The organism is Paenibacillus methanolicus (assembly GCF_008124765.1).
GTDB classification, from domain to species: domain Bacteria; phylum Bacillota; class Bacilli; order Paenibacillales; family Paenibacillaceae; genus Paenibacillus_Z; species Paenibacillus_Z methanolicus.
Genome location: NZ_VNHS01000012.1, coordinates 288,358 through 346,028, shown reverse-complemented (window position 1 = coordinate 346,028; position 57,671 = coordinate 288,358). Strand labels below are relative to the sequence as shown.

The 57,671-nt window shown below is 53.3% G+C and carries 54 protein-coding genes (2 of these 54 only partly in view); 8 read left to right on the top strand and 46 right to left on the bottom strand.

Translation table 11 applies throughout. From position 1 onward, the window contains the following. The 4 genes from BCM02_RS29175 to BCM02_RS29160 all read right to left on the bottom strand — a co-directional run. Positions 1-648, bottom strand: partial view of a class I SAM-dependent methyltransferase gene (locus tag BCM02_RS29175; protein ID WP_148932665.1) — the 5' portion only. Its footprint begins 528 nt before the window's first position; only the first 648 of its 1,176 coding nucleotides appear in the window; the start codon lies at positions 646-648; the stop codon falls past the left edge of the window. Positions 649-660: 12 nt separating this feature from the next. Next, positions 661-1,320: a DUF6483 family protein gene (locus BCM02_RS29170; protein ID WP_148932664.1), complete on the bottom strand. Its 660-nt coding sequence runs from the start codon at positions 1,318-1,320 to the stop codon at positions 661-663. Positions 1,321-1,408: 88 nt separating this feature from the next. Further along, the gene (locus BCM02_RS29165) at positions 1,409-2,254 is read right to left on the bottom strand and encodes an alpha/beta fold hydrolase (protein ID WP_148932663.1); all 846 of its coding nucleotides are present in this window, start codon (positions 2,252-2,254) and stop codon (positions 1,409-1,411) included. 56 nt (positions 2,255-2,310) lie between these two features. Continuing rightward, a complete protein-coding gene (locus tag BCM02_RS29160) occupies positions 2,311-2,937 on the bottom strand; it encodes a DUF1256 domain-containing protein (protein WP_148932662.1) in 627 nt (208 codons plus the stop codon). A gap of 298 nt (positions 2,938-3,235) precedes the next feature. Between BCM02_RS29160 and BCM02_RS29155 the strand changes: the two genes are divergently transcribed. Further along, entirely contained in the window at positions 3,236-3,460 is a 225-nt protein-coding gene (locus tag BCM02_RS29155) for a DUF1128 domain-containing protein (RefSeq protein ID WP_148932661.1), read from the top strand. A gap of 322 nt (positions 3,461-3,782) precedes the next feature. Here BCM02_RS29155 and BCM02_RS29150 read toward each other — a convergent pair whose 3' ends face one another. The 4 genes from BCM02_RS29150 to BCM02_RS29135 all read right to left on the bottom strand — a co-directional run bounded on the left by BCM02_RS29150 (position 3,783) and on the right by BCM02_RS29135 (position 8,540). Beyond that, on the bottom strand, positions 3,783-4,241 hold the full coding sequence (locus BCM02_RS29150) for a hypothetical protein (RefSeq protein ID WP_148932660.1): 459 nt from the start codon (positions 4,239-4,241) through the stop codon (positions 3,783-3,785). Positions 4,242-4,452: 211 nt separating this feature from the next. Next, a complete protein-coding gene (locus BCM02_RS29145; protein ID WP_148932659.1) occupies positions 4,453-6,030 on the bottom strand; it encodes a UDP-glucose--hexose-1-phosphate uridylyltransferase in 1,578 nt (525 codons plus the stop codon). 86 nt (positions 6,031-6,116) lie between these two features. Beyond that, the gene (gene galE / locus BCM02_RS29140; protein WP_148932658.1) at positions 6,117-7,106 is read right to left on the bottom strand and encodes a UDP-glucose 4-epimerase GalE; all 990 of its coding nucleotides are present in this window, start codon (positions 7,104-7,106) and stop codon (positions 6,117-6,119) included. Between the two features lie 261 nt (positions 7,107-7,367). Next, on the bottom strand, positions 7,368-8,540 hold the full coding sequence (locus BCM02_RS29135) for a galactokinase (RefSeq protein WP_148932657.1): 1,173 nt from the start codon (positions 8,538-8,540) through the stop codon (positions 7,368-7,370). Positions 8,541-8,739: 199 nt separating this feature from the next. Here BCM02_RS29135 and BCM02_RS29130 point away from each other — a divergent pair, with 199 nt between their 5' ends. Continuing rightward, a complete protein-coding gene (locus BCM02_RS29130; protein WP_148932656.1) occupies positions 8,740-9,600 on the top strand; it encodes an AraC family transcriptional regulator in 861 nt (286 codons plus the stop codon). 17 nt (positions 9,601-9,617) lie between these two features. Here BCM02_RS29130 and BCM02_RS29125 read toward each other — a convergent pair whose 3' ends face one another. The 3 genes from BCM02_RS29125 to BCM02_RS29115 form a co-directional block, all read right to left on the bottom strand. Further along, on the bottom strand, positions 9,618-10,703 hold the full coding sequence (locus BCM02_RS29125; protein WP_148932655.1) for an AI-2E family transporter: 1,086 nt from the start codon (positions 10,701-10,703) through the stop codon (positions 9,618-9,620). Positions 10,704-10,814: 111 nt separating this feature from the next. After that, positions 10,815-11,219, bottom strand: a complete 405-nt coding sequence (locus BCM02_RS29120; RefSeq protein WP_148932654.1) for a YflT domain-containing protein — start codon at positions 11,217-11,219, stop codon at positions 10,815-10,817. 66 nt (positions 11,220-11,285) lie between these two features. Further along, entirely contained in the window at positions 11,286-11,450 is a 165-nt protein-coding gene (locus BCM02_RS29115; RefSeq protein WP_148932653.1) for a DUF1328 family protein, read from the bottom strand. A 225-nt stretch (positions 11,451-11,675) separates the two neighbouring features. On the opposite strand from BCM02_RS29115, the gene BCM02_RS29110 reads away from it, so the two are divergent. The 4 genes from BCM02_RS29110 to BCM02_RS29095 all read left to right on the top strand — a co-directional run bounded on the left by BCM02_RS29110 (position 11,676) and on the right by BCM02_RS29095 (position 14,920). Then, entirely contained in the window at positions 11,676-12,086 is a 411-nt protein-coding gene (locus BCM02_RS29110) for a YtxH domain-containing protein (protein ID WP_148932652.1), read from the top strand. Beyond that, the gene (locus BCM02_RS29105; RefSeq protein WP_148932651.1) at positions 12,070-12,273 is read left to right on the top strand and encodes a hypothetical protein; all 204 of its coding nucleotides are present in this window, start codon (positions 12,070-12,072) and stop codon (positions 12,271-12,273) included. Before BCM02_RS29110 ends, BCM02_RS29105 begins: the two co-directional genes overlap by 17 nt. A gap of 129 nt (positions 12,274-12,402) precedes the next feature. After that, complete coding sequence (locus BCM02_RS29100; RefSeq protein ID WP_148932650.1) at positions 12,403-13,647, top strand: NAD(P)/FAD-dependent oxidoreductase; 1,245 nt, start codon at positions 12,403-12,405, stop codon at positions 13,645-13,647. Between the two features lie 43 nt (positions 13,648-13,690). Then, entirely contained in the window at positions 13,691-14,920 is a 1,230-nt protein-coding gene (locus BCM02_RS29095; RefSeq protein ID WP_148932649.1) for an NAD(P)/FAD-dependent oxidoreductase, read from the top strand. 268 nt (positions 14,921-15,188) lie between these two features. Here BCM02_RS29095 and BCM02_RS35500 read toward each other — a convergent pair whose 3' ends face one another. The 16 genes from BCM02_RS35500 to rfbC form a co-directional block, all read right to left on the bottom strand. After that, a complete protein-coding gene (locus tag BCM02_RS35500) occupies positions 15,189-15,356 on the bottom strand; it encodes a hypothetical protein (RefSeq protein WP_187434464.1) in 168 nt (55 codons plus the stop codon). 105 nt (positions 15,357-15,461) lie between these two features. Continuing rightward, positions 15,462-16,889, bottom strand: a complete 1,428-nt coding sequence (gene cls / locus BCM02_RS29090) for a cardiolipin synthase (protein WP_148932648.1) — start codon at positions 16,887-16,889, stop codon at positions 15,462-15,464. Positions 16,890-17,206: 317 nt separating this feature from the next. After that, positions 17,207-18,013: an ABC transporter permease gene (locus BCM02_RS29085; protein ID WP_148932647.1), complete on the bottom strand. Its 807-nt coding sequence runs from the start codon at positions 18,011-18,013 to the stop codon at positions 17,207-17,209. Next, the gene (locus BCM02_RS29080) at positions 18,006-18,941 is read right to left on the bottom strand and encodes an ABC transporter ATP-binding protein (RefSeq protein ID WP_148932646.1); all 936 of its coding nucleotides are present in this window, start codon (positions 18,939-18,941) and stop codon (positions 18,006-18,008) included. The genes BCM02_RS29085 and BCM02_RS29080 overlap by 8 nt, the downstream gene beginning before the upstream one ends. 189 nt (positions 18,942-19,130) lie before the next feature. Then, positions 19,131-19,409, bottom strand: a complete 279-nt coding sequence (locus BCM02_RS29075; protein ID WP_148932645.1) for a hypothetical protein — start codon at positions 19,407-19,409, stop codon at positions 19,131-19,133. Positions 19,410-19,728: 319 nt separating this feature from the next. After that, positions 19,729-20,712: a dTDP-glucose 4,6-dehydratase gene (rfbB, locus tag BCM02_RS29070; protein ID WP_148932644.1), complete on the bottom strand. Its 984-nt coding sequence runs from the start codon at positions 20,710-20,712 to the stop codon at positions 19,729-19,731. Positions 20,713-20,885: 173 nt separating this feature from the next. Then, the gene (locus BCM02_RS29065; RefSeq protein ID WP_148932643.1) at positions 20,886-21,338 is read right to left on the bottom strand and encodes a PilZ domain-containing protein; all 453 of its coding nucleotides are present in this window, start codon (positions 21,336-21,338) and stop codon (positions 20,886-20,888) included. Between the two features lie 183 nt (positions 21,339-21,521). Then, complete coding sequence (locus BCM02_RS29060) at positions 21,522-23,321, bottom strand: ABC transporter ATP-binding protein (protein ID WP_148932642.1); 1,800 nt, start codon at positions 23,319-23,321, stop codon at positions 21,522-21,524. Between the two features lie 70 nt (positions 23,322-23,391). Beyond that, positions 23,392-23,877, bottom strand: coding sequence for a lasso peptide biosynthesis B2 protein (locus BCM02_RS29055; protein ID WP_148932641.1), 486 nt, complete (start codon positions 23,875-23,877; stop codon positions 23,392-23,394). A 37-nt stretch (positions 23,878-23,914) separates the two neighbouring features. Further along, entirely contained in the window at positions 23,915-24,199 is a 285-nt protein-coding gene (locus BCM02_RS29050; RefSeq protein WP_148932640.1) for a lasso peptide biosynthesis PqqD family chaperone, read from the bottom strand. Continuing rightward, the gene (locus tag BCM02_RS29045) at positions 24,196-25,125 is read right to left on the bottom strand and encodes a phosphoenolpyruvate carboxykinase (ATP) (RefSeq protein ID WP_148932639.1); all 930 of its coding nucleotides are present in this window, start codon (positions 25,123-25,125) and stop codon (positions 24,196-24,198) included. The genes BCM02_RS29050 and BCM02_RS29045 overlap by 4 nt, the downstream gene beginning before the upstream one ends. Positions 25,126-25,227: 102 nt before the next feature. Then, a complete protein-coding gene (locus BCM02_RS29040; protein WP_148932638.1) occupies positions 25,228-25,359 on the bottom strand; it encodes a paeninodin family lasso peptide in 132 nt (43 codons plus the stop codon). 31 nt (positions 25,360-25,390) lie between these two features. Beyond that, positions 25,391-27,310 (bottom strand): asparagine synthase-related protein, encoded by a 1,920-nt coding sequence (locus BCM02_RS29035; protein ID WP_187434463.1) that lies wholly within the window; start codon positions 27,308-27,310, stop codon positions 25,391-25,393. A gap of 220 nt (positions 27,311-27,530) precedes the next feature. Continuing rightward, positions 27,531-28,478 carry an LCP family glycopolymer transferase gene (locus BCM02_RS29030; protein ID WP_246183601.1) on the bottom strand — a complete coding sequence of 316 codons (948 nt, stop codon included), beginning with the start codon at positions 28,476-28,478 and terminating at the stop codon, positions 27,531-27,533. A 107-nt stretch (positions 28,479-28,585) separates the two neighbouring features. Further along, positions 28,586-29,446 (bottom strand): dTDP-4-dehydrorhamnose reductase, encoded by an 861-nt coding sequence (gene rfbD / locus BCM02_RS29025; protein ID WP_342791374.1) that lies wholly within the window; start codon positions 29,444-29,446, stop codon positions 28,586-28,588. Continuing rightward, positions 29,439-30,002 (bottom strand): dTDP-4-dehydrorhamnose 3,5-epimerase, encoded by a 564-nt coding sequence (rfbC, locus tag BCM02_RS29020; protein WP_148932634.1) that lies wholly within the window; start codon positions 30,000-30,002, stop codon positions 29,439-29,441. Before rfbC ends, rfbD begins: the two co-directional genes overlap by 8 nt. Positions 30,003-30,313: 311 nt before the next feature. Between rfbC and BCM02_RS29015 the strand changes: the two genes are divergently transcribed. Next, positions 30,314-32,266 (top strand): glycosyl hydrolase family 28-related protein, encoded by a 1,953-nt coding sequence (locus BCM02_RS29015; protein WP_148932633.1) that lies wholly within the window; start codon positions 30,314-30,316, stop codon positions 32,264-32,266. 157 nt (positions 32,267-32,423) lie between these two features. On the opposite strand, the gene BCM02_RS29010 is transcribed toward BCM02_RS29015, so the two are convergent. From BCM02_RS29010 to BCM02_RS28940, 15 genes are all read right to left on the bottom strand, one after another. Continuing rightward, positions 32,424-33,593 carry a nucleotidyltransferase domain-containing protein gene (locus tag BCM02_RS29010; RefSeq protein ID WP_148932632.1) on the bottom strand — a complete coding sequence of 390 codons (1,170 nt, stop codon included), beginning with the start codon at positions 33,591-33,593 and terminating at the stop codon, positions 32,424-32,426. A 55-nt stretch (positions 33,594-33,648) separates the two neighbouring features. Further along, positions 33,649-34,983 carry a UDP-glucose dehydrogenase family protein gene (locus BCM02_RS29005; protein WP_148932631.1) on the bottom strand — a complete coding sequence of 445 codons (1,335 nt, stop codon included), beginning with the start codon at positions 34,981-34,983 and terminating at the stop codon, positions 33,649-33,651. Positions 34,984-34,998: 15 nt separating this feature from the next. Then, positions 34,999-36,372, bottom strand: a complete 1,374-nt coding sequence (locus tag BCM02_RS29000) for a sugar phosphate nucleotidyltransferase (protein WP_148932630.1) — start codon at positions 36,370-36,372, stop codon at positions 34,999-35,001. A gap of 56 nt (positions 36,373-36,428) precedes the next feature. Continuing rightward, complete coding sequence (locus tag BCM02_RS28995) at positions 36,429-37,862, bottom strand: oligosaccharide flippase family protein (RefSeq protein ID WP_246183604.1); 1,434 nt, start codon at positions 37,860-37,862, stop codon at positions 36,429-36,431. Positions 37,863-37,925: 63 nt separating this feature from the next. After that, positions 37,926-38,624, bottom strand: a complete 699-nt coding sequence (locus BCM02_RS28990; RefSeq protein WP_425466211.1) for a sugar transferase — start codon at positions 38,622-38,624, stop codon at positions 37,926-37,928. Between the two features lie 11 nt (positions 38,625-38,635). Beyond that, complete coding sequence (gene galU / locus BCM02_RS28985; RefSeq protein ID WP_148932628.1) at positions 38,636-39,532, bottom strand: UTP--glucose-1-phosphate uridylyltransferase GalU; 897 nt, start codon at positions 39,530-39,532, stop codon at positions 38,636-38,638. A 276-nt stretch (positions 39,533-39,808) separates the two neighbouring features. Continuing rightward, positions 39,809-40,477, bottom strand: a complete 669-nt coding sequence (locus BCM02_RS28980; protein ID WP_148932627.1) for a CpsD/CapB family tyrosine-protein kinase — start codon at positions 40,475-40,477, stop codon at positions 39,809-39,811. Beyond that, complete coding sequence (locus BCM02_RS28975) at positions 40,458-41,210, bottom strand: YveK family protein (RefSeq protein ID WP_148932626.1); 753 nt, start codon at positions 41,208-41,210, stop codon at positions 40,458-40,460. Before BCM02_RS28975 ends, BCM02_RS28980 begins: the two co-directional genes overlap by 20 nt. A gap of 125 nt (positions 41,211-41,335) precedes the next feature. Further along, positions 41,336-42,556, bottom strand: coding sequence for a glycosyltransferase family 4 protein (locus tag BCM02_RS28970; RefSeq protein ID WP_148932625.1), 1,221 nt, complete (start codon positions 42,554-42,556; stop codon positions 41,336-41,338). A 27-nt stretch (positions 42,557-42,583) separates the two neighbouring features. Beyond that, the gene (locus BCM02_RS28965; RefSeq protein ID WP_148932624.1) at positions 42,584-43,891 is read right to left on the bottom strand and encodes an O-antigen ligase family protein; all 1,308 of its coding nucleotides are present in this window, start codon (positions 43,889-43,891) and stop codon (positions 42,584-42,586) included. A 71-nt stretch (positions 43,892-43,962) separates the two neighbouring features. Then, positions 43,963-44,985, bottom strand: coding sequence for an NAD-dependent epimerase (locus BCM02_RS28960; protein ID WP_148932623.1), 1,023 nt, complete (start codon positions 44,983-44,985; stop codon positions 43,963-43,965). Between the two features lie 186 nt (positions 44,986-45,171). Beyond that, positions 45,172-47,061: a glycosyl hydrolase family 28-related protein gene (locus BCM02_RS28955; protein WP_148932622.1), complete on the bottom strand. Its 1,890-nt coding sequence runs from the start codon at positions 47,059-47,061 to the stop codon at positions 45,172-45,174. A 229-nt stretch (positions 47,062-47,290) separates the two neighbouring features. Next, entirely contained in the window at positions 47,291-48,124 is an 834-nt protein-coding gene (locus tag BCM02_RS28950) for a leucine-rich repeat domain-containing protein (RefSeq protein WP_187434461.1), read from the bottom strand. A 366-nt stretch (positions 48,125-48,490) separates the two neighbouring features. After that, the gene (locus BCM02_RS28945) at positions 48,491-49,648 is read right to left on the bottom strand and encodes a glycosyltransferase family 4 protein (RefSeq protein WP_148932620.1); all 1,158 of its coding nucleotides are present in this window, start codon (positions 49,646-49,648) and stop codon (positions 48,491-48,493) included. Continuing rightward, positions 49,626-50,738 carry a glycosyltransferase family 4 protein gene (locus BCM02_RS28940; RefSeq protein ID WP_148932619.1) on the bottom strand — a complete coding sequence of 371 codons (1,113 nt, stop codon included), beginning with the start codon at positions 50,736-50,738 and terminating at the stop codon, positions 49,626-49,628. Before BCM02_RS28940 ends, BCM02_RS28945 begins: the two co-directional genes overlap by 23 nt. Positions 50,739-51,072: 334 nt before the next feature. On the opposite strand from BCM02_RS28940, the gene BCM02_RS28935 reads away from it, so the two are divergent. Continuing rightward, entirely contained in the window at positions 51,073-51,441 is a 369-nt protein-coding gene (locus BCM02_RS28935) for a helix-turn-helix domain-containing protein (protein ID WP_148932618.1), read from the top strand. A gap of 40 nt (positions 51,442-51,481) precedes the next feature. Here BCM02_RS28935 and BCM02_RS35495 read toward each other — a convergent pair whose 3' ends face one another. The 4 genes from BCM02_RS35495 to gltB form a co-directional block, all read right to left on the bottom strand. After that, positions 51,482-51,634, bottom strand: coding sequence for a hypothetical protein (locus BCM02_RS35495; RefSeq protein ID WP_187434460.1), 153 nt, complete (start codon positions 51,632-51,634; stop codon positions 51,482-51,484). Between the two features lie 487 nt (positions 51,635-52,121). Further along, positions 52,122-53,825, bottom strand: a complete 1,704-nt coding sequence (locus BCM02_RS28930) for a Calx-beta domain-containing protein (protein ID WP_148932617.1) — start codon at positions 53,823-53,825, stop codon at positions 52,122-52,124. Positions 53,826-54,511: 686 nt separating this feature from the next. Continuing rightward, positions 54,512-55,975, bottom strand: a complete 1,464-nt coding sequence (locus BCM02_RS28925; RefSeq protein ID WP_148932616.1) for a Calx-beta domain-containing protein — start codon at positions 55,973-55,975, stop codon at positions 54,512-54,514. 521 nt (positions 55,976-56,496) lie between these two features. Further along, on the bottom strand, positions 56,497-57,671 hold the end of the coding sequence (gene gltB / locus BCM02_RS28920; protein WP_148932615.1) for a glutamate synthase large subunit. The gene runs 3,430 nt beyond the window's last position; only the last 1,175 of its 4,605 coding nucleotides appear in the window; the start codon falls outside the window, past its right edge; its stop codon occupies positions 56,497-56,499.

The window sequence follows — 57,671 nt, the reverse complement described above, 5'->3', positions numbered from 1 at the left end:
CAAATCCAAGCCGATGACCGAAATTTGCCGCTGCTGCTCGATGGCGAGCAAATGGTACAGCGCGAACGTCAAATACGACTTGCCGCAGCCGAAATCGACGATACGGATCTCCCTGTCCTTCGGCAGCTCCGGCAGCACGTCGCCGACCATCTCGAGAAACCGGTTGATCTGGCGATACTTGTCCTGCTTCTTGGCCGCCACTTGACCGTCCTTCGTCATAATGCCCAGCTCCACGAGAAACGGCGCCGCCGTCCCTTCTTGGATCACGCGCTGCTTCTGACGGTTGTGCGCAAGCGGCGCCCCGGCATTCTTCGCCGTCGGCGGCTTGCGCAGCACGGCGGCTTTGCCCTTCTTATTGAACAAAATTTGAATATCCGCATCCGATGTCTTCAGCAGCGCTTGTCGATAATTCTGCTGCAGCCAATCGGCGAGACGTTCCGCCGCTTCGGCTTCCGGCACGTTCTCGTGCGTGACCTTCGCCTTGAAGTGGTACTCGAACTGGTAATACCGGCTGCCGCGCAGCTCGATCGGCCGCACCGCCGTCTTCGGCGGCGTATTGCCGTCCTTGCGTTTAAGTTGACTGAAGGAAGCCTGCAGCAGCCGTCCTGCCGCCACAGCTTCCCGTATATCCGTTATCCATGTGTCCATCGTAAGTCTCGTTCAGCTCCTCGTTTCTTCATACCGATCCAACTTCGCCAGCGCCGCACCGACTTCCTCGCGCGTCACGCCCCCGCGCGCGAGCGTGTCGTCCGGCAGCAGAAGAAGACGACGATAGAATGCCTCGGTCTCCGACCGCGGCAGCTCGCCGTCCTCCATTAATTCATAGTGAACATCTTCCGCTTTATCGAAACGGCCATGAGATTCGTAAAATTCCGCCAGCAGCCGCTTCGTCGACGCCGGCAGCTCGTAAGCCGCAAGCTTCGCGATCAGATCCTCCGCCTCCTCGGAAGCGGGTTTGGCGAGCGGCGGCGCGTCCAGCAGCGCCATCCGCGCGAATAGATGAAGCGACTTGAGACGTGCGGCGTATGCGGCCTCCTCGTCTTCCAGCTCCTCGTGCAGCTGCCCTTCTTCCCTCAGCAGGAGCGCGATGCCCTGCACGTTCGCCGTCTCGACGACGCCGCTGCGCGACATCATCCGGATGAGATCCGTATCCGACAGCGAGCGGACCAGCTTGCCGTTCATCCGGAACAGCTTGTCGAGCTGTTCGTCGATGACGAGCAGCGCCTCTTCCTGCTTCTTCTCCCGGCGCAAGCCGAGCACAACGCCCGCAACTTCCCCGATCTGCTCGATCATGCGCATAAAATAATCCCGTTGGAACACGCTTCCCTCTCCCCGCGGCGCTGCGGCCCTTATTCACGAATGGAGCCGCCGCCGAAATTCGCTCACGCGCTCGGCCGGCGGCACCCGGTTATTTCTTCACGTACAGATGACGGACAAAGGCCGAAATGCGATTGCCCAACTCGGCCGGCGATTCGATCATGCTCATATGGCCCGAGCCGCTCAGCAGCACTTGCGAAACGTTCTTCCCTTCCGAGGTGAACGTGTTCTTGGCGGGAATGACGCCGTCCTCCGAGCCTGCCACGAGCAGGCGCGGCACCTCCAAGTTCTCCAGCACGCTGCGACGGTCCTTGCGAGACTTCATGCCGAGCGCGGTCGCGGCCGCCGCCTCCGGCGAGGTCGCATAGCCGATCTCATGCACGCGCTTCACCGCATTCTCCAGCGCGTTCAGATGCTCCGGCGCGAACAGCTTCGGAATAAGGCCGTTCACGAACGTCTCGATGCCTTCGGTCCGGATCGTGTTCACCGCTTTGTCGCGGCCGATCTTCGCCTGGTCGCTATCCGGCAGCGACGTGGAGTGGATTAATCCGAACGCTTCGAGCTTCTCCGGATGCTTCTCGGCGAACGCAAGAGAAACGTAGCCGCCGAGCGAATGCCCGAACAGGCAGACGCGTTCGACCGACAGCACCCCCAGCAGCTCCGCGAGATCGTCCGCGAACGCTTCCATCGCGTAGACCTCTTCGATGGCCGCCGAGCTTAGACCATGACCGCGAAGGTCCGGAATGATAACGCGGCCCAAGCCGCCGATCAGCGGAAGCACATCTTCCCAATAAGCTGAGCTCCCGCAGAAGCCGTGCAGCAATACAGCGGCGGTGCCTTGCGGCAGCACGCCCGCGTTGTCGCCGGAATCGTAATAAGCAAGTTTAAGTCCGTTGGCAAGTTGAGTCTGGCGGTTGGCAATGGTTACGGCTGTCATCTATAACACGCCCTTTACGATTAATAATAGGTGTAGTAGTCGATCGTACTCTTCATTCACCGTCCAGGCTCTATGATGAATCGGACCAAGTGCGTAATGGACGGGTTTTCCGCCTCAGCGCTCATCTCTCCGGCCGAATGGGGCGCCCACGCTTGATGGATCGCGTCCGCCGTGTCGCGCGCCATCCGGATCACCTGGTGCAGCGACGCCCGCTGCAAGCTCCAATACGGCTTCGCGCTGAGCGGACCGACAATGCCGCCGATGCTATAATCGCCGACCGGGGCCAAGTACCCGCCCGTCGCGCGAGCCGGGTGCAGCGGGCCGTCCGCGACGAGATAGCCGCCGACGCTCTCGGGCTTGCCGAGTCCCGCATCGATGGCGATCACGACCTTGCCTGGCGGCAGCGCCGCAATCAACGATCCGTAACGGTCCGCGTCGCAAGGAGCGGCAATCGTCCCGATGACGTTGTTCCAGCCGCGCTCGGCCAGAAGCGTGCCCACCCAGGGTCCGTAGCTATCCCCCGTCGAACGATCCGTTCCGATGCAGACGATGGCAAGCTGTTCCGGAACCGGATGCCGAGAGGCAATATCGCTCAGAAAAAGCCGGAGCCCCGTAAGATCGGAGCGCCGCCATGCCGTCCCCTCCCGTTCCGGGCCGCGGCGTCCTTTCGCCTTGCTTCTCATCGCTCTCCCCCTTACCGACGAGGTAGTTCAAAAAGTTGATCACGAAGCAGATCAAGACGTAACTTACGCATCGAATCTGGCGTTCAGGCTTGAAGTCCGGCGCTCATTTAGGTTAGCCTAAACTCCACTCCTCCTTCTTCGCCTTCTCGCCACCTTCTCGGTGCTGAATCGTCGACTTTTTGAACGCCCAATTTAAATTGTACTCCAATTCGTCCGCCCGCTCAAACCGCTTATGTGGCGGGGAGACGGGCCTCATGGTACAATACGGACAGCGAAAAAACAAAGGATGTGTCCCGGCATGAAAAACTTGAACGAGCCCACGCAAGAGAACGTAGAATTCATGATCGAAGAGATCAAAGTGAAGCTGCGGATGGCCACGGCCGCCGCGATGCAAGCATCGAGCTTTAGCGTCGGGCGTTACGAGGATATCAAGGAATTGTACGAGGTCGTCGCGAGCAAGGAGAAGTTCAGCATCAGCGAGGTGGAAGCGCTCGTCTCGGAGCTGGGGCAATTGCGCAAATAAACGGCATTAAGGCAGGAAGGCGTGCAAGAGCGACCCGCTCTCGCGCGTCTTTTTGCATTTCGGGAATAAAGCTTCGAACATGATGCGGGCTAATTGAGGAATTGCGCTGCGGATAAGCAAAAGAGGGTTGGCAGTTCGAACGAGCGGTCTCAGGTCGCAAAGCGGAGGCCCGAACCAGCCAGAGATCGTCGAAGGAGAATAGAGAGCGGAACTCCGGTTAGTCCGGCTGCCGTTTTATGACCGCAATGCTGTGTTGCGTCTACTTGTTTAAGACTTAAAGCTTAGATGCGTTGTCTCGGTAAAGCGCGAAGGCAAAAAAAATTCAAAGATCGTCCAATTCCGCGTCATCCGTCAAATCGTCAGAGGCATGGTCGGCCGCAATCGAGAGCTTGATCGTGACTTCCTTCTGCTCGCCCTTCAGAAAATGCGCCAATCGCTCCAATTTGTCCGCCAATTCCGGTCCGCTCATGGTCACGTTGAGCTCATAGGCAAACTGATCGGCCGGCGTCTTCCGGGAAGTCGAGGTATACGTGTAGCCGGCATTGAAGCCGTTGCGCGAAGGGAGAAGCTGTTCCGGGTAAAATTTGTCGGACTTATTGACTACGCGCTCGTAAATACGGAGCTTCTTCAGCAGCATATAGTACTGGGCGGAATGCTTAAAGCCCCATACCTCGCGAATGTCCTTCAGCGTGTAGTCGATTTTGTACTGCTTCAGCTTCTCTACCTGCTCGTCTGCCGTCAGCTTGAGAAAATCATCGAGAGCCACGATCGAGATTGACACAAAAACTACCTCCTCGTAAAAGAACTTGTCGTTTCGATATTCGATGCGCAGGATTCATTTCCTTTTTTTTATTTATAATAAATTCCATTATTTTTTAAAAATAACGATTGCTTTTTTCCGATCATTTGTTCTCACTGAAAATCGGTTCAAAAAAAGACAGTCTGGAATGAACCGTTGCTCCGATTCATCTCCAAACTGTCTTCCCCCTCAACTATCGCGCCGTCATCCCCATCGATTGCAGGAAGCGCGCGAATGCCCGTTGGCCTTCCGCGGTCCGCTTGTAGACGCCCGCATCCTTGAGCACGTCGAGGAACTTGCGTCCCACCTCGTCTTGCAGCACGTCCGCGGCCGCTTCCGGCGCCAGCGCCGAGCCATGCTCGCGCAGCATCGTCTCGATCCATGCCGCATGCTTGGCCAGCGGACCGCCCGCGATCGCGGACGAATCGTACGCCTTGGCGCCGGTCAGCAGCAGCGCGATCTCCTCCAGCTCCGTCTTCAACCGGCCCGGAAGCACCGCAAGACCCATGACCTCGATCAGGCCGATATTCTCCTGCTTGATATGATGCAGCGGCTGATGCGGGTGGAAAATGCCGCCCGGATGCTCCGCGCTGGCGCGATTGTTGCGCAGCACTAGATCCAGCTCGTACTCGCCGTTGTCCCGCAACCGCGCGATCGGCGTGATCGTGTTATGGGGCACTGCGCCGTCCGGGCCGTCGGTGAACGCGATGATCTCCGCCTCGGGATCGCTGTACGCGCGCCAAGCCGTCAGCACGCGCTCGGCCGCCGCCAGCACCTCCGTCTTGCTCGCGCCGTTCAGCCGAACGACCGACATCGGCCATGCCACCGTGCCGAACCGGACCCCCGGCGTCTGCGCGTCCGCGAAGACGGCGTCGACCGACGCGGTCTCCATCGGGAACACGTGGCGCCCCGCCTGGAAGTGGTCATGATTCAGAATCGAGCCGCCGACGATCGGCAAATCCGCGTTCGAGCCGATGAAGTAATGCGGGTACAGCTCGACGAAATCGAGCAGCCGCGCGAACGTGTCCGGCGAAATCCGCATCGGCGTATGCTCCGCGCGGAAGACGATGCTGTGCTCGTTGTAATAGACGTACGGCGAATATTGGAAGAACCACGGCTCGCCCTTGAGCTCAAGCGGAATGACGCGCAGGTTCTGCCGCGCCGGATGGTCCGCCCGCCCCGCGTAGCCGACGTTCTCGGCGCACAGCAGACACTTCGGATAGCTGCTCGGCGCCATCGTCTTCAGCAGCGCGATCTCCTTCGGGTCCTTCTCCGGCTTGGAGAGGTTGACCGTAATCTCCAGGCTGCCGTACTCGGTCGGTTGCAGCCAGTATTGATTCTTGTTGATCCGGTCCATCCGGATGTAGTTCGAATCGATGTTCAGCCGGTAGAAATCGTCCGTCGCCGCCGATACGCCGCCCTCCCGGGCGAGGCTCGCGAAGCGCGACGCCGTCTCGGACGGACGCGGCATGAGCAGCCCCATGATCTTGGCGTCGAGCAAATCCCGGAACGTCGTCGTGTTGCCTTGGATTAGGCCGATTGACGCGCCGTAGTCGAGCAGCGGCTCGAGTAGCTGGACCGGGCTAGACAGCTCTTCGGCCGGCACCTCGCCGGCGTGCGGCTCGGTGAACCGGAACAGGTCCAGCAGCGCGTTGCGCGCCGCGAAACGGTCCAGCGGCGCGATCATGCCCCGCTGCTCCGCGAATTGGACGAGCCGTTCGATCAGCAGAAGCGCCTCGCCGGCCGGTATCGTCTGATGTTGTTCCGTCAACTGTATATGCCCCTTTCAGACTGCAGCGCGCGGCGGGCCGGCAGGCGTGTCGGCCGGGCCGCGCGGGGAGTTTGCGCCTCGCGCGATTATTTATCGTTATATCCGCTCGGATTCGCTTGATGCCATGCCCATGCGCTGCCGATGATGTCCTCGAGCTTGTTGCGCGTCGGATTCCAGCCAAGCTCCGCGCGCGCGCGCGCGCTGGAGGCGACCAGCGTAGCCGGGTCGCCCGCGCGGCGCGCTTCGATGACGGCCGGGATGTCGCGGCCCGTGACGGCGCGCGCGATGTCGATGACCTGCTTGACCGAGAAGCCCGTGCCGTTGCCCAGGTTATATACCGCGCTCTCGCCGCCCTTGCGCAGCCGGTCGACCGCTAGGACGTGCGCGTCCGCCAGATCGCTGACATGGATGTAGTCGCGGATGCACGTGCCGTCTTCCGTCGGGTAATCGTCGCCGAACACCGAGATGCGCGGACGCTGGCCGAGCGCCGTCTGCAGGACGAGCGGAATGAGGTGCGTCTCCGGGCTATGGTCTTCGCCGATGCGGCCGCTCGCGTGCGCGCCGGCGGCGTTGAAGTAACGCAGCGACACGTATTTGATGCCGTACGCGGTATCGAACCACTTCATCATTTTCTCCATCGCCAGCTTCGTCTCGCCATACGTGTTCGTCGGTAAGGTGCGGTCCGTCTCGCGGATCGGCACGCTCTCCGGCTCGCCGTACGTCGCCGCGGTCGACGAGAACACGATGTACTTCACGCCGTGCTTGTTCATCGACTCCAGCAGGCAAAGCGTGCCGTAGACGTTGTTGTGATAGTATTTGCCGGGATCCTTCATGCTCTCGCCGACGAGCGAGTTGGCCGCGAAATGAATGACCGCGTCGATGTGGTTCTCGCGGAACACCGTGTCCAGAAACTCGCTGTCGCGCAAGTCGCCCACGTACAGTTTGCCGCCCAGCACCGCGTCCTTGTGTCCTTGCTGCAAGTTGTCGACGATGACGATTTCTTCCCCGCGCTCTTGCAGCGCCGCCACCGCGTGCGAGCCGATATATCCTGCGCCTCCGGTTACCAATACTGCCATACGATCTCTCTCCCTCTATCGCTTTATTTGTATTTTATAAGGTCGTTCAAAAAGTCGCCAATTGATCACGAAGCGAATCAAGATGTATCTCGGCATCGAATCTGGCGTTCAGGCTTGAAGTCCGGTGCTCATTTAGGTTGGCCTAAACTCCGCTCCTCCTTCTTCGCCTTCTCGCCACCTTCTCGGCGCTGAATCGTCGACTTTTTGAACCTCACTTTAAATGGTCGTTCGTCGACTTCTCGAGCGCTCGCTTCAAGAAGACTAAACGAGACGTTCCACGCCGTTACCGATCGAGCAGACGTAGAAGTCCGCGGTCAGCCCCGTCGCTTCTTTATACTTCTTGCCGACTTCTTCTTCGAACCGTTCGACCGCATCCTCGTGCACGAGCGATACGGTGCAGCCGCCGAAGCCCGCGCCCGTCATGCGCGATCCCAGGACGCCCGGCACTTGGCGCGCCGCTTCGACCATCGCGTCGAGCTCGAAGCCCGTCACTTCGTACAAGTCGCGGAGCGAGTCGTGGGACGCGTTCATCAGCTGGCCGAACGCCGCCAGATCGTTCGCCTTCAGCACTTCCATCGAACGAACGACGCGGTCGATCTCTTCGATGACGTGGCGCGCTCTCTTGCGAACCGTCTCGTCTTTAATCAGATGGGCATTGGCGTTGAAATCCGCGAGCGACACTTGGCCGAGCAGCGTAATGCCCGGGAACGCAACCTTCAGATCCTCCACCGCCTGCTCGCATTGCGCGCGGCGCTCGTTGTACGCCGAATCGACCAGGCCGCGGCGCTTGTTCGTATTGCCGATGACTAGCTTGTAGCTGCCGGAGTTGAATGGCACGAGGTCGTACTCGAGCGTGTCGCACATGAGCAGGATCGCGTGATCCTTGCGGCCGTTCGCCACCGCGAACTGGTCCATGATGCCGCACTGCACGCCGTTGAATTCGTTCTCGGACTTCTGCGCCAGCAGCGCGATCTTGACCGTGTCCGTCTCGTAGCCGGCGAGGTTCAGCACCGCGTACGCCGTGACGACTTCGATCGAAGCCGAGGAGGACAAGCCCGCGCCGTTCGGGATTTCGCCGTGGAACAGCATGTCGAAGCCGCGCGCGAACGTCTTGCCTTGATCCTGAAGCGTGCTGATGATGCCCTTCGGATAGTTCATCCAGTCGTCCGCCTCGTCGTACACGACGGGCGAGAGCGGAAGAACTTTGTGCAGGTCGAAGTTCGTCGACGCAAAGCCGAGCTGCGCATCGTCGCGTTCCCGGATGACCAGCGTCGTGCCGAACGTCAGCGCCGCCGGGAAGACGTAGCCGCCGTTGTAATCGACGTGCTCGCCGATCAGATTGACGCGGCCCGGGGCATGGAATACTTTGACGTCAGCCGCGCTGCCGCCGTAAATTTCGATAAACCGTGCTGTAAGCTCCTGGATGTTCGCCATTAACGACCACTTTCCTTTATCTGCAAATTTAAAAGCTTTTGATAGGCTTAGTATACCGAAATGCGCGCGCGAACGAAATGGCTCAATGTGCACGTTATATGGAGATATGTGACTTACTGTCGCAGGCTTGTCCGGTTTTCGGCCGTTTTTATGGTACAATCGATTCATATGTAGAATTGGTGAAAAGGAGCGTGCGCGCGTGGAACGTCCTTTTTCGTATACGGTGGTCTCCAACCCGGTGCCGAATTCGCACGGCGACCTCTATGTGCTATTTTCCGGCGAAAGCCAAACAAAGCCCGCTCACAGGATCGGGCCGAAAGTGTACGACTACTTCCTCATGCATCATGTCCTCTCCGGCAGCGGGACATTCACCGCCGGGGGCGAAACGTATCCGCTCGGCGCGGGACATACATTCCTCATTCGCCCGGAACAGCTGATCAGCTACGCCTCGGACGAACGCGACCCGTGGCGTTACCGCTGGATCGCGTTCGAGGGGCGCCACGCCGCGGAGCTGCTCGCCGTCACGGGGCTGACCGGCGCAAGCCCAGTGGCGCATGCGCGCGAGGCAAGCCGCCGCATTGCGGTGCTCTTTCGCAGCATCGAGCGGACGTTCCGGTCGGGCGGCGGCGTCGCGCATCTGCGCGCGGCCGGCTACCTGCAGCTGCTGCTCGCCGAGCTTGGCGCCGCGGACGGCGAAGGCGGGCGCGCGCCCGACCGGCAGGGCGGCGACGGCGAAGCGCTCATCTCGCAGGTCATCCGTTATCTCTCCACGCAGTACGCCGAGCCGGTATCCATCGAGATGATGGCCGACACGCTCGGTTATAATCGCGCGTATCTATCCCGACTGTTCAAGCAGCGGACCGGCATGACGCCGGTCACGTTCCTGCTCAAGCTGCGCATCGACAAAGCCCGGCAGCTGCTGCGCGAACGGCCGGAGCTGACGATCGAGCAGATCGCGTCCTCCGTCGGCATTCAGGACGCGCTGTACTTCTCCAAGCAGTTCAAGCGCTTCTACGACATGTCGCCGAGCGCTTACCGGGAGGAGATGCGCCGCGTGTGAGCGGCATGGAGCGACTTTTACTCGACCAACTCCTCGACTTTCTCGGCCAAGAACAGGTCGTAGAGGTGCACGATGATGATTTTGATGATCATATAGAACGGGATGCATAGTATGATGCCTAGAATGCCGGCGATCTCGCCCGCCACGAGCAGCAGCAGAATCGTCGTCAGCGGATGGACGTCCATCCGCTTGCCGTAGATGAGCGGGGAGAGCAAATTGCCTTCGATCTGCTGCGCGGCCACCGTGACCACGAGCGACCAGAACGCCATCGTAGGGGAGGCGGTGAAGGCGACGAGCACGCACGGAATCGCGCCGAGGATGGGGCCCAAATACGGGATGAGGTTCAACACCGTGGCGATGACCGTGACGAGGAGCGCGTAGGGCAGCCCGATAATTAAGAACCCGATATACATCATGACGCCGAGCAGGAACGTAATAATCATTCGCCCCAGAATGAAGCCGCTTAGCGCCGCGTCGATCTCCCGCAGCGCCCTGACCCCGTCCGGCCGATACCGGCGCGGCACGGCGCCGAGCAGATAGTGCGGCAGCGTATCGCCTTCCTTCAACATATAGTAGAGGATGAAAGGCGCGGTCGTAACGGCAATGACGAAGCCCGTCACGACTTGAATGACGTTGTTCAAATACGCGGAGGCCGAGTTGACGAGCCTGCCCACGTATTCCGATATTTGCGCCGTCAGATCGGATTCCGGCGCCGTGAACGAGGCAATCATCTTGTTGTGCTGCAGATGGAGCATCTGCTCCCGGAAGCCGTCGATCAGCTGCGGCGCTTCCTCGGCGAACAGCTCGATCTGGGCGACGAGCGCCGGCCATACGCTCATGAAGAAGATGGCGAGAAACGCGCCGAGCAGCAGATAGATGAACAAGACGGCGACGAACCGGTTCATCTTGCGCGCGGTCAAATAGTTCACGATCGGACGGAGCAAATAGTAGAAGAAACCCGCCAGCATGAACGGCACGATCAAGATGTTGAACATCGTGGCGATCGGCCGAAAGAGAAAGCTGACCTTGGCGACGAGGAAGATAATCAGCAGCAGCAGAATCGTGCCGTAAGCCAAGCGAAACAGCCGGGTGTTAGGCAGCAAGCATCAACGCCTCCTTTCTTTGGAGCGGCTCCGCATACGGCAAGAAGACCGTTCGCCTTCGTGAACGGTCTTCTTGCTGCTCGCGCCGAGCCCTTGGTACGTCCTCTGCGATTAGAGCAGAAACGGCGGATAGTACGAAATAAGCGGATCGTAGTCTTCGTTCTCGTAGGGCTTGCCGCCCCACGCGATAACGACGATTTTACCTTGGTCCAGCTCCTTCTCGAGCCGTTCCGCCTCGGACGCCCGTATGCCGACGGACTGCATCTTCGCCCGCAGTTCCTTGCCGCGCGAGCGGAACAGGTTGGCGACCGCGGTCATGACGCCCTCCTCTTCCAGGCCGATGCGCTCGGTGTCCATCGCCTCCGCGAGCCGTTCCGTGCGGTCTTTGTCATGCGCCAGCACGAACAACTGGTCCTTCGCATAGCCTTGCGCGATGAAGCTATGGATCTGCTCCTTCGCTTCCTGCATCGTGGATACGGTATGCACCTTCGTTGCGTTGGTCACGTTGGTCGCCATGTTCGTCTGCCTCCTTGATCATGCTTGTCTTGCCTGCGGTACATCGGCTATGCGCTTATCCGTCGGTTATACGCGTCCTCTACGGCCGAACACGAGCGATACGATGAACAACACGAGGAATACGAAGAACAAGACTTTCGCGATGGCCGCCGCCGCGGAAGCGAGCCAGAAAAATCCGGTAATGCCTGCCGCGATCGCGATGACGAAAAACAAAATGGCCCATCCGATCATGTGGATCTCCACCTTTCGAGTTCGTTGGAATAGCTGGCGCGCCGCATGCCGCCCGCCGCTCTACCCTGCATATAAACGCCCGTCCGCCAAGCTGAAACAGTTGGCCGCGATCGTTTCAAAGCCCCTCCCCCCGGTTATAAACAGGGCAAGAAGTCGTAAGCGATGCTGACGCTTCCCTTAGCGACGCTTCTAAACCAAACCTTCCCTATAAGGAGTTGACGAACAATGGCAAACGCAATGAAAGGTCTACTGATCGGTGGCGCCATCGGCGCGGTGACGGCTCTTCTCGTAACGCCGAAGAACGGCAAGGAAATGAGGGAGTCGCTAAAACTTAAATCGTCCGAATTGACGGCATCCGCCCGCGAACGGGCATCGCTCATGGCTTCCCAGGCGGCGGACAAAGCGGCGGCCGCCCGCGAACGCGTCAATGAATTCGGCAAAGTGGCCGCGGAGAAGGTGGCGACGGCCGCCGAATCGACGGCTGGCGTCTTCCAGAACATGAAGAACGATGCGCAAGCCGACCAAGAGGATAACAAACAAACGCTCGGCAGCTCGCCAAGCGCCGGCGCGAGCAGCAGCGCAAGCTCCGGCAGCGCGACGGGCACGGCGACGCCCTCCCATGTCTATCAATCCTAAGGACGGGAACGGGCCGGCTGACCTGGGACAAGCCGGACGCGCCTCAAGGCCCGTCGACGAAGTTCAGAACGGATCGATGGTGCAGGATGCCGAAGATATGAGACGGCTCGGCCGCGATATGGAGCGAATGAAAACCAATAGCGAATTGGAACGCGACGGCCTTGTGCCTGACCCGATCCAAGAATAGCTTACGCGCGAACGGACGGCCGAAGGGCCGTCCGTTTTTGCCGTATACTGCGTGAATCCCGGATGGTTTGCGACGCCTTGGGGGATAAGAATGGAATCTGGTGGAGGAAACGGAAGGAGAAGAGGAACGATGACCACCAAACCGTTATACAGCGGCAAGCTCTACTGGCCCGACACGCTGCCAGCTTACACGCGGTACCCGCAGCTCGCGGAGAACCGGAGCGTGCGCGTCGCCGTCGTCGGCGGGGGCATGTCGGGCGTATTGTGCGCCCATGCGCTAGCTTCGGCGGGCATCGACACGCTGCTGGTTGAACGCGACGAGATCGCCGTCGGCAGCTCGGCCGCCAATACGGGACTGCTGCAGTTCAGCAACGATATCATGCTGGTCGAGCTCATGGCGCAGGTCGGCGATGGACGCGCCGTCGACTTTTACCGCGCTTGCCGCAGGGCGGTCGATCAATTGGAACAGCGCGCGACGGAACTGCGTACGGACGCGGGGTTCCGGCGGACGAGCAGTCTCTATTACGCAAGCGAGGAGCAGGACGTGCCGAAGCTTCGCCGCGAATACGAAGCGCTGTTCCATAACGGCTTCGACGTGGAATATTGGGAGGCCGACCGGATCGCGGCGCATTTCCCGTTCCGCAAGGCAGGCGCGATCGTCACCCATGGCGACGCCGAAATCAACCCGTTCCGCTTTGTCCACGGTCTGGCCGATCAAGCGGTTCGGCATGGACTCGCCGTCTGCGAACATACCGGCATCATCTCGCATATCCCTGCCAACGGGTTTCACCGTCTTATGACCGAGACGGGCGCGGTTATCGAAGCGGAGCATGTCATCTATGCCGTCGGCTACGAGCCGGAGGAACTTCGCGGACATCTGATCAAAGCGGAGTTGAACCGCTCCTTCGCCATGGTCACCGAGCCGGTGCCGAGTCTGGCCGGCTGGCACAAACAATGGATGATTTGGGAGACGCGGCGCCCCTACTTGTATTTGCGCACGACGCAGGACGGCCGCGTCGTCATCGGCGGCTTGGACGAGGACGAAGAGACGCCGGTGACCGGCGGTCGGGAACTGCGCGCGCATACAGACCGGCTGGAGCGGGAATTGGGCGCGCTGTTCCCGGATATCGACGCGCGCGCCGCCTACGAATGGAGCGCCACATTCGGCGAATCGCGCGACGGCTTGCCGTTCATCGGCCCCGATCCCGCCTTGCCGGGCATCTATTACTGTCTGGGTTATGGCGGCAACGGAACGGTCTACAGCATGCTCGCCTCGCAGCTGCTGCTCGATCTGATACGAGGCGAAGAGCCCGACCCGATCGCGAGTTTGCTGCGGCTGGACCGCCCCGCTCCCGATCGCCGCCTTCATGCATGAGCCACCGCGACGATTGGCAACCTAGCCAGTGGGAGGCATGCCAATGAAGGACTTGCATAACGGATCATTCTATTGGCCGACGACGATGGCGGCGCCGCGCGAATATCCGGCGCTTGCCGAGAACGCGAAGGCGCGAGCGGTCGTTATCGGCGGCGGAATGGCCGGCGCGCTAATGGGCCGCGCATTGGCCGGGAACGGCTTCGACGCGATGTTGCTCGAACAGAACCGCATCGCCGCGGGGAGCACGTCGGCCAATACCGGACTTCTTCAATTCTCGAACGACATTATGCTGACCGACCTGATCGCGCAGATCGGAGAAGCACCGGCCGTCCGCTTCTACCGCGCTTGCCGCGATGCGGTCGTGGAGCTTGCCAAGACCGCGTCCGAGACAGGCCGAGACGTGGAATATCGTGACCGCAGCAGCCTATATTACGCGAGCACCGAGCAGGATTTGCCGAAGTTAGCTCGCGAATACGAAGCGCTCGCGGCCAACGGGTTCGACGTCGAATTCTGGGAGCCGGAGCAGATCGCGCGCCACTTCCCGTTCCGCAAGCCCGGGGCGATCGTCACGCATGGCGACGGCGAGATCAATCCGTTCCGGTTCGTGCAAGCCGTCATGAACACAGTCGCGGACAACGGACTGCGCGTGTTCGAGCATACGGCCGTGACCGGTCACGAGACGCTTCCGGAAGGCACGCATCGGCTGCGAACTTCAACCGGCCATACGGTCGAGGCCGATTACGTCGTCTACTCGATCGGTTACGAGCCGGAACAGCTCCGAGGCCGGCTGGTGAAGCCCAAGATGAGCCGCTCCTTCGCCGTCGTCACCGAGCCGATGCCAGAGCCCGGCAATTGGCACGGGCGATGGCTGATCTGGGAAACCGCGCGGCCTTACTTGTATATGCGCACGAGCGCGGACGGCCGCATCGTCGCCGGCGGCCTTGACGAGACGGCCGTCACGCCTTACGCCAGCGAGGCGGCGATATACAAGCAGACCGGCCGTCTCTATGAGCAGGTACGCGCGCTGCTCGGTCCGGATACGCCTCCGGTTGCTTACGCATGGAACGCGCTGTTCGCGGAGTCGCAGGACAATCTGCCGTTCATCGGCGAAGATCCCGCGCGCAAAGGCGTCTACTATATGCTGGGCTACGGCGGCAATGGCGACGTCTACTGCATGATGGGAGCGGGGCTGCTCCTCTCGCTCATCCGGGGAGAGCCTCATCCGATCGCGGATCTCGTGCGGCTTGGCCGGCCCTCGCTCGTTCACGCATAGACAGCCGCGGCCGCTCCTCCGAGCGAGCTGGCCCAACGCGAAGAACCACCGCCTTTGCCGGACGTATCCGAGCGGACGGTGGTTCTTTTTTGGTAAGCTGAATGCTGCATGCCCGGTCTTACGACCGAACGCAAACCAATCCGCTTTGGCTGAATGCTGCATGCCCAATCTTCCAATTGGGAACGCAAACCAATCAGCCCTCCTCGCGGAATGCTACATTCCCAATCTTCCGATTGGGAACGTAAACCAATCCGCTTTTATGTAACGGTTAAGCGCCTCCGGCAAGCCTTGGCTGCTCTTCGGCTTGCGTACGCGACTGCCCATCGGGACCGCTATCGTGTAGAATGCGATCGATGCGTTCGATCTGTTCCTCCACGCTTACGCTCATCGTAAGCAAATCAGCCTGAATTTGCTGCAGAGCTTCCTTTGTCGTCATGGGCTGCACTCCAATGATAAGTTTATTGCTTCTATTCTACCACATTATAGATACATTTTGTATCAAGTATTTACGTTTTCGGGGAAGCCGCCCATCCCGCAGCCGCTACAGCAGCGGAGATAACATGCGCGCCAGCACTTCCCCCGCCTTCGCCTTGCGCGGCCGTCGCTCGAATACGGATAGGCTTAGTTCCTCGCACACGCTCAGATCGTCCAGAAAATCTCCCTCCAGCCGCTTGATCGCCTTCTGACTAAATAGCAGCGCATTCAACTCGAAGTTGCTGAAGAAGCTGCGCATGTCCATATTGGCCGTGCCGACGGAAGCCAGCATGTCGTCGATGATGAGCACCTTCGCGTGGACGAAGCCTTTGCGATACCGGTAGATTCGCACCCCGACCGCCAGCAAATCCTCGACATAGGACAACGATGCCCGCAGCACCAGATTCGAATCCGCCACGTACGGGATGATCAGTCGCACGTCGACCCCGCTCAGCGCCGCCGTCCGCAGCGCCATCAGAATGCTCGCGTCAGGGATGAAGTAAGGCGTCGTGATCCAAATCCGGCGCTTCGCCACCGACACCGCCGCGAATACGCATTCGAGAATGGCATCCGCCAGCGAGTCCGGGCCGCTCGAAATAATCTGCACCTGCTCATTCCCCGCGCAGTTATGCTCCGGCAAGTAAGCCGGGTCGCTCAGCCGTTCCTTGGCGGTGAACCACCAATCCTTCAAGAAGACGTCCTGCAAGAAATATACCGCGTCCCCCTCGATCCTTACATGCGTATCGCGCCAGAACCCGAGCTTCGGATTGCCGCCCAAATATTCGTCGCCGATGTTGATGCCCCCGACGAACCCGATGCGGCCGTCGACGACGACGATTTTCCGATGATCCCGGTAATTGATCCGCTTGTCGAACAGCGCCAACCGCGGCGCGAGGAAGCACTGCGTGTGGATGCCGGCCTCCCGAAGCTCGCGAACGTAGCTGCCATGCAGCTCATACGAGCCGACGCCGTCGTAGATGACGCGCACCTCCACTCCCTGCTTCGCCTTACGGATGAGCGCGTCCTTCAGTTTGTTGCCGATTCGATCGTTGCGGATCGTGTAATACTCGACGTGGACATGGTGGTTGGCCCCTTCGATCGCCTCCAGGATGGACGCGTAGGTCGCTTCCCCGTTCGTGAGCACCTCCGTTTGGTTGCAGCCGGTGATCGGCGAGGTCGACATGCCGGAGAGCAGCCGGAACAGCCGCTCCTGGTGGCTGAATTCGCCGGTGCCGAGCTCGGCCGGACGGTGCACCATCTTGCATCTGCGCAGCGCCTGCAGCCGCATTTCTTCGGCGACGACGTTACGTTTGCGGACGGTCTTGCGGTGCCGGTATTCCTGCGCCAGAAAGTAATACATGATGAAGCCGACAATGGGGAAAATGAACAAAATCAGCAGCCACGCAACTGTTTTCGAGGGCCTGCGGAACTCCAGGATCAGGATGGTCCCGATCTGAAAAATAAACACAAGCAGCGCCAGCAAGATCCAAATCATCGTTGCGCTCCCCCTGTTATTGGAAGTATGGTTATCATTCGCGCCGCCTTACCCGGCTATACCGATTGGCGGCATCTTTTCCGGCTGCCGCCGAGCAATCGGAAGCGAGAGTAAAATTCCCCTACTACCATTTAAAACCGATTCGGGCCGTCTTAAACGACTTCGTCGCAAAAGACGACAAATTCGGCAGCTGGCGAGCATAAAAAACAACCTGCCCCTCTGCGTTGGCAGAGAGGCAGGTTGTAATGGCGCGTTATCCGTAAACAGCGCCGCGGCGCCCTGTTGCGGCCGGCGACCGGCGGCGCAAGCCCGCGCGCTTAGGTTGCCACGTCTCTTTTATTGAAGACCAGCCACGTAACCGCGATGATGAGCACGTAGTACGCGGCCAACACGCCCAGGGAGAAGCCGAGCGTGACGCCGTCCCGCAGCTCAAAGCCCGGTTCGATGAGATAGTTCGTCAAATCCAAATGAATCAGCAGCAAATAATCGACCCACGCGTAATCGAGCTGCATGAGCAGCATCGTCACCACGCTGCCGCCCATCAGGAAGAACAGCGACAGCCCGATCGCCAGTCCCCCGCTGCGGAAAACGGTCGAAATCATGAACGAGACCGTGACGATCATGATCAGACTAATAAATTCGAAACCGTAATAAGCCAGCATATACGAAAACGGCGATATATCCCGGTTCGTCCCCAGAGCCGCGAGTATCTCTTCTCTAGCGCCGCCCATGCCGAACAAGAGCGCGTTCACGCCGAAGCCGAGCACGAACAGCGTCGCGGCGAGCGCGAAGGCGAAGAGCATGACGGAGATGTATTTGGATAATAAAATTTTCGACCGGCTCCATGGACGGATAAGCAGCAGCTTAATCGTACCCGACGTGAATTCGCCTGCCACCGTCTCGGCCGATACGACGACCGTGAAAATCGTGACCATGATGAACAGGAGGAATGTCTCGGTCATCATCATGCTCCAGCCGCTGCCATCGCCGCCGCCCGGCATGTATCTGGCGATGAGCGAAATCGCCAGCACGAGAATAACCAAGATGCCGAACATGATCCACGTCCGTATTCGACGGTAAATTTTCAAGTTCTCATTCGCTACCAGCTGCAGAAAATCAAACAATCCGCTCGCCTCCCGTCATCTCCAGGAACTGATCCTCGAGCGATTTGTTCTGCATGCGGATGCCGTAGACGCGAAGTCCGCCCCGCACCAGCAGCGCGTTGACATCGGCAGCCGCCTCCCGGCCGCCTACGATGGCAAGTCCGCCCTCGGCTGCCTGCGCCCCGTGCGCGCCCGCAAGCAGCGCTAGAGCATCCTCCGGTTTGTCCACGTCGAAGAAGAAGGCAGCCCCTCCCGCCCCATCCGCGTCGGCAGTCTGTCCGATGTCGCGAACGTCGATCAGCTTGCCCGCCTGAATGATAGCCACGCGGTCGCACATCAGTTCCATCTCGGACAGCAAATGGCTGGAAACGAATACGGTGATGCCCTCTTCCTTGGCCAGCTTGCGCAAATAATCGCGAAGCTCCCGGATGCCCGCCGGATCAAGTCCGTTCGTCGGCTCGTCCAGAATGAGCAGCGTCGGCTTATGCATGATCGCCTGCGCGACGCCGAGCCGCTGGCGCATGCCGAGGGAGTACGTCCGAACCTTGTCGTGAATGCGTCCCTTCAGGCCAACCAGCTCGACGACCTCGTCGATCCGCTGGCGCGTGATGCCCGGGATCATGCGGGAGAACATCAGCAGATTATCATAACCGGACAGATATTTATACATTTCCGGATTTTCGACGATGGCGCCGACGTGGCGGATGGCCTTCTCGAATTCATCGCGCACGCTATGTCCGCGGATGATGACGTCTCCTTCGGTCATCGCCATCAGGCCGACCATCATCCGGATCGTCGTCGTCTTGCCGGAGCCGTTCGGACCGAGAAACCCGAATACTTGCGCTTCGGGCAAATCCAGCGACAAATCGTCGATGATGGTGCGGCGTCCGATTCGTTTGGTCACGTTCTTCAGCTGCACGATCGAACCGTTCGGTGCGAGCTTCTCCATGGTTCCCCCCCTGTCTGCGCCTGCCTTCTATTCGTGCGGGTTGTACAACCTCTAGTAGACAGTTATCGCTTCTCAACCTTATTATTATACGTCAAGAAGGAAGGACTTGGAAGTTTCTTGATCAAAAATTAAGACCCGCCGCGGATGACGAGTCTCCGCGAACGGGTCTTACGTTCTCTCTCTATGGATTTACAGGGACGCTACCATCGGGATAGGCACGGCAAAAGCTGCCGCCGGTATCGATTCGTTGTAGGCGCCGCCCGCTTTCGCTTGCGGCATATGTACGAGGCTGCCCTCAACCGGCGGTTCAACGGTCGCCTGCGCCGCGACGGATTCGCGGTCCATGCAGCCTTTGCAGCAGCCGAGCGGTTGAATCGTCCGGAAGAAACCGGTACGGAATACGAGATGGGCTTGTTCTTGCTGAATCATCTCCCCGCAGCTTACGCAACAAAAACGATCTTTCAACATTCGATCCTCTCCTTTGACCCCATTGTCCCTAATACTATATGTATCAATGTCGCGAAATATGTTACATTACGTATCTAGCAATTTTAGATTATGACAGATATCGAGAAATGTCAATACGGATCTCCGAAAGATCGCGTATTTTGTCAAAATACAGGTTCATAAGTTTTACGTTTATAAATCATCCTTTATTTCTCGGGAACTAAACGACCCTTGCCGCAAAAGACGGCGACAGCCGTTTTGCCTAGTGTATGCGCTTACAATCCCTGCCAAAAAAAGAGGCCGCACGAAATATCCGGCCCCTGCCCGCCTCATTTCGACCCTATGTCCTATATGCGCCCGATTGTACCCGCCGCCACCAGTTCTCGTTGTCGATATACCACCGCACCGTCTCCTCGATTCCGCGATCGAACGTATACGCCGGCTGCCAGCCCAGCTCGGCTTGGATTTTGGCCGGGTCGATCGCGTACCGCCGGTCATGCCCCAGCCGGTCCGGCACATGGCGAATGAGCGATTCCGATTTGCCGAGCAAGCCTAGAATGAGCTTGACGATCTCCAGGTTACGTCGCTCGTTGTGACCGCCGATGTTGTACACCTCGCCCGGCTTGCCTTGATGCAGCACGAGATCGATCGCCGCCGCGTGATCGCGGACGTGCAGCCAGTCCCGCACCTGCAGACCGTCTCCGTAGACGGGAAGCGGCAGATCGTCCAAGGCGTTCGTAATCATGAGCGGAATGAGCTTCTCGGGAAAATGATACGGACCGTAATTGTTCGAACAGCGGGTAATATTAACGTCCATCCCGTACGTCTCGTAGTACGCGCGGACCAGCAGGTCCCCGCCGGCCTTGCTCGCCGAATAGGGACTGTTCGGCGCAAGCGGCGTCAGCTCCGTGAAGTAACCGGTCGCGCCCAGCGTCCCGTATACCTCGTCGGTCGAAATCTGGACGTATTTGCGAATACGACGCCGCCGCGCCGCCTCCAGGAGCGTCTGCGTGCCGAGCACGTTCGCGCGCACGAACGCGCCCGGGTCGGCGATGCTCCGGTCCACGTGCGACTCCGCCGCGAAATTGACGACCGCCTCGATCGCGTGCGCCTCCATCGCGCGCCCGACCGCTTCCGCGTCGACGATATCGCCCCGAACGAAGATATGGTTCGGATTCGATGCGACCGGCTCCACATTATCCAGGTTGCCGGCATACGTCAGCGCGTCGTAGTTCACAATCACGTAATCCGGGTACTTCTCCAGCATATAGCGAACAAACTGGCTCCCGATAAAACCGGCTCCGCCGGTGACCAGCACACGCACGCCTTCCACTCCTCGCCTCATGTTGGTAGTCTGGCTGATGCCTCTTATAGGTAAGTATATGCCAGAGACAAAGATTGCGTATGGTTAAAACGGCAATGCGCGGTACGATTCCGCCGGGCGGCAAAGTCATCGCCAACCGGGAACAGGCCGCGCTCGGCTGCCTTCCGGTCCGTTCACCCGCGTGCATCCAGTCGCATCCGGACGAATTGATCCTTGTCCGTCATCCGCTGGTACAGATCATGGATGCGGGACTGCTGCGGGTTCTGGCTTCGCAGCTTCTCGTTCAGCGCGCGCACGATGGCGAGCCTCACCTTCTGATCCGGCAAATACGCGCATCCGTACAAATACTGATTTTCTTCTTTGCGCCGCCAAAGAATATGACCGATCAGGACGAATTCCCAGTCGCCGAGCTTGACTTTGATCCGAATCGCGAAATCGTCGCTGACGGGAAAGCGCAGATGCGTCGCGAACAGCATCCCCGTCGGGCTCATATTGTGCACGGACACCGGAATTTCCCCCGACTGCACGTCGTTGCCGAATACGCGGTAAATCGAAATTATCGCTTTCGTGCCGTCCGTTAGACGGATACGCATGTCTTTGCGGACGGCGGGATTGTTGATGGTCATGGGTTATGGGCTCCTCCGACGAGTAATGGATGCTATTGTAGCGCCATAAAGATACATTTTGTATCATGACGCCCACAAGAAAGAAAACGCTCTCATGTCCGGCGCGCAAAAGGCAAGCCTCCATCTACCCGATGGACTCCTCCTTCGGAAACGGGCTTGCTCTTCTGCGGGAACGATCGCGCTCTATAGAGCGGAACCCGATTGGTACGCCAACAGCTGGCTGAAGGTTCCTTTGGTTTCTTTCGAAAGCTGATTGTAGCCGCCTTGCTGAATGATGCGGCCGTTCTCCATCACGATCACTTGATCCGCGTTGCGAATCGTCGATAGCCGGTGCGCGATGACGATGACGGTGAGCGAGCCCTTCAGCCGGTCGAGCGACTCCTTGATATGCGCTTCATTCTCGTTGTCCAGCGCCGAGGTCGCCTCGTCCAGCACGAGGACGGCCGGCTTGCGCAGCACCGCGCGCGCCAGCACGATGCGCTGCCGCTCGCCGCCGGATAACCGGATGCCCCGGTCGCCGATCAGCGTATCCAGCCCTTGCGGCAGCTTGCGGACGAAGTCGGCGGACGCCGAGAACTCGAGCGCCTCCCACAAATCCGCTTCCGTCGCGTCCGGCTTCACCTGCAGCATGTTCTCGCGTATGCTCGCGTGGAATAGGAACGGGTCCTGCGGCACGTAGCTGACGGAGCTGCGGAAGGCGGCCAGGTTGCCCGGTCCGAGCGGCTTGCCGTCGATCAACAGCTCGCCCTGTTCCGGCTTCAGCATCCCGATCAGGATGTCGATCAGCGTACTCTTGCCGGCGCCGGATTTGCCCACGATCGCCATCATGCTGTTAGCGGGGATTTGGAGATTGATGCCGGATAGCGCGTATGTGCCGTCGCCGCCTTCGTAACGAAACGCAAGGTTGCGGCATTCGATGCCATCCTGAATGCGGATGCGCTCCGCTCCGGCCGCCGCGACATCCTCCCGCGCCGCTTCGCACTCGCGCATCAGCTCATTGATCGCCTTGAAAGCAGGGATCGTCGAGACGAGCTGCTCCCAGTTGGCCTGCAACGAGGAGAAACGCGGCCATAGGCGCATGAAGATGAGGACAATCAGCAGCAAATACTCGCCCTGCACCTGGAACACTCGGTACGACAGGAAGACGAAGCCGGCGATGAGCACGGCGGCCGCGATTTTGTAGAACAGCTGGGTCGTGGCCTGCAGCTTCGTGAACTGCACCATGTTCGTCTCCATCCGGTCGCTCAGCGATCGGAACCAGTCGAGGTGCTGCGCTTCGAGCCGGTTGCTCTTAATGTCCTTAATGCCGTTGAAATGCTCCGTCAACCCGCGCATGTACGATTGCGACAGCTCGGAAATGCGCGCGCCGTACTTCTTCGCGCCGCGCAGAAATTTCCGGGAGAACAAGGCCAGGCCCAAACCGAACGCGAGGACGAACAACGTCAATTGGTAGGACAACGCGAACGCGAAGACAATCTGAATGCCCGTGAACACGAGCGACGTCGTCATCGACAAGATCAGGTAGACGCCCTGGTTCACCCGGGCCAGCTCCTGAGTCATCATATGATTAAAATCAGCCTTCCTCTTGCGGAGGAAGAACGACCAGCCTGCCCGCATGATCGCCTGATATATTTCCAATCTCAAGTACCCGCTGAATCCTTGTTGGATGCGCATATTCTGCACCGTTTGGAAACGCTGCAGCAGCGCTTGGCCCATGATCAGCGCGACGTAAAACGCAAGAATGACGGTCAGTTGGTAATTGTCCGGAACCGCTTTGACCGCACGCTCTAGGTCGGCGATGAACGGCATGCTGCCGTACGAGGAGGCTGCGCTCAGCAAGCCGATGAACCCGAGCATCGGAATAAGGATGTAGAGGCTCACGCTCTCGAGTAAGCTGATCACGACCATGCCGACCAGATTCAAGTAAAGCTTGGCGCCTGCGAAGGCTTGTAGTTTTTTGAGATAAATGATTACGTGAGGCATGATATCCTCTCCTATGTTGCTGCTAGATGCGCAAATTCATCTGTAATTAAAAACAAACTTGCCATCTCAACTATTCTTTCGCCAAACTGCGCGACGGTTGGGCCTGATCTTGGACAAGCACCTTCGCGAACTTGCTGACAACCGTAAAAGCCGGCGCTTCTTCGGCGCCCGTAATGACATACGGTCCGGTCCGCAACCAAGCGTGGGCAATGAGCTTGCCTTCCTTGTCACGGGAAGTCCCCATGTAAAGCGTACTTTCGAGCTTTCTGCGCTCCAGCATTTTCATGGCGGCCATCGCTTTGACCATGCACATGCTCTCCCATGGCGTGTGGCGGCTTACTTTGCCTATGACCCGGGAAATGCTGCGAATCACCGGCTCGTCTTCCTTGCGATGTTCGCGCGATGTCTCTTCCATATGAAGGCCAAGCTTCGGCGCTACTTGCGGAAAGGGCTTGCTCTTCATAATGCGTGCCCAGCCTAACAAGACAAAAGCCTCCAACGTGAGCAACTGCTCCCGCGGACGCATCGCAAAAAAGAGTCGAATGAGCTTCACCATGCCCTTTTCAACCCCTCTCTCGTGAACGTGGAAGTCATTATACCGCCTTAACCAAGCCTTCCTTCAACAAACTCTCCAGGAAACGGACAACCTGCTGCTCGCACGCTTCGCGATCGATGTCGTATTCCTCCGTTAATTGCGCGACCACTTCATGCACCGTCGCCGGGCTTTGCAGCTTCTCCCAAATCGCCCCGCCGACTTGGCCGAGATTGTAATATTTGCTCGAGGCGATGCTCAGCATGACCTTCTCGCCATTCATATCGCTTACGAGGTTGCCCTCTACTTGCTGATAAGCCTGATCCAGTGCAACTGCCTGATTCATCGTACTTCCTCCTTATGTGCGATCTTGACGATTTCCTCCACCAGCATGGGGGCAGAGAATGTTTGAACCGACCGTTCGACCCGATATATCCGCGCATGGTTCAACAGGTGCGTAATGCGTTCGAAATGCCACCCAACTAGCCGCATCGCGCCGATCAAAAAGCTGCGGTAAGTATGATGGGATAAAAGCGGCAAACATTGCAGCCCTCCCAACGGCCGAATCGACCATGCGTGATCATTCGATTTGACCAGCTCGAAAATACCAGCGAGCGGAACGGAACGATTGTGAAATTTGGCGCTTACCGGAATTGCGAATTTGTTGACCTCTTGATAAAGCGGCGTGTACGCATTAGTATCCATTTGCATGTGATCGAGGCTCTCTTGCCACAGCTTCTGCTGTGGATAGGCCGGCACTACTTCCGGCTGACCCTCTTCGCCGAAACGGACCGCGATGACATCATCCGTAAGCAGTTCAAATCCGCGATCGAGAAAAGCCGCCGCAAGCGTCGATTTGCCTGCTCCCGAATCGCCGACGAACGCGTAGGCTTTGCCGTTAATGACAACCGCGCTGCCGTGGAGCGGCAGTAATCCGCGCTGGAACAGTATCGTTCCCATGCAAGTGCCTAGAAGATAGAGACGGATCTTGTCAATCTCTGAGCCTTCTAAAGGAGAAACAGCGATTCTCTCTCCGGCTTGTACCCGATAAATCGCTACGCCATCTATCCGATAGTAAGCGGTGTCGTCCTTAATGACATAGTGACTATCTGGACAACCCAACGATAACCACTCGCTAGTCAAGTCTTCGTATTTAATGACAAGATCTGCTTGCTCCGGCATGATTTCCGAGGAAACGAGCTCCGGAAAGGCGATCTCGCTGTTGATGGCTAGCCCGAACGCTTCATAGGCCGTTTTGTTTAACGTAAGCATTTTCACCCTCCTCGTTTCCGAGATTCGATAAAATAAGAAAACAGCCCTTATACAACAACGCGTATTGTATAAGGGCTAGTTTTCCATACTGCTTGAATGATCTTAGGAATAGATGTCCGCGTCGACGAGTTTGCCGTTCACGTATGTGAAGTCGACTTTCGTCAGGCCGAAACCTGCTTGCGTTTCGCTTACGTTAAGTACTTCCAGCTCAGGAGTTTCCCAGTTCTTTTTCATGCTTTTTCACCTCCTTTCAAGAGTTAACCCATTAACTAACCCGTTTCAGAAACCGATATATGATGACGCTGCGCATAAGCAGCTTCATGTGCGGATCCACTGCAAGTTCCGGTCTCGGCGTTGGGCCGATTCGCTCCATCGCGCGCTGAATACCTTCGAGATTAAGAATGCCGTCGAACGTATCATCCCGGCAGATTTGTCGGATTTCCTCGACAAAAGATGGCCAGTGCGGAAGCATGCGATATACCCAATCGACCCCTTGCGCGCCCCGAATTCGCTGATTCAGGCGAACGCGGTCAGGCAGCTTCCCTTCGGTCGCCCTTCGGATAAGCGATCTCCCTATCCCTCCGCGTACATACTGTTCGTAAGGTACGGATAGACAGAAGCGAACTAACCGGGCATCGGCGGTCGGATCTCGTTCCCATACTTTATAGCGGGAAGATAGCTTCGCACCGGAAGTGCCTTGCAAATTCAGGACCGGAAGATTGGTAAAATATCGTTGACGTTCTTCCAGCACGTTATTTCTAGCCGGCTCAAGCCCAACCTCATATCCCCTCAAACGACCCAGGACATCCGTCCTACGAGCAAAGGCTGGATGGATCAGAGAAGGCATTTCCGGTTCCTCCTCCTCTTGCTGTAAGGAAGGGAACGCCTGTCTTCCGATCACCGGCAAAATGCGCTTCATGCCCACCTTCGTCTGTTTGCGAAAGACATGAAGCTCGCGATAGAAACGAATCCATTTCATTTGTTTAAGCAGCAGCGCATAAAAATCAATTGCCGAGCCCCACGAAATGGTATAGTTTCCTCTCGCCCCGGTAAGAAATACCCCTACGTCGTCCTGGGCGGCTTGGCGGTAGATATCGTGAATTCGGAATGTCCCCTCGAAGTTCTTATAGGGGGATTCGAAGATATCCAACAAAGCGTCGACTTCCGTCCAAGGACTCTTGCCGCTGGCCGTCAAGTAATTCTCTCTGATATTGCCGACGAAATCGATCGTCTCTTGCACAAAGGGAGTCTCGTCAGCCATTTCGTTCTTAGGCGTCCAATCCGTAAAGCCCAATTCCGGCACCATACTGTAGCCATGCAAGCTCTTGCCTTGTTTCCGCAGCAGCGGGGCGGCAATGCTGGCGACCGACGTGGAGTCCAAACCTCCGCTGAGCGCGGTTCCTACGCCTCTATACGATCGAGCGCGGGATACCACGGCATCCTCGAACACCTCTTTGAAGGCTTCAAGATAATCCTCGTCGCTGCGGTATCGCAGTTCGCCTTCCGGAATCAGCGTGCCGAATGATTCTGTATGGACATCGGTCCCCGTCACTTTGATCCGGTAACCAGGCGGAAGCTGTTTAATATGATGATAAGCGGTTGCTGAGGGATCAATGGAGTCAACCATGGAGGGAATAGCCAAGAAGTCAGCTAACCAAACTTCGGATAATGCGCGCTGCGCACCAGGCATCGCAAGAAGCGGGAGAATAATCGAGCAGAAGGCGATTCGTTGGCTATTCCGACTATAATAGAGATTCCGGCTCCCAAGCAGATCTCTTGCCCCGAACAACGTATGATGTCCCGAATCCCAAACGAGATAAGCAAAGTCGCCGACAAGGTACTTCGGCGCATCCTCGCCCCATTTCAGATGGGCCATCAAGATAATCTCGCTGTCTGTCGTCTTATCCAGCATTCCAGGGTCCATGCCCAGCCGTTGGCATAACTCCAGTCGATTATCCAGGATCGCATCCGCCGTAATGGCGAGTCCATGTCGTTCATCGAAGAACGGCAACTGCTCCGCGCGGGATTCCGGCGTGATCCATTGTTGGTGACAGGACAAGAATGCGCGCCCTTGCTCCCATTGATCCACGCGATCCGCTGGATTTCTGTTCAGCGCTTGGGTCAGCGCTTCGCTGTCGCCTTGCGAAACGCGATCGCTGTCAAATTGAACAATACTTGCGATCATGCTCATAAGGCCCTCCGTCATTTCCTGGGGGAGTACAGCTAGCTCCTAATCCTTAAGACCTGAAAGATTCGGGTTATCTTTCGCACCCCTCGCGTATTTGTTACTCTATGTATCGTATATTATCACAAGTGATACGTTTTGTAACTATTTTTTCAAAAAAAAATTAGACTTTTTTTCTTACTTTTTTACCTTTATCCCTAGAGCTGCATTTCTGTAGACCTTACGCCCCATTTTGATGGTTTTTGAGTAAATCGTGCAGCCGTTTCCGTTCAGCTTCTTCAACCCTGTAGTACCATATGCCGTCCAGTTTCTCCCCGGCTCCGCGTATTTCGGTCGTCTGCACGTTCTTTATTCCGCTTCGGTATTCGGTCAGCAAGGTTCTCATGTCGCCAAACTTTAAATTCGTCTGAACGCTGTTTCCTGCCTCTTCCAGCAGCTTCTCGATCTGGGTCAATATCTTGATATTCCCTGACTTCTCCAGCAGCTGCCCGATGATCGCCCGCTGCCGTTCGTTCCGTCCAAGATCGCCTCTCGGATCCTCGAAACGCATGCGGGAGTACAGAAGAGCCTCGCGGCCGTTTAATTCGATATTCCCTTTGTCGAATGTATGCCCGCTGTATGTAAACGCGAATGGATTGCTGATTTCGATGCCTCCGACAAGATCGATCGTTCTGACAAAGGCCTCCATATTGACTTTGATGTAGTAGTCGATCGGATAGTCCAGGAAATGCTCGACGCTTTGAATGGAGGATGACAGGCCTCCGTATGCATAAGCATGGTTGATTTTGTCCGTCCTATTGCGTCCGATAATAGCCGTCCTCGTATCTCTCGGTATATTGAAGAGAAGCATCGATTTCCTTGCCGGATTCACGCTTGCCACCATGATGGTATCCGTTCGGCCTTGGTCTTGATTCCGCTCATCTACCCCCAGAAGAAGAATAGTGAGCGGCTTTGGCCCCTCCGATGAAACGGACGTGTTTTGCGCTTTTTTGGCCATTACTTGCGGGTCTTGGCTGACGTACATAGGTTTATCCGGGTCCAAATACATTTTCGCTGCCGTTTGCTCCGCTTCTCGGTAGAGATGCCATGCGGCGAAACCAAAAACCGCACATGCGACGCCTACCAGCGATGCAACCCCAATTATGATTTTTTTCCATTGCGTACGCACGTCTATCCTCCTTTCGGACCGGAACAGAATAGGCCAACCTATCGTTGGCCTACACATTTACGGCTGGATACATTACGTATCATACACTCAGATTAAACGATTTTGCTTTATCTAGCAAGTCGTTCCATTTCCATTCGAACGAATTCCTCCAGCGCTTCTTCCCACGGGCGCAACGGCTGAAATCCGTTCTCCAACAAGGAACGATTGGAGAGAATCGAACAGGAGGGACGCTTCGCTTTTCGCAGCAGTTCGCTGCTGTTTATCGCCTTCAACTCGATCTTGATATCGGCCAATTCGAATATACGCCGCGCAAATTCATACCAGGAACAAAAGCCTGTATTGGTTACATGATACATGCCGTAACACTCCGAGTTCATAAGCCTTTCAATTTGCCGGCTTAAATCGACCGTATAGGTGGGGCATCCGATTTGATCGTTGACTACGGCGATACTCTCTCTCTCCGCGGCCAGCTTCAACATTGTCGTTACAAAATTTTGGCCGAATGGACCAAAAACCCACGCCGTCCTTACAATAAAATACTTGGTATGAAGCTCTCTTACGAATTGCTCGCCCGCCAGTTTAGAAGCACCATAGACATTGATCGGATTCGTTGGCGCTTCAGCCTCTCTCGGAGAAACCGCCGTACCATCAAATACATAGTCCGTGCTGATATAAACGAGCTTCGCTCCGATCATCTCCGCGGCTTCCGCGACATTGCGGGTGCCCGACGCATTGATAAGAAACGACTGCTCGCGTTCATCCTCCGCCAAATCCACCTTTGTATATGCGCCCGCATGTACGACAATATCAAAGCGCTCCAGCGCCATGAGCTCGATTGTATGATCACGGTCCGTTACATCGAGCTTCTCTTTGCCGTATCCGACCACCTGATAGCCCTGCTCCGCGAAATGTCTGCACAGCTCTCTGCCCAGCTGGCCGTTCGCCCCGGTTACCGCTACTTTAGCCATTGACATTGCCTTCTTCGTTGTTCGCGATTGCCTCCAACATCGGGTGAAGCTTATCCTTATCCGATAACACCGGCTCCGTGACTGGCCAGTCGATTGCTAGCGAGGGATCGGACCAAATGATGCCTCTTTCATGGGCTTTAGAGTAAAATTGATCGACCTTGTACAGCACATGCGTATTGGTGGTCAGCGTACAAAACCCATGCGCATACCCTTTCGGCACCAGCAGCTGACGATGATTATCCTCGCTAATAATGACGGAAACCCACTTGCCAAACGACGGCGATTGCGGCCTAATATCTACGACTACATCATAGATCGCCCCGGCCGTCACTCTTACCAATTTAGATTGAGCCATCGGCTCCAATTGATAATGTAGCCCGCGGATTGTGCCCGCCTTTCTTGAGAAGGAATGATTCTCCTGTACAATGTTCATGCTTATGCCAAGATTCTTGAATTTTTTCTCCTGATAAGTCTCGCTAAAAAAGCCGCGGTCATCGTGAATGAGATCTATTTCGATAATCACAACCCCATCCAGCCCAGTATTCTTTACCCTCATGGACTTCCCCCTGTTCGAAACATGATAGCCACTTTCCATCCTATGAGGGGAGACGCGCAGCCCGTGATTTGACAAGAGACGATTTATGCCTATTTTTTTTAGAAACCGCATTCAAAATCGTCCATAACTGACGCCTAACGTCCAAGTTGGGTAAAATGTCCAATATAGCCGATTGATTTTAATATAGATTAATGCGAAATGCTTATTTTAATCTAAGCCAAAGACGTCTACACTAGTGATAAAAGGTTAATGTTTACTATAGGCGATGAACTGACATCTAGATTAGCTATTATTGTTTGGGAGGCTTCCGTATGGATAAGGAGAATAAAAAGTGGACCCGAAAAGAGTTTCTGATAGCCGCCGGCGCGGCTGGAATCACAATGCTTGCTGGTTCCATGCTGCCAGGTTACCGGGTCAAGGCACTTACAACACAAGAGACAAGCACCCCTCCCTACATCAACCTGAAGGATCATGGCGCCAAAGGTGACGGCATAACCGATGACGCGGCTTCTTGGCGAAAAGCAATGTACGCCATGCCCGAATACGGCACGCTCTTCGTGCCTGCGGGTACGTATTTGCTTCAGAGCGATGTCATCGTCAACAATAAGAGGAGCGTTACGCTAGCCACGAACGGCGAAGTTATCATTAAAGGCAAAGGGACGTTGAAATTCGATTCTCCGCTCGGCATCGCCCAGGCCTGCAACCCTGTTACGCCCGGCGACATGATGCTGACTTTGACGGCAACCGACAAATTCAAAGCCGGGGACTATGTCCAAATCAACGGGAATATTGCGGATTCTGACTATATTGATACGAACGGCCCCCGCTATCCGGTCGTCAAAATCCTTGCCCGCATCGAAAGTATTATCGGCACACAATTGCGCTTGGATCGCGCCGTAGCCTTTCAGTTAACCAATGCCAGCGTCCAAAAAGTAACGTCGCCTTATTCGCTAACGATCGCGAAAGGATTTACGTTCGACTCTTATACGCTAGCCGCCTTCCGTTGTATCGGAGGCAGCATAGATATCGGCTTCATTGGTGCCACCAACGGCACTTCATCCGGTATTTCCTTCAGCCAAAGCTCAGACTTCACCCTTCGTCTATTGGCGCGGAACGTCTCCTCGACCCATACGGCCGTCCTCAACGACTGCAACCATTTTAACGCTACGGTTGATTCCGCCAGCAATATGCCTTCCTTGGCAACGCCAACAGGCATGGTGAAGGTGGTTCGAGGCAACGGCTTGCAAAACGGAAAATTATTTGTGACGAGCCAAAATGCTTGGTCCGGCGTGATCGGCATCAATGGCAGCCGAAATATGGATATCCAGGTGAACTCCGTCGATTGCGGGCATTATTTTCGGACAAACCCTCCAAAAGAAGGTAACTTTCTGGAGACCTGTCAATTTAGCGAGTGCAAGGATATCTCGATATCCGCCAATCTCACTAAAGTTATCGATCAAGGCATTGAATTTCTGTCCGTGGACCGCGGCAGCATTACGGGACTAATCGAAACCGATAAGGGCAGTACCGAAGGCGCCATCGTCATCAAAGGAAAATCGCGAAGCATCCAAATCGTGCGTCCGCAAATTACATGCTATAACAACTTCGGCATCAAGTTCGAGTATTATAACGGAATGGCCGGCGGTCATAATGTTACCGATGCTGCGATCGTCAACTTGAACCCGACCGCGATCGGTATCGGCGTACGTGACGGTACGAAGAGTCTGGATGCCAATATCAACATTATCGGAGGCACGGTAACGGCTTTCGTACCGGTCTTGGTTAATCCCAACCATAATCGGGTTATGATTCAGAACTTAACGGCTACCGCGGTTAGCTATCAGGCGCTTTTGTTGAGCGGCAATAATCATGAGGTGACCAACACAACCGTTATCGTACAGGGCACCGATCCGAACAAAGGGAAAATCGCGGTTTACGTGAACGGTTTGAACACCCGAGTTACAAAACTTAACGCTCCTGACGCCATAATTTCTTTAAGCCCTTCAAGCACGTTCACCTTAGCCGATTTCAGAGACAACACGATTACCAAAATCATGTTCCCTCACCTTAATTGGGCGATTAACGTGAACAACGGCATTTACAGCTCCGTCTCGACGCCCCCCGCCTACTTGTGGAACGTCGGCGACTATCTCGAGAACCGCAATCTCCGTCTTCTTGGTCCATTTGGAGCGCAATATACGGTAACCGGTTGGCTCTGCACCGTCTCGGGCACACCCGGAAGCTGGCAGGAAATCAGACAGTAAACCCTTTTTCATCTCGCAAGCGGGGGCTCACTGACATGGGCGTCCGTTTTTTTTGTTTCTCGCTTTTTTACCAAACAAAAAAAATCATCCGCATGCCAAATGGCGCGTAATCGCCCCATTTGGCATGCGGATGATAAACATCGAATTAAGAAGATCATCAATTTTTCAGTTGCCGAAACACCCATAGAAAAGGCTTCATCGGAAAATATAAAAAATGAAAGCCTTTCGGCAAAGGTAACGTCTGCGCATCCAACGTATTCGGATACATCTGACTGAGCAGAAAGGATACGCGTTGCGCCGTGCTTCTCAACGAAAAGAGATAATTCTTATAATAGCGAACTAGTTCTTTCGGTATCGGAGACAAGCTGGCCTTCTTCTCGATAAAGAGCATGGCTTGATCCGCGATTTTCCTGGCATGCTTATTAAGCGTGAGGTCCCGACTCTGCGGAGGGAGCGGCGTTTGGAACAAGGCATTTGCCATCAGCAGCGCTTGACCACCGATTTGTTTCACGTGATAACTGCCCATCAGTTCCGTTAATTTGCTCCATTCCACATCGGTTTTGAGCAGCCGATCCATATCAAGCAGCCATCTCAGCCGGAACCAGCCATGACGTGCTCCATGGGTGCTTAAATACATGAACAAATCCTCTTTGCCCAGCATGCGGACCGGGTACGCCGTTAACGGACTTGCTACGCTGCGCTCACATAGCAGATCGAAACTCGGCTCATTTATTTTGTTGGAATGCAGCTTCCAATGCAGCTCGATCTGCACCTGCGTGCTCCGATGGGTATAGGAGACATGATGTTCCTTCCACTTGCGATAGTTCAGTATGCGTTCTTGCCCCTCGTCCATCTCATACCCCAACTCGGCAAGAATGGCTTCTGCACGCTCAATGTCATCCATGGAGATTAACATATCTAGATCTTTGCATGTCCGCAGGGCGACATCTCCATATAGCAATTCCGCCAGAACAGGTCCTTTCAGAATAATGGAACGGATTTGAGCCTCGTCTAGCGCCCGGCAAATTCGCTCCATTTCGCCTGCCATTCGAAGCATTTGAAAAACATTGCGAACATGACCCGCTTCTAACTCGCGCAGAACCTCCGGCGGAATCTGTTCCAGCCTGCGTTTTTTTGCGGTCGCATGAAGAATCGGGTATACCCGATGGTGGCGAGCCAAGTCCAAAAATACGTCCCAGTCGATCTTTTCCAGATCTACAGCCAGATCCGTTAAGGCATCTGAATTATTCTCGAGCGCCAGCATCGCCAGCAAAACCTGCAGTTCCGCGGAGAAGGAACCCGGTTTCATTTGCAGCTCCGTTTCCATTGCTCCTACAAACTCCTTAAATTTGATGAGCAAGCGGGACCCGCTTGCTTCTTCGTTAAGTGATCGGCAGCGGGCTTAAATCATTATGCGTGTTCATGTTAGGACGACCGATGGAGCGATAGATGAACGACTTGTCGCGCAGTTCTTCTTCGCTGAACACATTGCGACCATCGATGAGCACGGCATTGTTCATTGTCGCCCTTAGTGCGGACAGGTCAGTCTTCTCGAACTCCGGCCACTCTGTCAAGAGACACAATGCATCTGCCCCGGCCGCGGCTTCCATTGCCCCTTCGCACCACGTAATATTTTCGTGCTCGACCACCTTGCGGAAATTGTCCGTCGCGATCGGATCATAGGCATTAATTTTCACGCCGCGGGCCACCAACTCTTGAATAATCTCAATTGCCGGCGCATCGCGGATGTCATCGGTGTTCGGCTTGAATGCTAACCCCCATACCGCGACTTTACGGGTAGCCAAATCCGGATAGATCGCCTCTAGCTTATGAATGACGCTGTAGCGCTGGTCGCGGTTCACATCCACGACGGACTTCAGCAGTTTGAAGTCGTAGTCGACATTGCCCGCGATTTGGATGAGCGCTTGCGTATCTTTTGGGAAGCAAGAACCTCCGTAACCAATCCCTGCTTTCAAGAAGGACGAGCCAATCCGTTTATCGAATCCCATACCTTCGGCGACCTTCGTCACATCCGCGCCCACTTTCTCGCAAATATTCGCAATCTCGTTAATAAACGAGATTTTGGTCGCGAGGAAGGCGTTGGATGCATATTTGATCATTTCCGCGCTGCGGACATCCGTCACGATAATATTATCGGTGAGCTGCTGATGAAGCTCGATAATCTTCGTTGCCGCCGTCGCGTCATCCGTACCGATCACAATACGATCGGGATTGAACGTATCCTTGACCGCGGACCCTTCGCGGAGAAACTCAGGGACGGAAACCACATCGAAAGGCTTCATCGAAAGATCCGAAACCAGTTGTTTGATTTTATGGTTTGTGCCGACCGGCACGGTGCTTTTGGTCATGATAATCTTGTACTCGTTAATGGACAACGCCACGTCTCGCGCCGCCTGCTCGATATATCTCAAATCCGCTTCACCGCTAGGCAGGGACGGCGTCCCGACCGCCAAAATAATGATTTCCGATTGCTGTACAGCTTCGGTTAGATCCGTCGTGAACGAAAGCCTTCCCGCCTCGGCGTTCTTAACCAGCACTTCTTTCAGACCCGGTTCGTAAATCGGCACCTCGCCGGCGCGGAGCATGGCTACCTTTCGCTCGTCTTTGTCCACGCATACTACCTGGTTGCCCAAATCCGAAAAACATACGCCCGATACTAACCCTACATAACCCGTTCCAATGACTGCTATTCTCACTCTATCCACTCCCCGCTAGTTGCATTTGGCTACAATTTCCGTCCACTCGAAACTCAACCGAATGATATCTTCCTCGATCAGTTCAGATCCGGTCTGAACCTCGATAATTTCCATCTGGGTCAGCGCCTTCAGGCTATGCCGGCTGCCGCACGGAATTTTCACGACATCGCCCGCTTTGATTCGGCAAATCTCTTCATCCTGAATGAATTCACCTTCGCCGGAGACGACCGTCCACACCTCGTCGCGCTTCTCATGGTATTGGTAGCTAAGATTGCAGCCATCCTTGATGCAAATCCGCTTCGTCAGGACCTCATTGCCATGCTCGTATCGAACGTAATCGATGACGCGATAATGGCCCCAGCGACGCTCCTCGAACATCGGTCGGTTATCAAAGCCGCCAAGCATGTCCTTCACTCGCGGGCTGGCCGATTTATCGCTTACGAGAATGCCATCCGGACTCGTCGCCACGACGATGTTCGATAACCCGAGGATCGTGACCGGAATATCGAGCTCATTGATCAAATGCGTGTTTTCGGAATCCTCCGAAATAATGCCCTTGCCAAGAAGCTGTCGGTCCATTTCGTCCGTTAACGTATTCCAGGTGCCCAAGTCCCGCCATTCTCCGTCGTATGGCAGAACGGCAATATTCCCTGCTTTTTCCACAACCTCGTAGTCAAAACTGATTTTCGGCAGCTTGCCGTATTGCTTGAGCATTTCGTCGTATTGAATCGGCATGCCAAGCTCGATCAGCTTGTTGATCAAGTAATCCAGCTTGAACGCAAAAACCCCGCAATTCCAGAGCGCAGACTGTTCGATCATCGCTGCCGCTACTTCTTTGCTAGGTTTTTCTTGGAAGCGGTCGACCGTTTGGAACAATGCTTGATCGTTCGTCCCGTTGCCGCGTTTTGGGATAATATAACCGTATTTCTCCGAAGGATAGGTTGGCTTCACGCCGATCAGCGCAAGCTCCGCGCCAGATTGCCCCAACACTTCATCCAACTGATGAATGGCTTGAAAGAATGGCGCTTCCACATAGGGATCCACCGGCAAGATCGTCACCGTTTCTTGCAGCGACACGCCTTGAATGGAATACAAGTACGTAGCTGCCAACGCGATGGCCGGGAAGGTATCGCGACGTTCCGGCTCTACGATAAGGGGAACGTTGTAGCCAAGCTGGCTCTGCATCATTTCGACTTGCGCCTTGCTCGTTGCGATATAAGAATCCCGTTGGAACCCCGCGCCTTCAATTTGCCGCCATACCCGCTGCACCATTGATTCCGCTTGTCCTTCGGGACTTGTGAGCACCTTTAGAAATTGTTTAGACCTGGAATCGTTCGAAAGCGGCCACAACCTCTTGCCCGATCCGCCCGAAAGAAGTACTAATTTCATCTCGTTCACTCCTATCTATCTATGTCGGTCCGTTCAGACCACTTTGGTTGCCGCTTCTACGGCACTTGATTCTCGACAAATGGTTTGCTGCGGCCAATCTTCAATTTTTTGGCGATTACGCCGGTAATGCCTTCGCGAAGCTCCTTTTCCAACACCAGGACAAGCATGAAGAACACGATCTCGACCACAATCATGCCAAGCAGCGGACTCAATCCGGTATACCGGCTAATTAGCATTCCCATTAGCCAAGCAACCGCGAAACCGGTAAACGTACGCGACACGCCCGCAAAAAATAGCTTTACGCCGCTCGGCTTGATGATAATAAGACCAACCAACGTCAACGCCTCTACCGTCAATGCGGCATAGCCGCCTCCGAGAGCGCCATATTGCCGACCTAGCAGCACGTAGGTGAAAATCCCGATTGCGAAGATGGCGAGGGAGAAGTACGAGCGTCGCTTATGGAGGCCGGTAGTGGCCAAGGAATCGGATAGCGGAGAATTGATCGATTGCAGAATAACGATATACGACAGGATCGACAAGATCGTCGCCGCGCCCGCCCATTTGTCCCCAAGCAGAATGCCAATCCACCAATCCGGGTACAAAATAAACGGCAGGCTGATCATCATTCCGGTAATGCTCATAAACTTGATTTGCATCACGTTCAACCGTTTATGGGCAGCGGCATCTTTACTGTTGCCGAGCTTGAATAGCAACGGATAGAAGGCAAGCGCGAGCACGCTCGGGATTTGATACAAAATACTGGGCACGCGATATGCGGCGGAAAAGTAGCCGACCTCGGTCATCGTCGAGATTCGCTCCAGCACAAGCGGGCCGATTTGAGGCATGATCATGATAACGAACGAGGTGATCGTAAACGATGCCACGCCATGAAGAATCGCCCGGTCCCAGCCTGCATTAAGCTTTACTTTTCTCCACACGAAACTGCAGCTAATGATACCGCCAAGCACAGTCGAGAACCCGTATATGGCCGCCAAGGCGATCAAGCTCAATTCGTAATAAACCCCAACAAACAATACTAATGCCGTTACGCCTCCCGTGATGGAGCGTATGAGCGCAGAAAATTTCATTTGCTGAGTGACTTGAAAGTATTGAACCCCTAGCCCGACAAACAACGACCCTATAATGGAAGGGATCGTCGCCCAGTATAATGCTTCCCGAATCGTGGATTCGTAAAGAAACCACACCAATACGATCGTAAATAGCAAGGTGAGCAGCGTAATGAATGCTCTAGCCCTAAAGTAAGAGCTCATTAATACATTCAAATCGGCTTTATTTTTGGTCCCCTCGCGAATTAGCGTATGCGTGAAGCCAAGCTCGGTAAAGAAAGCCGTGACTAAACAGTAGGATAGGGCGAGGCTTAGGATCCCGTAGTCATGTACATTCAAATACCTGGCAACCAATATCGTGGCGAAAGCCGTTAGTAGCCGTACTAGAACATGACTGGCAAACAAATAGGCCGCATTGACCATAACGGCTTTTAATTTCACATGCATTCACACCTTCATGCTTCTTCAGTGGACCGCATCTGGCGATTAATAAGCGCCCCTCTTTAAAAGGACGATAATAACGGTGCGGAAGAGAATTTTAAAATCGAACCATAGAGACTGGTTATAGACATAGAACAATTCTAAATCGACGCGTTCGGGATAACCGACATCGCTGCGGCCGCTAACCTGCCAGTAACCGGTAACGCCCGGTTTAACCGATAAGAAGTCGACGGCCCGGTCGCCATATTCTTTCAGCTCTTCTCGCACGACCGGACGAGGACCGACCAGACTCATCTCGCCTTTGAGCACATTAATCAACTGGGGCAGTTCGTCTAAGCTCGTTTTACGCAAGAAGCGGCCCAATTTCGTGATGCGCGGATCCTCGTCCTGCTCCAGCTTATAGTTATTGTCGATATACTTTTGGTACAATTCTTTGTTGGCCTTCAGCTTCTCTTCCGCATTTAATACCATGGATCGAAACTTGATAATATTAAAAAGATCACCGTTCTTGCCAATGCGCTTCTGCTTAAAAAAGACCGAGCCTGAAGGCTCGTTGATCTTCATCATAATGGCGATAAATATAAACACCGGGAGTAAAAAAATAAGAGCAGCCAATGCGCAAACCACGTCCACGACTCGTTTGGCGCTGTGATAATAGGGCTTCTCTTCCGTTTTCACGTTATTTAACCTGCCTATTTCCACAACTTCAGCTTCCATTTCTTTACTTTGTGCGAGATTCATCATTCTACGCCCCTTTACCCGAGAATATTAAGCTTATTCGCTTGTTCCCGCTCCAGGATTTCTTCCAACGCCAGCAGCAGCGGATTGCGGAGTTCATTATTGCGAAGCGCAAAATCGAGCGTCGTCGTGATAAAACCGAGTTTTTCGCCAACATCGTAGCGGGTGCCTTCAAAATCATAGGCATACACGCCTTGGCTCACATTCAGCTTCTGAATCGCGTCGGTAAGCTGAATTTCGCCACCTGCGCCCGTCTCTTGCTTCTCCAAGTAATCGAAAATTTGCGGCGTAAGAATATATCGACCCATGATCGCTAGATTGGATGGCGCCGTTCCCAACTTAGGTTTCTCGACGAAATTGCTCACGGCGCATAGTCTTCCGATCGTCTCCAGCGGATCGACGATGCCGTAGCGCTCCGTTTGTTCGATAGACACAGCCTGAACGCCGATGACGGATTTGCTGACTTGCTCATACTGCTCGATCAGCTGCTTGGTGCACGGTTTCTCCGCCACAACGATATCATCGCCCAGCAGTACCGCAAACGGCTCATCGCCGATAAAGTTTCTTGCGCACCATACGGCATGGCCAAGCCCTTTCGCTTCTTTTTGCCGAATATAGTGAATTTCGACTCTCGAGGACTTCTGCACTTCCTTGAGCAGGTCTATTTTCCCTTTCTCCATCAAGCTGTATTCCAACTCAAAGGCGCTGTCAAAATGATCTTCGATCGCGCGTTTGCCTTTGCCCGTGACGATAATGATATCCTCAATACCCGATTCAATTGCTTCTTCGACAATATATTGGATGGTCGGTTTGTCGACGATCGGCAGCATTTCTTTCGGCATCGCCTTTGTTGCTGGAAGAAAACGCGTACCCATTCCTGCTGCAGGAATAATTGCTTTTTTCACTTTTTTCATTCTCGCTATCTCCCATCTACTTGTATTTGATATGTATGTAAATACGAGTTGTGCCGTTGTCCAACAGCACGACTCGTATTTACATCATGCAAGTAAAAGAGGGCATCTAACCCTACCTCACATCATACCCTTGACGAGATCGTCTAAGGTTTCCTTCGAAACCCACAGCATGACCGAGTGTCCGCAGTGATAATGGTGCAGCGGACGTTACCAACGAGCAGCCGATAAGGCTCTCTTGTTATGATAAAGTGTTGTTATTGGCATGAATTACGACGGCTATAGAGCTTCCCGCTTGTTGTCTTTTACATTGTTCAGCACGACGCCGAGCACGGTGGCGCGCGCCCGTTCCAGCTTGTTGTTGACCTTTGCGAATGCGTCCTTCTTTGTTTTGCCCGCTTGCGTTACGATAACGACGCCATCGCAAATCGAAGCGAGTATGACAGGTTCTGACACAGATAAACATGGCGAGGAATCGAACAGAATCACTTCGAAATTCGCCTTCAATTCTTCGAGCAAATTCCACATGCTGTTCGAATTGAGAAGTTCCAAAGGATTATTCAGATGCGTCCCGGCCGCGAGAAACGACAAGTTTTGAACTTCCGTATCTTGAACGACCTCCTGCCATTTGGCCTGACCGCGCAATACGTTTGTAAGGCCTGCGCTTTTGGCGCTCCTCAGAATGTTGTGAAGGACAGGTTTGCGAAGGTCTGCATCAACCAGCAGCACACGCTTCCCTTCTTGAGCGAACGTGATCGCTAGATTCGTAACGGTGGCCGTCTTCCCTTCCTCTGCGGATCCGGAAGTAACGACAATGGTGCAGATCCGGTCGCCGGAAGCAGCCGAGAAGCCGATATTGGTCCGAAGCGTTCGATATTCCTCAGCTATCGGCGATGCGGGACTGTGGTAGGTTAGCGTATTGACTTGATTAGTTATTTGACGAGACATACGTTTGCTCCCCCGTTGGAATGGTTTGTCTTACGCTGTTGCCGCGCTGAGCGATGTCTTGTTTGCGGACGGTGTGAATCACGGCCAGCACCGGACTCGAGGTCAGATTCAGAATGTCGCTCTCCGACTTTACCGTGTCGTCCAAGTGATACAGCGCGATGACGCCACCTGTGGAAAGCAGCAGCCCAAGGATGATGGCGACGAGTATTGAAGCGATCGGACTAGGCGTGACGGGGCTTGTCGGCTGATCCAATTTTGCCGTATTCAAAATTTCGACATTATCGACATTCATTATTTTAGTAACTTGAGTCTTGAAGGTTTCCGCGACCGCATTGACGATAGAAGCCGCCTCTTCATAAGAGGAGCCGCGTGCAACGACCGTCATGACTTGCGACTGGATGGCGGAGCTGACCGCGATCGATCTGCTTAACTCGCTGGAGCTCTGCGTAATTTGCGGATACTTCTCGGTTACGATATCCAATATGGCGTAGGACGTAATAATTTCCTTGTAGGTGTTGATCAATAGTAAGTTCGTGTTAATGGAATCAAAACTTGGGGGGGTATTGGGGTCTTCGCTGTTCGTTTTGTTAACGACCAGTTTGGCGGATGCCTGATAAACCGGCTTCACCATGGTAGAACTATATACACCTGCTAAAATTGCAAAGATGATTGTTATTGCGAGGATGAACCATATTTTTTTCTTAACGGCGGCAACGTATTGTTTGAGTTCCACTTTGTAACCTCCAGCTAATAATTGATACTATCTGTATCATTAATACCACAACTTTACGATACATTTTGTAACGGTGTCAAGGACTTTTTCAATAGTTTTCATCTTTTAGAATCAGGGATTTCGCGTTATTTCATTGAAACCGCATTCCTGGCCGAAGTCTTTGGCAGCACTTCCTCGTAGATCGATAAATAGTTCTTTGCCGTCAAATGGATGTCGAAATCTTGGATTGTTACCGCGATTTTCTCCCTCATTGCCAGGAGAAGCTGCGGGTTGTCGATAATCTTGGATATAATGGACCTCAGGCTGTCCTTATCGTCCGGATCGAAAATATATCCCGTGCCTTCATGGATAATGCTCTCCGGATTACCGCCTCGATTCGAGCCAACCACCGGCTTGCCATACGTATATGCCTCCAGCACCACTCGGGCCAGCGGCTCGTGCCACAAGGACGGAACAAGCACGGCGTCCACTTGGGGGATGACCTCGGCTGGCTTGACGTAACCAAGAAATTTAATATGTTCTTTATAATTATTTTGGTCAACATTTGCCTGAATGCTAGCATCGTATACCTTGCCGGCGAGCCAGAGCTCTACCTGCGGGAACTCATTGAAGGCATCCAAGAGGTATTTGACCCCTTTCGTCTCCTCGATTCTCCCCATAAACAAGAATTTCATTCTGCCTGTACGCTTGTCGGCCTCTTCGTGCGAATTCGCCGACAAGATTTCCGCGCCATTATATACGCGCTGCGATGGCGTCGCGGAGAAGAAACCCTGCTTCTTATGCCGATCGATAATGAATTGCGAATTCCCGACAACGTAGTCCACGTAGCCTTCATTGCTCAATTTCTGCTTATGGTTAGTGAACACTTTGCAGCCGCCGCAGCGCGTTTCGCAGTTGCGCCCTTCTCTGAACATCGATGCCCGCGGGCACAACAGCGAGTAATCCCGCAGCGTATGGACGACGGGGACATTTAGTTTTTTGGCCGCTACCCAAGGCGCTACCGAAAATCCCGTAATATTGTTCGTATGTATGACATCCGGCGCTTCATCCCGAATGACCTCGGTTAGCTTCTTTAACATAATGGGATTGTACATGTCTACCACATGCCAGGCCGAGCGAACTAGCGCATTCTTCCCTGTTGTCACTGCTCCCCAATAGACATTGCGATGACTTAAATAATACACCTTGATGCCATTAACGAAATCGGTATGATCGGAGTCCGCCGTACTGACAATGACAGGCGCGTGCCCCTCCTTTACGATCTCCTCCGCAAGCATTTGGACGGATTTCTCTGCCCCTCCTACAAGGTTAGGATGATACAACGTATTGATGATCATGATTTTCATGTTAAAGGCTCCTTCGCGTATACCGAGTTATACCGGGCGGTTATGGGTTGGACTCGCCGCCAATAAATGCTTAGTAAACCCAAGCTGGTCCTGCTCGACACTGTCCGCGTACTCTTCTGCGGCCGCATCCTCCTGCTCGCGTTGTCCTTTCGGGCTGCAGTGGTAAATGCCCACCGCAATAAAAAACCAGTATGTGAAGAAGTAGGTATTGTCCTGCACAAAGTTTGAAATCACGAAAGCAATCAGAACGGTAAAGCCGATCAGTACGTTCATCGTGACATGCCGAATTCGCGATGCTTGAAAAATCAGGTACACGAGAAGCACCACGTGCATCAGGGTGGATAGAATCCCCCCCTCGACTAGGAAGCTGAGCATGCCGTTCTCCGAGGCATTCGGCAACTGGATAATCTCTTTCGGATTTGCGGCCGACTTCATCAAACCGCCATCCAGCTTCGCATAATTACCGAATCCGATGCCCAACATATAATTTTCTTTAAACAAGTCCATCATGCGGTCTTTGATCTCTTGGCGCATGGCGACCGTGTCCACGTATTTCAGATCCCGCTGATTCACCTCGCTGGTATCGCCCAAAATGAAACTCGCCGCCGCTACAATTTGGCTCGGCATGTGCTGTTTGAACGTCGTGACTCCAACGACTAATAGAGCCATGGTAAGGAGCGCAACGATTGCCAACTTGATTTTGGGGACGACACGAAAAACCCACATTACCACAAAGAAACTGAGGCCAAGTGCGAGGATGAGCGTCTTAATTTGCATGAACAGAATACTCGTAACGATAAATAGCACGGATAACGCCAAATAGAATATGCTTTTCTTTTTGACAAAATGCCAGATGGCTACCGGGATCGCAACCAGGAACAGCGTACCAATATACTGTTTGTCCATGAGCGTGTATGCCCTCAAACTATTAAACGTAAACCCGATCTGCTTTACCTTTGCAACGGCATAAAAAATGTCAATGGACATCAGCAGCCCGAGCGGCAGCATGAGCTTGTAGAGAAGATTCAAACTTTTGTTCGTCATTTCATTCGCCAGGATGAGCAAGAACACGTAATAGATGATGACCTTTAACATGGTCGAATTGAGCCCCGTTTTAAACATGCCCACGACCAAGACCGTAACGGCCAGGAAAATGATGAGGTAATGGCCGCCAAGGGGCTGAATTCGTTTATCCTTCAGGACGCGCAGGATCGACCAGGCCATGATGATGATGACCGGTAGAAGCGTGAGCGAAATACTTGAGGTAGTCGCAAATTGGCTGTACATCCCCGAAGTCAGTGACAGAATTACGCTCAGCACGATAAGAAAGTTCATAATTACACCTCGGGCATTAAAATAAAATTGCACCGTAAGGTGCAATTTTATTTCCATTTGGTAATGAAGTATTATACGTTGGCCGCTTCATTCGCATAGTAAACGGAGAACCACTCCACGAAGCGTTTCAATCCCTCTTCGATTGGCGTGACGGGTTTAAATCCGGTCGTTGCATTAAGCAAATCGGTATCCGCATAGGTCGCTTGAACGTCTCCGTCCTGCATCGGAAGGAATTCAAACACGGCTTCTTTGCCCAAGTGAGCCTCCAGCGTCTTTACAAAATGAAGCAGTTCTACCGGTTGGTTATTGCCGATATTATAAATCCGGTAAGGCGCAGAGCTATCGGAGGAGGTCATTTCCACCGGGTTCCATGCAGGATTCGGCGTTGGAATTTGGTTCAACAGCTGCGTAATACCCTCGACGATATCGTCAATATACGTAAAGTCCCGTTTCATATCACCATAGTTGAAAATTTGTATTTTCTCGCCGGCCATGATTTTTTTGGCGAAAGAGAAGTACGCCATGTCCGGCCGTCCCATCGGGCCGTATACCGTGAAGAAGCGAAGTCCAGTTGTTGGAATATTATAGAGATGACTATAGGAGTGGGCCAATAGTTCATTGGATTTCTTCGTTGCCGCGTACAAGCTGACCGGATGGTCAACAGCGTCGTTCTCAGAGAAAGGCATCTTCTGGTTAAGTCCGTAAACGGAACTCGAAGAAGCATAAATCAAATGACTAACCTTTTGATGACGACATACTTCAAGAATATTGGTAAATCCAACCAAATTGGATTGGATATAGGCATGCGGATTGACAAGACTATAACGAACCCCCGCCTGTGCGGCCAGATGGATGATTTGGTCGAAACGATGGTTTTCACACAACTCGGCCAATGCCTCGTAATTCTCCAAGTCCATCTTCACGAACGTAAAACGTTCATACGGCGCCAACTGAGTCAAGCGGTCTTGCTTTAACTGCGGATCATAATAATCATTTAAGTTATCCAGGCCTACGACTTCATGGCCTTCCTGCAATAATTTCTTCGCCGTGAACGATCCGATAAAGCCTGCTGCACCTGTCACTAGAATTTTCATTATGGTTCCTCCATTAACATTTCTCTACTACATTTCCTCTCCACTCCACATCTTTAATATATGTTACATTTTGTATCGTGTCAACGATTATTGACCGATTATACTAAACATTGATACGGTTCGTGTCAAAACATCCCGCCGAAAACAAAAAACACCCTTGCCGAGGGTGTTTTTTTAGGCTCTTCGCTACACATCGATTGCCCCGTAACTTTTCCATATACCCGGCGTCCCGGCTTCGATGCAGACGATCCCTTTCTTGCCGCCCCGCGTCGGTCGCCTAAAGTCGAAACTGTGTCCCACCTGCCAATTAAATCTTGTCGGCGCGGTATTGACTTGATACGGATTTTTATCGCAGTAAATAATCCAGTTCACGCCCTCGAAACCGATGGATAGCACCGAATTAAACGGAAAGCGCGAAATATCGAATCCGTTTAGCGCGGGTGTCTTGATGTAAATATCGCAGTTGGGCGCCAATACGTTCGAAATGCGGTCATTGGGACCCGCGCTAACTACCGCATGTACGGCCACCGGGGATCGGACCGTTATACGATCCACATAAAGAAAGTCCGACTCGGAACCGATCACATGCCCGCCCTTGCCGATTAAATTGGATCCCGTTATTGATACGCGATTTAAATTCGGAGCTATCAACACGGGATTGAACGCGGAGATAATTCCCCCGACGATTTCCACGTTCGCGTCTTGGGCAACCAACGCATCTCGTATCGAAATGCCGGCTCTAGATGAAGGATTCAAATTCTCGATATCGGGAGCGATTACGCGATGTCCGCCATACATTGCATCCGCATATTCAAATTTGATTCCGTAATGGTTGTAGCAGCGTATGACAATATTTTTAATCGTTACATTGCGAGAAAACCCTTTAATGACGATCGCGCCTTCCGTCGCCCCAGGCAGCGTCGTGATTCTTCCTTCGATCTCGCTGTTAAAGCAGCTGTGCAACTCTACGCCTTGATCATCGACCTCCGAGAGATTTACTTTGATCTGGAGATCGTCCGTTTCCGTAAATTGAATACATTCCAGCCGATTATTGGACACAATTCCGTTATCCCGATAATAGCGTCCGACGCCGATCGAGGTCGCATCCAGATTAATGGAGCGCGAAGAGTAAATGGTGACGTCCCCGACAACGGAATTATTGCAGGTATATCGGATCAACCCGCCTTGAAGACCGTTGCCCCTGATCGCTCTTGATCCTACGCCCGGCGTACCCACATTGGTCGTTAGCACATCCAACCAAAAGTTGTTCGTATCTTGAACGGTCATGGCATGCGTGCAAAGCAAGTTGGAAGCCTTCAGCGTGATTTTCAGATCGCAGCTTTGGTTGACAGTCAACAAAGAGGAACCCGTCCTTATCCCCGTGCCGGCAACTCGTATTTCGCCCCCCTTGCAATATTGCAGCAGCACGCCTACGCCGTCGAAAATCAGCCCATCTGTAATGGTGGCGTTGTAGGGAGCGTTTATTTTACTAAAAAATACATTGCTTAATGAATACATGAGCTTACGATCCAACCGAATGATGTTGCCATCGACCCGATCAACAATCGCAATGAACTTGACATTCGGGTACCGCGATGCTGCCGGCACATAGTCCGAATGCACAATGGCGCCTCTGATTTGAATATAATCGCCTGGGGATAGGTTGCTTGCCCCTGATGAAGTAATCAAGTAGTCCCCGCTCGTGACATCAAGCGCGTTGCTTTCCGCCTCTATAGAGGCGGCAGTAAGGCTAAAAACCCCCGTCCCGACCAAGCGGCCGGCGCCGGTTAGGATGACATTTTTCCCCGCGATCGTCACCTTGCCGTCAATTCGATAATTTCCAGCCGGAAAATGCAAAATAATATCATTGCCCGCCGTCGTATTTACGAGGCGCTGCAGCAAGGAAGTGTTATCTACCTGCCCGCCCGGCACCACCCCTTGCATCACGACATTGATCGCCCTGGCACCAAGGTCTTGGCTGATCTTGCTGAAATTCTCCGATAAATCGAGATTGGCGACTTGATCCGATTCTCCCCACAACGTCAAGCCCATGTAGTTCGTTTTGCTAACAGCCATTTCCCCCACCTCTTTCGCCGAATTCCCCCCAACGATCGAATCGTGCTATGCGAACTAATCACCTGTTTAATTCCAGTCTATTCAATGGGTCTCTTAAATGTTCTACATTTTATTCCTGGCGCCATATGGCTTCGCTAGACAAGATGAAACGTAAAAAAGCAAGCCCGCCTAATGGCCGACTTGCTCTGGTTCATAACATCCGACGGGCAGGTTAAGCAATGACACGACTTCAATAAAGAACGGTTACCCCTTTTTGCGACAATCCGTCGATAAATAATATTCCTTCCCCGCCGGGAGCCGTGTCAATGGCATTATTCGCAATATTAAGAATATCGCCTTGGCCTAGCGCAGCGCTGTGGCTCTGACTAATCTCCCAAATTCCCCATGTAGGGATACGGTTATCTTGCAGATCCACCTCGGCTAATTCCGTCAAGTTTAATAGAAAGGACAGATCGTCTATTCCCAGGTCCCTAGCAGTCAACTTGTTTAATGACGCCAGCTGGGATATGTATTGAAGCGCAATGTACCCAAGTTGGTTTCGATATTCAGGATTACCTTCAGCCCTGTTGGAAATAGATAGCTCGTTCAACCTGCAGAGGTGCTCAAGTACGCTCAAGTCCGTAAGCTGACTGTTCTCCGCCTTCAATGTGTTCAAATTCGCAAGCTTTGCCAGTGGCTGCAAGGTTTGAAGCGGATTATTCGAGATATTGAGCCGTTTTAGTTTCAAGAGATTGGTCAGCGGTTTCAAATCCGTAATTTTGTTCGACGAAATATCAAGCTCGGTCAGGTTAACAGCAGCTTCCATACCGTTCAAACTAACGATATTCCTGCTTTTGGCCTCCAGCTTGGTCAAGGCTGCCATGTCCTTGGCCGTAATCTGGCCAACCGGTTTCTTGATTGCCTGACGAACGGACACCTCTAAATTAATGTCCGAAAATGCAATCGCTTTGCTTGTCGACGACTGGGCAAGTTGGAGCGGTAGAGGGGCGGGAGCAGCACTAGCAAGGTTGCCGAATGGGAATAGCAGAACCACCGAAATAACTACCGCGACCTTCTTGATCATATGTGTATTCTCCTCTTTAGATGAAGTAAAATCGTAATGCAGCCTGTCCGACATCGCCATGCATGGATATAGATATCAATCATTACCCACCAAAAGCATGATCAGAAACTTCCCCGATCCGAAAACCCAACGCCGAGTTCCTTCCTATTGAAATTCCAAAGTCTTCAAGCTAACTTCCGGTTTACACCTCCATAAAGCAGGTATGCATAGCTATCCGGTCTTGCTGGAATCAAGCTGATTGAATGCGCTTTCATTAAGGAGGGGGCGATGATCGGGGATTGGGGGGGGGATGAATAAGCGGATACGGTTGGTAGGGATTGGATCTTACGCTTAGATTGAAAACGTAAGACCCTAACACCCATTCGATTATAGGGCCAACACCTTAACGGGCATCTCAGCAGCCGCAAACTGGCAGTACTCTCGCTCGACATGTGCTTTAAACTCGGCGATAAAACGTTCATTCGAGAAGGAAAGGGAATTATTTCGGCAATAAATAGGTTTAATTTCAGCGCTTCGAGCCTCAAATCGGTTCACGGACTCCACGATCGCCTCTACACTTTGCTCGTAGAAGAAAACACCCGTCGGCTCACTGTAAGTGTCCAGCCCTTTCACCGTCTCCAAAGCGCCCCCCTTGCCAAAGGCGATGACAGGCGTCCCGCAGGCTTGCGCTTCCACCGGCGTAATGCCGAAATCCTCTTCTGCCGCAAAGACAAACGCTTTTGCCTGGCTCATGTGCATCTTCAGGGTTTGAAACTTCTGATAGCCCATCAACTCGACATTTGGCCCTGCTTTACTGGCGATTTTTTTCATATCCGGCCCATCTCCGATGACGATAAGCCGTTTGTCTGGCATCTGAGCGAACGCCTCTACGATTAAGTCCATCTTTTTGTACGGTACCATCCGCGAAGCCGTAAAGTAATACTCTTCCTTGTCCGGGTAAAAATCGAAAGCCTCCACATCGACCGGCGGATAGATGACCTCCGATTCGCGCCGATAGGCCTTCCAGATTCGTTTCGAGATATACTTCGAGTTGGACAAGAACGAGTTCACGCCGTTGGAGGTACGGTAATCCCACAAGCGGATATTATGTAATAACCATCGGGTGACCATGCTCTTCAGACCCTTTGTCATGCCCGACTCCCTTAAGTACTGATGCTGCAAATCCCAAGCATACCTGATCGGCGTATGTACATAGGAAATATGGAGCTGATTGGGTCCCGTAATAACCCCTTTGGCCACCGCATGGGAGCTGGAAATCACCACATCGTATTCGGAGAGATCAAACTGTTCGATGGCGAGCGGCATAAGAGGCAGATAATGCCGATACAACTTCTTGGACATCGGTAATTTCTGAATGAACGAAGTATGAGTCCGCTTATTCTTAATGAAGCCTCGTTCTTCCGGCTTTAAATGGTCGACAACCGTAAAAATATCCGCATCGGGATATGCGTTCAAAATTTGCTCCAATACCCGTTCCGATCCCGCGTAGGTGACCAGCCAATCATGAATAACTGCGATTTTCATGTTTTAATACCTCCTGGCATACATGAAAGGATTCAAGCGCGGTCGTGTACCAACTGAATGATTCCGCCCTCACGCGTCCCTTCTCTTTCAGCGACTGCTTAAGATTTTCATCGTTCATGAGCATCACGACCTTCTCTGCCACGTCCTTCACGCTGTACGGATCGCAATATACAACCGCATCGCCGCACACCTCAGGGATGGAGGCCGCATTCGAGACAATGACGGGACAGCCGCATGCCATAGCTTCAAGCGGCGGTAGGCCGAATCCTTCATAGAAGGACGGGTAAATAAAGCAGCCTGCATTCTCGAACAGCGTCTTTAGTTCTTCGTCGCTGATATAGCCAATATATTTAACCTTCGGCGAAAACTCAAAATCGGCATCCTTGAAAACTTTCGGATTGGCACCGCCAGCAATAACGATTTCGAAATCGATATCGCCCATTAATTCGATCGCGTTTGCAATCGTCTTAAAGTTCTTATTAGGGCTCATGCTGCTTACGGCCAGAACATAGTTGCCCTTCTTTAGCTTAAACTTCTCCAATACGGCGTCATTCTTGCCAACACCGAGAATATGCTCCTTACCCTCGTAAATGACGGCTATGCTATTTTCCCGAAAACCGCAATATTTCATTAACTCGCGCTTGGAAAATTCGGACACGGTAATTACTTTTCGCAACGTCCTGCGCAGCCTTTTATACATGAGCTTATACCATAAGACATAGGCTTTGGAGTAGGTGTTGCTCGGCAGGAAGACAGCTGCGTCATGAATGGTCAGGATCTGCTGTTTCTTAAAGAGCGGCGCCGAATTGCAAAGGTTGATCAAAAGTCCGTTTTTCGCGAACCGCGGCAGTTCAAGCTGCTCCCACGCATGTCCGGAGCGTTTGCCGATTTTGACGGTCTTAATACGGGACAATCGCAACTCTGTTTTGATGTCCTGGGTGGTGACCAGCACGAACTCCATGCCTGCAGCACTTAAGTCCCCCGCCTCCAGTAATGCGTCCAAGGCTTTAACCAATTCGATTGCATATCGTTGAACGCCAGTAATTTGCTGGCTCAAAAAACGACCATTAATGTAAACGGTTTTTATCATCTTATCTCCCACTCAACCGAATCTCGGAATTTTGGCGACGTCTCTGCATTGTCAACGTTAAGGAATGGACTGCCGATTCAATTTTGTTCATAACCAACCTGTACAAAGAGAACCGGCGGCTGTTATGGTATAGGTTAGTTAGGAAACGTTAATGCTATATCATAACTTGATACAAAACGTAACGGATACACGCTTTAACTTTACGATACAGAACGTAACAAGTCAATATGAATTCCCCGTATTTTTCATGTTTGCGACATTTCGTCGCATTCAATGCAATTGTAAGCGTTTCGTATTAATATGAAAGAACGAGCAGTAATTTAGGAGGCGTTGTATGAATATTGGCAGCCGAATTGCGAAATTGAGGGAGGATCGGGGGTGGACGCAGGAACAGACATCCGCGTCTCTGGGGATCTCGCGGGCAGCTCTGTCGCATTATGAGAAAAACCGCAGGGAACCCGATAGCGAAACCTTGCTAAAGTTCGCTAATCTGTTCCACGTGTCCGTTGATTATCTTGTAGGCCGAACGAACTCGCCGCAAATGACCCTAGACGAACCGATTAAAGAATTCGTTGACCAGCTCGAGCTGTCTGACGAAGAACTTCTCGATAAATATGATCTCACAATTGACGGAATGAAACTTTCACCCGAGGAAGCGCGTCGGTTCATCGCATTTGTGCGGGCCGAGCGCATGATGAAATGAATACCGCTAGACGAATAGAACCATAGCCGGTTTACATCGGCTATGGTTCTATTCCCATTCCGCTAGCATTTATTTGGTTAGGGACAAATTCCTCCGGCAACTTACTCTGATCTAAACCGAGTTGTTCCACAAGCGTAAAAATACAAATCTCAGTCTTTCTGTTATCCATTTCAGTTCCCTGACGGTTTCCCATTCTCCAGCTCCTCTTTTTCTCTTCTCGATTCCATCCTTCATGCTATTTAACTACCTTATAAGTATCGTTCTTGTCAATAATAATGGGAGTATGGCTTGGCATGTCGGGGACGAGATGATCTAATGCTAAAGTTCAAGAGTAGAAACCGGCTTAACCGCGAGGCGGAACGTCAAGTGGCGCTTGCGACATTTCCCATCTATCCAGCAACCCCAGTTGAGCAAGCAGTACACGTACATCAAGGCTGATCCGGTCGGACTCCGCCTTCATTTTCGGGAGTTCCCGACTTGCCAACGTCGTCATAAAATCTCCTACTCTCCGTTTCGTAACATATGCATTCTCGCTAAGCTCTTCCTGCATTATACGTTATTTAAGATACGGATTGTGTCGAAGCATCGGGACATTTCTCGCCATTTTCGATCTATTTTTGTCGCATATTAGGAGAACTACAAGCATAATCCATGGTTTGCGTAAGAATAACTTACATCAGTTAATCATCATCATGAATGAGATAAAAAGTCGTGCCGGTTTCCGGGGTTACAAGAGCTGACGGCGCGGCTAATTTCAACGAGAACGACTCCATTCTCTCTTTCACCTTGTCATTGATGATAGAAATACTGATGGTGGCCATTGTCTGTCCGTCGCGAAATGTTAGTATACCGGCTGCAGGCGTAAAATCAAGATAAGAGGCGGCGGTATCCGACTTCGTCGTATATGGAATGGACAACTCTCCTTGGCTCCCGCCAATGCGATAGACGGTCGCATAGATATTCCCGTCACTCTCCTTCACTGCCTTTACCAAGCTGCCGGGATCAAACTGAACTTTGCCCTGAGGATCGGTTACCGTTACCGTGCAATCCGCTGTAACCCGACCGTCCGCCGCCATGGCGACGATTTTTGTCGTCCCTTTATTCATGCTTGTAATGACTCCTGAAGCGGCATCCTTCACCATGACGATGTCGGGATTATCCGACTTCCAAACCACCTGACGGTTGCTGGCATTAGTTGGAAGCACCGTCGCCGTCAATTGCGCGGAAATATTGCTGCCGTACAGCTCCAATGTTGTTTTATCCAACGATACGCTTTCGACGGGAATGTCTGGCGGCGGCCCTTCGGATTCAGGCACAAACCGATAAAGCGTATTTCCCTTGAAGCCGTACAATTTTCCGTCTGCCATTTTCCTAAACGGTATAACTTCGAAATGATAGTCATAAAGGCTGCTGCTGTTGCTTAGCGTCACCAACCGTCCGTTCATTTCGAAATTCGTATAGTACATGCTGTAATCATCTTTGATAATCAAATCTCCGGTATCGGATAAATAAGCGATCGTCGATGGATAGCTCGGGTAAGGAATTTTCCGCTTGTTACCTTCTGGGGCGATCAGCACGATCCCATCGCCAGCAGGGTCGTTCGATACGTATGCCAGCCAGCCGTTATTCACTTGGAAATCATTGATATCATCATTAAATACATAGAGTCGTTCTTCATGTCCGCCCTGATAGCGATTGAGCGAATTCAAATCCAAGTCGGTCAGCCATTGTTTAAAAACCACCTGAATGCCGTCTGTCATATGACCGCGCGATGACTCGTCTGTCATAAAAACATAAGGTGTTTTGACCGTCTGACCCTCCCGGTAAGCTATGATTTCGTTGGCTTCGTTTTTATACATCAACCGACCGTCATTAGACAACGTGGCAAAGTCTTTCTTGGCCTTATACCCGTTTTGCGCGGACACATTCCGCAAGTTGTTGTCCTTCCGATTGAATAGCTGGATGTGGTATGCCGTACTTTGCGGAATCTTCGTCGTAAACGCCACATAGTCCCGCGACTTCGCAAAAAGCAGTCCTGTCGAACTAGCGACCTGAACGTTCGCGTTATCTCTCCCCCGAAAATAGGCATATCCGCCTGCTGTATAAAATACGCCGTCAGCAGCAAGCGCGCCATTCGATGCTGCTCCCCCCACGTACACTGTGGTTTGATTCTGGCGATTCTTTACATATAAGCCGTCTCCGCCATTATAAAGGATACGATTGTCGTCGAAATCCAAAATTTTCCCAACAATCGTGTCTACGACGACATAGTGCGACTCGGTTTCGTCTGCGGCTTTGGCCGGCAAAATAAGGCCCGTCATCGTCAACGAGAGTGCGATTATGACGATAAGCCATCGGTAAACGGGTAATAGCTTGGCTTGCATGGTCGATCCTCCTCTATTGTCTTCCTACTAGGAAATAAGCTGCCCTTGTACTATCAGTCATTTCCTAACATGCCGTCCCACGATGTAGGCTAAATGGATTTATCCAATTACTCAAACCATGTAACAACAAAACTCCTGTTTGGATGAATGCGTGCGGAAAGGTTCTTGAAGCGAAAATGCGGAATAGGAAGCGACAAACCGATTAGAGGCGAGAAGAAGGGGATAGATGCGATGTGCTTAAGGCCATTTCATTTACAGAGGGTCGTATTCGGCCTTAGTCGAGCAGGATTGGGAATCAATTCGCTCGTCTACTTCATTCCTTGTTAAGATATGAGTCCTCGTAACGGTGTATTCTACGTCTTTTTTGTCGAATTCGTTGCGCGCCCCCCCCCCCCCTATAGCACCCAGCTTGGCGTGGATGACCAACTTCTTCGTCTTCACTTCCATCACCTAAACAGACCTCTTATCCGTGCCTTTCGTCGCAGTCGAGGCAGGGAAGCTTATTCATCCTCAACATTGGGGATGACAAACCAATTATAGAATTGTCCGTCAGGTTATAGAATAGTGCTAACTGCGGAATTACATCTCATTTTTTGTCGAATCCGAAAAATGAACGGATACCTGCATCAGGCGTCCGTTCATTCCGGTTATCTTTGAAACAAGCCAATCATAATCCATGTCTCCGTTTAATCATTGTCTTTTATGATTACGTTGGCCGTAGCTTTTATCTTGTCCTGTATCTGTTCGGCCTGTCCCAATAACTTCACAGCAAAGGATTCATCTCGCTCTTGTACCGTATCATTAATCAACCGAATTTGAATGACTGCTTTGCGCATGCCGCTTTTAAAGGTTATTGATCCTTCGACCGGCTTAAAATCCATATTGGCAGTCGCCGTTTTGGCCTTGGTCGTGTAGTTAACGGTTAATTCGCCTAACGTGCTGCCATCCCGGTAGACGTCAAAATATAGGGTAGCACTGCCTTCACTTACTTTTCGCGCAAGCGACTTGGGATCGAATCCGACTGTGCCTTGCGCTGGATTTAGTACGAGTGAAGAACGTTCAGGAGTAAACCGATAGAGATTGCTCCCTATAAATCCGTACCGGTGGCCGTCCTCCATTTTCAAGAACGGATAGCTCTCGAATTCAAACATGCCGAAGTCATCCTGGGCTAGCAACACAAGCCTCCCGTTCATCTCCGCCCCTGTATACCATAGATGCTGGTCATCACTGAAAACAATATCTCCGCTGTCAGAGAGATATCTGATGTTCGTTTCAGAATTAGGGAATGGAATGTTCAACTTCGTCCCTGTAGGGGCCATCAAGACGATTCCGTCGGTAGAGCGGCGGTTCGACACATAAGCCAACCACCCGTTATTAACACGATAATCCCTGATATCATCATGGAAGACATCTAGTTGCTGTTCGATTCCGTCCCTATATATATTCAACGAATTTACGTTGGAGTCTGCTAACCAATGTTTAAACACAAGCTGAATGCCATCGGTTGCATGGCCATGGTAGAAGGCGTCTGTTTCATCTCCCGGTAAATGATAGGAGGTTTTTGTCGTGACGCCGTCGTAATAGGCAATGAGTTCGTCGGTTTCATTCTTATACATCAGGTGACCGTCATTGGATACGGTTGCAAAATCTTGGCCGGCATTATGGCGATTGTTAGCAGACACATTATGAAAGGTGCCTTCTATTAAATTGTACAGCCAGATTTCGTATGCCGTTCTCCCCAAGGTTCGCGTACTGAATACGGCATAGTTCCGAGAGCCGCTGAATAAATCGCCCGTATTGGTCGCGATCGTTTTCACGCCCCCCGAAACTTCCCAGACGTTGATATTGGAGTTAGCCTGAAAGATCGCACCGTTTGCCGTTAATTTACTGCTTACAGCCCCGGTAGACAGAGGAATGTTCACATCCTTCTGATTAGCTCGATCTCTGATATAGAGCATTTCTTCGCGTTTATATAAGATCCGATTCAGATCGAAATCGATAATATTGCCGGGCACCATTGCGATGACTGCATTCTCCGGACCTCCTGTACCTAGTTCTGCTGTAGCTGGAGTCACAACCATAACAAACATCATAAAGGTTGCTAGCCATGCGATACACCACCAGTAAATTGACTTGGGAACGAAATTCATTGATTCGATCCTCCTTTACATTTTGCCAGTGGCCATCTGTTGTCTACTGAAAGCGGCCAAACCACCACTTAATGCCAAGTATAGAGGCAATTGATTGGTGACGAAATAGTTCTAACTACGGATACAATTTAGAACAATTGTCGATCCGCTTCATCAAAGCAGACATGACCCTAATCGACAAAGCTTTGCTTTATTCTCCCCTTCCAGCCTACGACCACAAAGATGATAGATGGCTTTCCTTTAAAGAATTAGTCAAACCTGTACAATATAATGATGTTTCCACGGCTATTTTTGCGATTTGTTTGGATTTCTTCGAATCGTTTATCCCACATTATTTAAGCCAGAAGACTATTAAATTACCTCCTCCTATCCTATTGATATATCTAAATACGAGGCTTCTCTCCTTCCGAATCTAGTGCGGATGAATTACCCATTACCAACAAAAAGACCTCTAAGAGATTCACACAGCGATTTTGCTGTACGTATCCCTTAGAGGTTTACTTCACACCTACTCTAACGTATTAATTCCCGCCAACCCGTGCCAGTTCCTTCATGTTGGCTTCGAAAGCCGCCAAGAGGGCTGCGTCGCCGGTGAGGCCGGTTGCTTCGACTTTCTCGATCTGCTCGAGCATCCGCTTGTAGTCCTTCGGAATAACGCGCACGAACTTCTGCAGGTAGCTCGACCAGTCGCTGAGGACGCGGTCGCCGACTTCGCTGCCCGTGTTCTGCACGTGGCGCTCGATCATGCCGCGCAGCTCGGCAGCTTCGGCTTCGGTCTCGACGCGCTCGAGCAGGACCATCTCGAGGTTGCAGTTCTGATAGAACGTGCCAGCTTCGTCCAGGACGTACGCCACGCCGCCGGACATGCCGGCCGCGAAGTTGCGCCCCGTGCCGCCGAGGACGACGACGCGTCCGCCGGTCATGTACTCGCAACCATGGTCGCCTACGCCTTCGACGACGACGCGAACGCCGGAGTTGCGGACCGCGAAGCGCTCGCCCGCGATGCCGCGGATGTAGGCATCGCCGTTCGTTGCGCCGTAGAACGCGGTGTTGCCGATAATGACGTTATCCTCCGACTTGAAGGTCGCCTTCGGCGACGGCGCGACGATGATCTTGCCGCCCGAAAGGCCTTTGCCGACGTAGTCGTTGGAATCGCCCTCGATGGAGAGCGTAATGCCCTTCGGCACGAACGCGCCGAAGCTTTGGCCGGCCGAACCGACGAAGTGGAACGAGATCGTGTCTTCCGGCAAGCCTTTCGCCCCATAACGTCGCGTCACTTCGCTGCCTACGATCGTGCCGACGACGCGATTCGTGTTCGCGATCGGGAACGTCGCGCGCACTTGCTCGCCGCTCTCAAGCGCAGGCTGTGCCGCCGGCAGCAGCTTCTGCATGTCGAGCGATTCGTGCAGCAGGTGGTTCTGCTCCTGCACTTGGTAGCGCGCGGAACCTTCCGGCAGCTCGACTTGGTACAGTAGCGGCGTCAGGTCGATACCTTTGAGTTTGTAATGATCGATCAGATCTTTCGTCTTCAGACGATCGACGCGGCCGACCATTTCGTTCACCGTGCGGAAGCCCAATTGCGCCATGATTTCGCGGAACTCTTGCGCGACGAAGAGCATGTAGTTGACCATATGGCTCGGGTCGCCCATGAACTTCTTGCGCAGCTCCGGATTCTGCGTCGCGACGCCGACCGGAC

Excerpts from the sequence above, each read along its gene's own strand:
- BCM02_RS29165 (WP_148932663.1), bottom strand. The coding sequence starts at position 2,254 with ATGACAGCCGTAACCATTGCCAACCGCCAGACTCAACTTGCCAACGGA.
- BCM02_RS29160 (WP_148932662.1), bottom strand. The coding sequence starts at position 2,937 with ATGAGAAGCAAGGCGAAAGGACGCCGCGGCCCGGAACGGGAGGGGACG.
- BCM02_RS29155 (WP_148932661.1), top strand. The coding sequence starts at position 3,236 with ATGAAAAACTTGAACGAGCCCACGCAAGAGAACGTAGAATTCATGATC.
- galE (WP_148932658.1), bottom strand. The coding sequence starts at position 7,106 with ATGGCAGTATTGGTAACCGGAGGCGCAGGATATATCGGCTCGCACGCG.
- BCM02_RS29135 (WP_148932657.1), bottom strand. The coding sequence starts at position 8,540 with ATGGCGAACATCCAGGAGCTTACAGCACGGTTTATCGAAATTTACGGC.
- BCM02_RS29120 (WP_148932654.1), bottom strand. The coding sequence starts at position 11,219 with ATGGCGACCAACGTGACCAACGCAACGAAGGTGCATACCGTATCCACG.
- BCM02_RS29115 (WP_148932653.1), bottom strand. The coding sequence starts at position 11,450 with ATGATCGGATGGGCCATTTTGTTTTTCGTCATCGCGATCGCGGCAGGC.
- BCM02_RS29110 (WP_148932652.1), top strand. The coding sequence starts at position 11,676 with ATGGCAAACGCAATGAAAGGTCTACTGATCGGTGGCGCCATCGGCGCG.
- BCM02_RS29105 (WP_148932651.1), top strand. The coding sequence starts at position 12,070 with ATGTCTATCAATCCTAAGGACGGGAACGGGCCGGCTGACCTGGGACAA.
- BCM02_RS29100 (WP_148932650.1), top strand. The coding sequence starts at position 12,403 with ATGACCACCAAACCGTTATACAGCGGCAAGCTCTACTGGCCCGACACG.
- BCM02_RS29095 (WP_148932649.1), top strand. The coding sequence starts at position 13,691 with ATGAAGGACTTGCATAACGGATCATTCTATTGGCCGACGACGATGGCG.
- BCM02_RS35500 (WP_187434464.1), bottom strand. The coding sequence starts at position 15,356 with ATGACGACAAAGGAAGCTCTGCAGCAAATTCAGGCTGATTTGCTTACG.
- cls (WP_148932648.1), bottom strand. The coding sequence starts at position 16,889 with ATGATTTGGATCTTGCTGGCGCTGCTTGTGTTTATTTTTCAGATCGGG.
- BCM02_RS29080 (WP_148932646.1), bottom strand. The coding sequence starts at position 18,941 with ATGGAGAAGCTCGCACCGAACGGTTCGATCGTGCAGCTGAAGAACGTG.
- BCM02_RS29075 (WP_148932645.1), bottom strand. The coding sequence starts at position 19,409 with ATGTTGAAAGATCGTTTTTGTTGCGTAAGCTGCGGGGAGATGATTCAG.
- BCM02_RS29065 (WP_148932643.1), bottom strand. The coding sequence starts at position 21,338 with ATGACCATCAACAATCCCGCCGTCCGCAAAGACATGCGTATCCGTCTA.
- BCM02_RS29060 (WP_148932642.1), bottom strand. The coding sequence starts at position 23,321 with ATGCCTCACGTAATCATTTATCTCAAAAAACTACAAGCCTTCGCAGGC.
- BCM02_RS29055 (WP_148932641.1), bottom strand. The coding sequence starts at position 23,877 with ATGGTGAAGCTCATTCGACTCTTTTTTGCGATGCGTCCGCGGGAGCAG.
- BCM02_RS29050 (WP_148932640.1), bottom strand. The coding sequence starts at position 24,199 with ATGAATCAGGCAGTTGCACTGGATCAGGCTTATCAGCAAGTAGAGGGC.
- BCM02_RS29045 (WP_148932639.1), bottom strand. The coding sequence starts at position 25,125 with ATGCTTACGTTAAACAAAACGGCCTATGAAGCGTTCGGGCTAGCCATC.
- BCM02_RS29040 (WP_148932638.1), bottom strand. The coding sequence starts at position 25,359 with ATGAAAAAGAACTGGGAAACTCCTGAGCTGGAAGTACTTAACGTAAGC.
- BCM02_RS29035 (WP_187434463.1), bottom strand. The coding sequence starts at position 27,310 with ATGATCGCAAGTATTGTTCAATTTGACAGCGATCGCGTTTCGCAAGGC.
- rfbD (WP_342791374.1), bottom strand. The coding sequence starts at position 29,446 with ATGGCTAAAGTAGCGGTAACCGGGGCGAACGGCCAGCTGGGCAGAGAG.
- rfbC (WP_148932634.1), bottom strand. The coding sequence starts at position 30,002 with ATGAGGGTAAAGAATACTGGGCTGGATGGGGTTGTGATTATCGAAATA.
- BCM02_RS29015 (WP_148932633.1), top strand. The coding sequence starts at position 30,314 with ATGGATAAGGAGAATAAAAAGTGGACCCGAAAAGAGTTTCTGATAGCC.
- BCM02_RS29010 (WP_148932632.1), bottom strand. The coding sequence starts at position 33,593 with ATGGAAACGGAGCTGCAAATGAAACCGGGTTCCTTCTCCGCGGAACTG.
- BCM02_RS29000 (WP_148932630.1), bottom strand. The coding sequence starts at position 36,372 with ATGAAATTAGTACTTCTTTCGGGCGGATCGGGCAAGAGGTTGTGGCCG.
- BCM02_RS28995 (WP_246183604.1), bottom strand. The coding sequence starts at position 37,862 with ATGGTCAATGCGGCCTATTTGTTTGCCAGTCATGTTCTAGTACGGCTA.
- BCM02_RS28990 (WP_425466211.1), bottom strand. The coding sequence starts at position 38,624 with ATGATGAATCTCGCACAAAGTAAAGAAATGGAAGCTGAAGTTGTGGAA.
- galU (WP_148932628.1), bottom strand. The coding sequence starts at position 39,532 with ATGAAAAAAGTGAAAAAAGCAATTATTCCTGCAGCAGGAATGGGTACG.
- BCM02_RS28980 (WP_148932627.1), bottom strand. The coding sequence starts at position 40,477 with ATGTCTCGTCAAATAACTAATCAAGTCAATACGCTAACCTACCACAGT.
- BCM02_RS28970 (WP_148932625.1), bottom strand. The coding sequence starts at position 42,556 with ATGAAAATCATGATCATCAATACGTTGTATCATCCTAACCTTGTAGGA.
- BCM02_RS28965 (WP_148932624.1), bottom strand. The coding sequence starts at position 43,891 with ATGAACTTTCTTATCGTGCTGAGCGTAATTCTGTCACTGACTTCGGGG.
- BCM02_RS28960 (WP_148932623.1), bottom strand. The coding sequence starts at position 44,985 with ATGAAAATTCTAGTGACAGGTGCAGCAGGCTTTATCGGATCGTTCACG.
- BCM02_RS28955 (WP_148932622.1), bottom strand. The coding sequence starts at position 47,061 with ATGGCTGTTAGCAAAACGAACTACATGGGCTTGACGTTGTGGGGAGAA.
- BCM02_RS28950 (WP_187434461.1), bottom strand. The coding sequence starts at position 48,124 with ATGATCAAGAAGGTCGCGGTAGTTATTTCGGTGGTTCTGCTATTCCCA.
- BCM02_RS28945 (WP_148932620.1), bottom strand. The coding sequence starts at position 49,648 with ATGAAAATCGCAGTTATTCATGATTGGCTGGTCACCTACGCGGGATCG.
- BCM02_RS28940 (WP_148932619.1), bottom strand. The coding sequence starts at position 50,738 with ATGATAAAAACCGTTTACATTAATGGTCGTTTTTTGAGCCAGCAAATT.
- BCM02_RS28935 (WP_148932618.1), top strand. The coding sequence starts at position 51,073 with ATGAATATTGGCAGCCGAATTGCGAAATTGAGGGAGGATCGGGGGTGG.
- BCM02_RS35495 (WP_187434460.1), bottom strand. The coding sequence starts at position 51,634 with ATGGGAAACCGTCAGGGAACTGAAATGGATAACAGAAAGACTGAGATT.
- BCM02_RS28930 (WP_148932617.1), bottom strand. The coding sequence starts at position 53,825 with ATGCAAGCCAAGCTATTACCCGTTTACCGATGGCTTATCGTCATAATC.
- BCM02_RS28925 (WP_148932616.1), bottom strand. The coding sequence starts at position 55,975 with ATGAATTTCGTTCCCAAGTCAATTTACTGGTGGTGTATCGCATGGCTA.